50 protein-coding genes and 2 tRNA genes (2 of these 52 running past the window's edge) are annotated in these 57,671 nt (G+C 69.2%); 41 read left to right on the forward strand and 11 right to left on the reverse strand.

What is annotated here, in order from left to right; translation table 11 throughout:
• On the reverse strand, positions 1-285 hold the 5' end (the start) of the coding sequence (locus DOE79_RS18780; protein WP_120339810.1) for a fatty acid desaturase family protein. The gene continues 816 nt to the left of window position 1, outside the view; 285 of the gene's 1,101 nt are visible here — the first part of the coding sequence; its start codon is at positions 283-285; its stop codon lies off the left edge, out of view.
• 190 nt (positions 286-475) lie between these two features.
• Positions 476-2,062 carry a dolichyl-phosphate-mannose--protein mannosyltransferase gene (locus DOE79_RS18785; protein WP_120339811.1) on the reverse strand — a complete coding sequence of 529 codons (1,587 nt, stop codon included), beginning with the start codon at positions 2,060-2,062 and terminating at the stop codon, positions 476-478.
• On the opposite strand from DOE79_RS18785, the gene rsmI reads away from it, so the two are divergent.
• From rsmI to DOE79_RS18895, 22 genes are all read left to right on the forward strand, one after another.
• Positions 2,061-2,936, forward strand: a complete 876-nt coding sequence (gene rsmI, locus DOE79_RS18790; protein ID WP_066596665.1) for a 16S rRNA (cytidine(1402)-2'-O)-methyltransferase — start codon at positions 2,061-2,063, stop codon at positions 2,934-2,936. The two genes, DOE79_RS18785 and rsmI, sit on opposite strands and share 2 nt — an antisense overlap.
• Positions 2,937-3,005: 69 nt before the next feature.
• Positions 3,006-4,568, forward strand: a complete 1,563-nt coding sequence (gene metG, locus DOE79_RS18795) for a methionine--tRNA ligase (protein WP_120339812.1) — start codon at positions 3,006-3,008, stop codon at positions 4,566-4,568.
• Positions 4,561-5,517, forward strand: coding sequence for a TatD family hydrolase (locus tag DOE79_RS18800; protein ID WP_181445836.1), 957 nt, complete (start codon positions 4,561-4,563; stop codon positions 5,515-5,517). The genes metG and DOE79_RS18800 overlap by 8 nt, the downstream gene beginning before the upstream one ends.
• Positions 5,514-6,407: a 16S rRNA (adenine(1518)-N(6)/adenine(1519)-N(6))-dimethyltransferase RsmA gene (gene rsmA, locus DOE79_RS18805; RefSeq protein ID WP_120339813.1), complete on the forward strand. Its 894-nt coding sequence runs from the start codon at positions 5,514-5,516 to the stop codon at positions 6,405-6,407. Before DOE79_RS18800 ends, rsmA begins: the two co-directional genes overlap by 4 nt.
• 59 nt (positions 6,408-6,466) lie before the next feature.
• Positions 6,467-7,402, forward strand: coding sequence for a 4-(cytidine 5'-diphospho)-2-C-methyl-D-erythritol kinase (locus DOE79_RS18810; RefSeq protein WP_120339814.1), 936 nt, complete (start codon positions 6,467-6,469; stop codon positions 7,400-7,402).
• A 49-nt stretch (positions 7,403-7,451) separates the two neighbouring features.
• Positions 7,452-9,257: an ABC-F family ATP-binding cassette domain-containing protein gene (locus tag DOE79_RS18815; protein WP_120339815.1), complete on the forward strand. Its 1,806-nt coding sequence runs from the start codon at positions 7,452-7,454 to the stop codon at positions 9,255-9,257.
• Between the two features lie 255 nt (positions 9,258-9,512).
• Positions 9,513-10,421, forward strand: a complete 909-nt coding sequence (locus tag DOE79_RS18820; protein WP_245977014.1) for a MetQ/NlpA family ABC transporter substrate-binding protein — start codon at positions 9,513-9,515, stop codon at positions 10,419-10,421.
• Positions 10,422-10,491: 70 nt separating this feature from the next.
• On the forward strand, positions 10,492-11,532 hold the full coding sequence (locus DOE79_RS18825) for a methionine ABC transporter ATP-binding protein (protein WP_120339816.1): 1,041 nt from the start codon (positions 10,492-10,494) through the stop codon (positions 11,530-11,532).
• A gap of 2 nt (positions 11,533-11,534) precedes the next feature.
• Positions 11,535-12,194, forward strand: a complete 660-nt coding sequence (locus tag DOE79_RS18830) for a methionine ABC transporter permease (RefSeq protein WP_066596656.1) — start codon at positions 11,535-11,537, stop codon at positions 12,192-12,194.
• A 146-nt stretch (positions 12,195-12,340) separates the two neighbouring features.
• Complete coding sequence (locus tag DOE79_RS18835) at positions 12,341-12,895, forward strand: hypothetical protein (RefSeq protein ID WP_120339817.1); 555 nt, start codon at positions 12,341-12,343, stop codon at positions 12,893-12,895.
• A complete protein-coding gene (locus DOE79_RS18840; protein ID WP_245977015.1) occupies positions 12,892-13,704 on the forward strand; it encodes a lytic murein transglycosylase in 813 nt (270 codons plus the stop codon). Before DOE79_RS18835 ends, DOE79_RS18840 begins: the two co-directional genes overlap by 4 nt.
• Positions 13,701-15,470 (forward strand): protein kinase domain-containing protein, encoded by a 1,770-nt coding sequence (locus DOE79_RS18845; RefSeq protein WP_120339818.1) that lies wholly within the window; start codon positions 13,701-13,703, stop codon positions 15,468-15,470. The genes DOE79_RS18840 and DOE79_RS18845 overlap by 4 nt, the downstream gene beginning before the upstream one ends.
• Before the next feature lie 154 nt (positions 15,471-15,624).
• On the forward strand, positions 15,625-16,665 hold the full coding sequence (pstC, locus tag DOE79_RS18850) for a phosphate ABC transporter permease subunit PstC (RefSeq protein ID WP_120339819.1): 1,041 nt from the start codon (positions 15,625-15,627) through the stop codon (positions 16,663-16,665).
• A 2-nt stretch (positions 16,666-16,667) separates the two neighbouring features.
• Complete coding sequence (gene pstA / locus DOE79_RS18855) at positions 16,668-17,888, forward strand: phosphate ABC transporter permease PstA (RefSeq protein WP_120339820.1); 1,221 nt, start codon at positions 16,668-16,670, stop codon at positions 17,886-17,888.
• On the forward strand, positions 17,885-19,534 hold the full coding sequence (pstS, locus tag DOE79_RS18860; protein ID WP_245977016.1) for a phosphate ABC transporter substrate-binding protein PstS: 1,650 nt from the start codon (positions 17,885-17,887) through the stop codon (positions 19,532-19,534). The genes pstA and pstS overlap by 4 nt, the downstream gene beginning before the upstream one ends.
• On the forward strand, positions 19,531-22,137 hold the full coding sequence (locus tag DOE79_RS18865) for a hypothetical protein (RefSeq protein ID WP_120339821.1): 2,607 nt from the start codon (positions 19,531-19,533) through the stop codon (positions 22,135-22,137). Before pstS ends, DOE79_RS18865 begins: the two co-directional genes overlap by 4 nt.
• A 110-nt stretch (positions 22,138-22,247) precedes the next feature.
• Positions 22,248-23,351, forward strand: coding sequence for a hypothetical protein (locus tag DOE79_RS18870; RefSeq protein WP_120339822.1), 1,104 nt, complete (start codon positions 22,248-22,250; stop codon positions 23,349-23,351).
• A gap of 50 nt (positions 23,352-23,401) precedes the next feature.
• On the forward strand, positions 23,402-24,487 hold the full coding sequence (locus tag DOE79_RS18875; RefSeq protein WP_120339823.1) for a hypothetical protein: 1,086 nt from the start codon (positions 23,402-23,404) through the stop codon (positions 24,485-24,487).
• A gap of 94 nt (positions 24,488-24,581) precedes the next feature.
• Positions 24,582-25,655 (forward strand): WxL protein peptidoglycan domain-containing protein, encoded by a 1,074-nt coding sequence (locus tag DOE79_RS18880; RefSeq protein WP_120339824.1) that lies wholly within the window; start codon positions 24,582-24,584, stop codon positions 25,653-25,655.
• Between the two features lie 74 nt (positions 25,656-25,729).
• The gene (locus tag DOE79_RS18885; protein WP_162942852.1) at positions 25,730-26,476 is read left to right on the forward strand and encodes a hypothetical protein; all 747 of its coding nucleotides are present in this window, start codon (positions 25,730-25,732) and stop codon (positions 26,474-26,476) included.
• 146 nt (positions 26,477-26,622) lie between these two features.
• Positions 26,623-27,477 carry a sortase gene (locus tag DOE79_RS18890; RefSeq protein ID WP_245977017.1) on the forward strand — a complete coding sequence of 285 codons (855 nt, stop codon included), beginning with the start codon at positions 26,623-26,625 and terminating at the stop codon, positions 27,475-27,477.
• A 183-nt stretch (positions 27,478-27,660) separates the two neighbouring features.
• The gene (locus DOE79_RS18895; protein WP_120340437.1) at positions 27,661-28,497 is read left to right on the forward strand and encodes a phosphate ABC transporter ATP-binding protein; all 837 of its coding nucleotides are present in this window, start codon (positions 27,661-27,663) and stop codon (positions 28,495-28,497) included.
• A gap of 23 nt (positions 28,498-28,520) precedes the next feature.
• On the opposite strand, the gene DOE79_RS18900 is transcribed toward DOE79_RS18895, so the two are convergent.
• Positions 28,521-29,012: a MarR family winged helix-turn-helix transcriptional regulator gene (locus DOE79_RS18900; protein ID WP_120339826.1), complete on the reverse strand. Its 492-nt coding sequence runs from the start codon at positions 29,010-29,012 to the stop codon at positions 28,521-28,523.
• A gap of 103 nt (positions 29,013-29,115) precedes the next feature.
• Between DOE79_RS18900 and DOE79_RS18905 the strand changes: the two genes are divergently transcribed.
• The 3 genes from DOE79_RS18905 to DOE79_RS18915 all read left to right on the forward strand — a co-directional run bounded on the left by DOE79_RS18905 (position 29,116) and on the right by DOE79_RS18915 (position 31,637).
• Positions 29,116-29,187, forward strand: a tRNA-Gln gene (locus tag DOE79_RS18905).
• Positions 29,188-29,234: 47 nt separating this feature from the next.
• On the forward strand, positions 29,235-30,659 hold the full coding sequence (glmU, locus tag DOE79_RS18910) for a bifunctional UDP-N-acetylglucosamine diphosphorylase/glucosamine-1-phosphate N-acetyltransferase GlmU (protein ID WP_120339827.1): 1,425 nt from the start codon (positions 29,235-29,237) through the stop codon (positions 30,657-30,659).
• Complete coding sequence (locus DOE79_RS18915) at positions 30,660-31,637, forward strand: ribose-phosphate diphosphokinase (protein ID WP_066596631.1); 978 nt, start codon at positions 30,660-30,662, stop codon at positions 31,635-31,637.
• A 61-nt stretch (positions 31,638-31,698) separates the two neighbouring features.
• Here the strand turns inward: DOE79_RS18915 and DOE79_RS18920 are convergent, their stop codons facing one another.
• Together DOE79_RS18920 and DOE79_RS18925 are read right to left on the reverse strand one after the other, a co-directional pair.
• The gene (locus DOE79_RS18920; RefSeq protein WP_120339828.1) at positions 31,699-31,998 is read right to left on the reverse strand and encodes a DUF1905 domain-containing protein; all 300 of its coding nucleotides are present in this window, start codon (positions 31,996-31,998) and stop codon (positions 31,699-31,701) included.
• A 43-nt stretch (positions 31,999-32,041) separates the two neighbouring features.
• A complete protein-coding gene (locus tag DOE79_RS18925) occupies positions 32,042-32,404 on the reverse strand; it encodes a hypothetical protein (protein ID WP_120339829.1) in 363 nt (120 codons plus the stop codon).
• Between the two features lie 74 nt (positions 32,405-32,478).
• Here DOE79_RS18925 and DOE79_RS18930 point away from each other — a divergent pair, with 74 nt between their 5' ends.
• Positions 32,479-33,756 carry an APC family permease gene (locus DOE79_RS18930; protein ID WP_120339830.1) on the forward strand — a complete coding sequence of 426 codons (1,278 nt, stop codon included), beginning with the start codon at positions 32,479-32,481 and terminating at the stop codon, positions 33,754-33,756.
• A 60-nt stretch (positions 33,757-33,816) separates the two neighbouring features.
• Here DOE79_RS18930 and DOE79_RS18935 read toward each other — a convergent pair whose 3' ends face one another.
• Both DOE79_RS18935 and DOE79_RS18940 read right to left on the reverse strand, forming a co-directional pair.
• The gene (locus DOE79_RS18935; RefSeq protein WP_120337736.1) at positions 33,817-34,803 is read right to left on the reverse strand and encodes a DDE-type integrase/transposase/recombinase; all 987 of its coding nucleotides are present in this window, start codon (positions 34,801-34,803) and stop codon (positions 33,817-33,819) included.
• Positions 34,804-34,838: 35 nt separating this feature from the next.
• Positions 34,839-35,288, reverse strand: a complete 450-nt coding sequence (locus DOE79_RS18940; protein ID WP_120337737.1) for a hypothetical protein — start codon at positions 35,286-35,288, stop codon at positions 34,839-34,841.
• A gap of 203 nt (positions 35,289-35,491) precedes the next feature.
• On the opposite strand from DOE79_RS18940, the gene DOE79_RS20705 reads away from it, so the two are divergent.
• Positions 35,492-36,448 carry a type IV toxin-antitoxin system AbiEi family antitoxin domain-containing protein gene (locus DOE79_RS20705; RefSeq protein ID WP_162942853.1) on the forward strand — a complete coding sequence of 319 codons (957 nt, stop codon included), beginning with the start codon at positions 35,492-35,494 and terminating at the stop codon, positions 36,446-36,448.
• A 128-nt stretch (positions 36,449-36,576) separates the two neighbouring features.
• Here DOE79_RS20705 and gndA read toward each other — a convergent pair whose 3' ends face one another.
• Positions 36,577-37,980, reverse strand: coding sequence for an NADP-dependent phosphogluconate dehydrogenase (gndA, locus tag DOE79_RS18960; protein ID WP_245977343.1), 1,404 nt, complete (start codon positions 37,978-37,980; stop codon positions 36,577-36,579).
• 88 nt (positions 37,981-38,068) lie between these two features.
• The gene (locus DOE79_RS18965) at positions 38,069-38,794 is read right to left on the reverse strand and encodes a FadR/GntR family transcriptional regulator (RefSeq protein ID WP_120339834.1); all 726 of its coding nucleotides are present in this window, start codon (positions 38,792-38,794) and stop codon (positions 38,069-38,071) included.
• Between the two features lie 219 nt (positions 38,795-39,013).
• Here DOE79_RS18965 and DOE79_RS18970 point away from each other — a divergent pair, with 219 nt between their 5' ends.
• The 3 genes from DOE79_RS18970 to mfd are packed head-to-tail and all read left to right on the forward strand — an operon-like array spanning position 39,014 to position 43,925.
• Positions 39,014-39,625: a 50S ribosomal protein L25/general stress protein Ctc gene (locus DOE79_RS18970; RefSeq protein ID WP_120339835.1), complete on the forward strand. Its 612-nt coding sequence runs from the start codon at positions 39,014-39,016 to the stop codon at positions 39,623-39,625.
• A 46-nt stretch (positions 39,626-39,671) separates the two neighbouring features.
• A complete protein-coding gene (gene pth / locus DOE79_RS18975) occupies positions 39,672-40,259 on the forward strand; it encodes an aminoacyl-tRNA hydrolase (protein ID WP_120339836.1) in 588 nt (195 codons plus the stop codon).
• A 30-nt stretch (positions 40,260-40,289) separates the two neighbouring features.
• Positions 40,290-43,925: a transcription-repair coupling factor gene (mfd, locus tag DOE79_RS18980; RefSeq protein ID WP_120339837.1), complete on the forward strand. Its 3,636-nt coding sequence runs from the start codon at positions 40,290-40,292 to the stop codon at positions 43,923-43,925.
• On the opposite strand, the gene DOE79_RS18985 is transcribed toward mfd, so the two are convergent.
• Entirely contained in the window at positions 43,852-45,060 is a 1,209-nt protein-coding gene (locus DOE79_RS18985; RefSeq protein ID WP_120339838.1) for a Na+/H+ antiporter NhaA, read from the reverse strand. The genes mfd and DOE79_RS18985 overlap by 74 nt on opposite strands.
• A gap of 122 nt (positions 45,061-45,182) precedes the next feature.
• On the opposite strand from DOE79_RS18985, the gene DOE79_RS18990 reads away from it, so the two are divergent.
• The 9 genes from DOE79_RS18990 to DOE79_RS19030 all read left to right on the forward strand — a co-directional run bounded on the left by DOE79_RS18990 (position 45,183) and on the right by DOE79_RS19030 (position 53,449).
• A complete protein-coding gene (locus DOE79_RS18990) occupies positions 45,183-45,911 on the forward strand; it encodes a nucleoside triphosphate pyrophosphohydrolase (RefSeq protein ID WP_120339839.1) in 729 nt (242 codons plus the stop codon).
• A gap of 32 nt (positions 45,912-45,943) precedes the next feature.
• Positions 45,944-46,477 carry a ferritin gene (locus tag DOE79_RS18995; protein WP_066596609.1) on the forward strand — a complete coding sequence of 178 codons (534 nt, stop codon included), beginning with the start codon at positions 45,944-45,946 and terminating at the stop codon, positions 46,475-46,477.
• A 47-nt stretch (positions 46,478-46,524) separates the two neighbouring features.
• Entirely contained in the window at positions 46,525-47,787 is a 1,263-nt protein-coding gene (hisS, locus tag DOE79_RS19000) for a histidine--tRNA ligase (RefSeq protein ID WP_120339840.1), read from the forward strand.
• 158 nt (positions 47,788-47,945) lie between these two features.
• A complete protein-coding gene (eno, locus tag DOE79_RS19005; RefSeq protein ID WP_120339841.1) occupies positions 47,946-49,226 on the forward strand; it encodes a phosphopyruvate hydratase in 1,281 nt (426 codons plus the stop codon).
• 250 nt (positions 49,227-49,476) lie between these two features.
• Entirely contained in the window at positions 49,477-50,016 is a 540-nt protein-coding gene (locus DOE79_RS19010) for an FtsB family cell division protein (RefSeq protein WP_220094263.1), read from the forward strand.
• A complete protein-coding gene (locus DOE79_RS19015) occupies positions 50,013-50,549 on the forward strand; it encodes a DUF501 domain-containing protein (protein ID WP_120339843.1) in 537 nt (178 codons plus the stop codon). Before DOE79_RS19010 ends, DOE79_RS19015 begins: the two co-directional genes overlap by 4 nt.
• On the forward strand, positions 50,504-51,817 hold the full coding sequence (locus tag DOE79_RS19020; protein WP_120339844.1) for a S8 family peptidase: 1,314 nt from the start codon (positions 50,504-50,506) through the stop codon (positions 51,815-51,817). Before DOE79_RS19015 ends, DOE79_RS19020 begins: the two co-directional genes overlap by 46 nt.
• A 39-nt stretch (positions 51,818-51,856) precedes the next feature.
• Entirely contained in the window at positions 51,857-53,308 is a 1,452-nt protein-coding gene (locus tag DOE79_RS19025; protein ID WP_120339845.1) for an NAD(P)/FAD-dependent oxidoreductase, read from the forward strand.
• Between the two features lie 64 nt (positions 53,309-53,372).
• A tRNA-Leu gene (locus DOE79_RS19030) sits at positions 53,373-53,449 on the forward strand.
• Between the two features lie 25 nt (positions 53,450-53,474).
• On the opposite strand, the gene DOE79_RS21090 is transcribed toward DOE79_RS19030, so the two are convergent.
• Positions 53,475-55,727, reverse strand: coding sequence for an Ig-like domain-containing protein (locus DOE79_RS21090; protein WP_162942854.1), 2,253 nt, complete (start codon positions 55,725-55,727; stop codon positions 53,475-53,477).
• A 209-nt stretch (positions 55,728-55,936) separates the two neighbouring features.
• Between DOE79_RS21090 and DOE79_RS19040 the strand changes: the two genes are divergently transcribed.
• Positions 55,937-56,557 (forward strand): TetR/AcrR family transcriptional regulator, encoded by a 621-nt coding sequence (locus DOE79_RS19040; RefSeq protein ID WP_120340438.1) that lies wholly within the window; start codon positions 55,937-55,939, stop codon positions 56,555-56,557.
• A 22-nt stretch (positions 56,558-56,579) separates the two neighbouring features.
• Positions 56,580-57,671, forward strand: partial view of an alanine racemase gene (locus tag DOE79_RS19045; protein WP_120339847.1) — the 5' portion only. The gene runs 153 nt beyond the window's last position; 1,092 of the gene's 1,245 nt are visible here — the first part of the coding sequence; it begins with the start codon at positions 56,580-56,582; its stop codon lies beyond the right edge, outside the window.

Here is a 57,671-nt window from a genome sequence, read left to right on the forward strand (position 1 = left end):
CTCGTGGGCCAGGAAGGCGAACTGGGTGAGGATCAGGCCGAGCACGCCGGCGATGATCAGCTGGTACCAGGAGTCACCGAGCAGGACGAAGCCCACGCCCAGGCCGGCGGTGATCAGCACCAGGGCGGCGAACATGCCCCAGTAGAAGCCCGTGCGGCGCTGCAGCAGGCCGAGATTGCGCACGGTGTGCAGCAGGGAGGAGTACTCGGTGGTGGGATTCTTGGAGTCGCCACCCTTGCGAGTGCGGACAATACGCACCGTGGGTGCGGCAGATGCTTCCGACATGAGGCCTTTGGTTTGTATCTGGACTTCTCAGTCGGTTGTAGAGCAAACACTCGTCAAGCAGATACCGGCCATCCTACGGGGCGATTCCCCTGAAACGCCCCGAATTCACACGCCTTTAACAGGGGATGTATTCCAATATTGGCATACGTTCGCCCGCCTGCACTGACTGCAATAATTCCGTTTGTGCCGGTCAGCGCCAGCTCGGCAGCCAGATGTGCACCTGCCAGAACGCGAACGGCACCTGCGCGCCGGACCAGAGCGGGAAAAAGAATGCACTCACGAGGGTCGCCAGCACGAGGAACACGACCACGATCGTGCGCCCGGCGCCGGACTTGATCAGCAGCCCGATCACGAAGGTGAGACCGAGCAGCAGGTAGGGCTCGAACGCGATCGTGTAGAACTGGAAGACCGTGCGGTTCAGGTACATCAGCCAGGGCAGGTAGCCGGCGACCATACCCATCAGGATCAGGCCGACGCGCCACTCCCGGTACCGCGCCAGCCGGTAGACGAGGTAGAGGATCGCGACGCCGGCGGCCCACCAGATCAGCGGATTGGCGATGCCGGTGATGGCCTCGGAGCACGTCGTGTACCCGCAGCCGCTCTCGCCCAGGCTGCTGCCCTGGTAGTACATGCTTGTGGGGCGCGTCATCGCCAGCCAGGTGAGCGGGTTGGCCTGGTACGGATGCGGCGTGACCAGGCCCACGTGATACGCGTACGCGGCGTTCTGATAGTGCCAGAAGCTCTGCACGGAGTGCGGCACCCAGGCCAGCGCCCCGGTCCAGGCCTGCCCGGCCTGGTCGGCCCAGTCACGGTAGTACCCGCCGCGGGTGACGAACCAGCCCGTCCAGGAGATCAGGAACGTGACAACGGCCACCGGCACCATGAGCAGGAACGTCACGGGGCCCTGCTTGAGGATGGACCCGCTGATCCAGAACGGCAGACCGGCCCGGCGCCTGGCCAGGGCGTCGACGACGACGAGATAGATCCCGAACGCGGCCAGGAAGTAGACCCCGGACCATTTCACCGAACAGGCCAGCCCGAAGGCGAGCCCGGCGGCGAACACCCACGGGCGCCACCAGAGCGCGGGGCCCCAGGTGGGCTCGACCTCGTTGTCCCGCCGTTCGTTCAGCCAGGCGCCCAGGCGCGCCCGATGGTGGTCGCGGTCCATCAGCACCGCACCGAACCCGAGCAGGGCGAAGAACATCACATAGTTGTCGAGCAGCGCCACGCGGCTCATCACGATGGCGTTGCCGTCGATGGCGAAGAGGAAACCGGCGACCGTGGCCAACAGCACCGAGCCGAACAGTTTCTTCGCGATGAGCATCAGCAGGGCGACGGCGAGTACCCCGATGAGTGCCGTGACGATGCGCCAGGCCCACGGGTTGTCGGCGCCGAAGGCCGCCATGCCCAGCGCGATGAGCCACTTGCCGAGCGGAGGATGCACCACGAACGACGGTGCGGTACCGAATATATTGCTCTGCCCGGCGGCGAACAGGGCATCCGCGCCATCCGGCCAGGTCGACTCGTAGCCGTTGTTGAACAGGCTCCAGGCATCCTTCACATAGAAGGTCTCGTCGAATACGAGGGAGCCGGGGTGACCGAGGTTGACGAAGCGCAGGACGGCGGCGAGCAGCAGCACCAGGGCGGGGCCGGCCAGACGCACCCACCGGTGGGTCCACAGGGCGGGCCAACGGTCGGTCGATCGCAGGGTGAGCAGCACCTGACCATCGTAGTGAGCCGCTGTGGTCGGGGGAGCGGGATGCGAGACTGTGACCATGATCATTCTGGCTGCCACCCCCATCGGAAACCTCGGGGACGCCTCGACCCGCCTCATCGAGGCGCTGCGCACGAGCACCGTGATCGCCGCTGAGGACACCCGGGTGACCGTGCACCTGCTCAAGGCCCTCGGGGTGGAGAACCGGCCCCGGCTGATCGCGCTGCACGACCACAACGAGCGTGGCAAGGCCGCCGAGCTCGTGGAGCTGGCCCGCGACACCGACCTGCTCGTGCTCAGTGACGCGGGTATGCCCACGGTCTCCGACCCCGGCTTCCACCTGGTGGATGCCGCCATCGCGGCCGGCGTCACCGTCACGGCGCTGCCCGGCCCGTCGGCCGTGCTCACCGCACTGGCCGTGTCGGGGCTGCCCACCGACCGCTTCACCTTCGAGGGCTTCCTGCCCCGCAAGCACGGTGAGCGGATGCAGGCCCTGCGCGAGGTGGCCACAGAGCGTCGCACCATGGTCTTCTTCGAATCGCCCAACCGGCTGGCCGCGTCGCTGACCGACCTGGCCGCCGTGCTCGGCGCCGGCCGGCGTGTGGTGGTCTGCAGGGAGCTGACCAAGTTCTATGAAGAGGTCAAACGCGGCACCGCCGCCGAACTGGCCGAGTGGGCCGAGGCGGGCGTGCGCGGGGAGATCTGCGTGGTCGTCGCGGGCGCCGAAGCGCGGGTGCTCGACCTGGCCACGGGCGTCGAGGAGGTCCTCGCCCTCGTCGCCGCGGGAGCCCGGCTCAAGGACGCCGCGGCCGACGTGTCCGCCGCCTCTGGCCTGGGCAAGCGCGACCTCTACGAGGCCGCCCTCACGGGCCGCTCCGCTGAGGCCGGGTCGACCCGCCGGAAGGCCGAGCCGCAGCCCGATTTCCCGCTGTCCTGACCGGGCGCCGAGCCTGCCGCACGGCGTAACGGGGTCGGACATCTCCGCGGGTCCCCATAAGATGTGAGCATGTCCGACGGCAATTCTTTCTACATCACCACGCCTATTTTCTATGTGAATGATGTCCCGCACATCGGGCACGCCTACACGGAGGTGGCGGCGGACGTTCTCGCGCGCTGGCACCGCCAGCGGGGGGAGGACACCTGGCTGCTCACCGGCACCGACGAGCACGGCCAGAAGATCCTGCGCACCGCCACCGCCAACGGCGTCACCCCCAAGCAGTGGGCCGACCGTCTGGTGGAGACCGCGTGGAAGCCGCTGCTGGAGACCGTCGACATCCGTAACGACGACTTCATCCGCACCACCGACGAGCGCCACGAGGTGAACGCGCAGAAGTTCCTGCAGCACCTCTTCGACGCCGGCCACATCTACACGGGTGAGTACGAGGGCTTCTACTGTGTGGGCTGCGAGGAATACAAGCAGCCCGGCGACCTGGTCGACGGCACCGGCGAGTACACCGGCCAGCAGGTCTGCGCCATCCACTCCATCCCCGTGGAGCTGTTGCACGAGAAGAACTACTTCTTCCGGATGAGCACCTTCACCGACCAGCTGCTGGCCCTCTACGAGGCCAACCCCACCTTCATCCAGCCCGAATCCGCCCGCAACGAGGTCATCTCCTTCGTCAAGCAGGGCCTGAGCGACCTGTCGATCTCGCGCTCGAGCTTCGATTGGGGCATCAAGGTGCCCTGGGACGACAGCCACGTGGTCTACGTGTGGTTCGACGCGCTGCTCAACTACATCACCGCCGCCGGCTACGGCCAGGACGATGAGAAGTTCAGCCGCCTCTGGCCGGCCACGCACATCGTCGGCAAGGACATCCTGCGCTTCCACGCCGTCATCTGGCCCGCCATGCTGCTGGCCGCAGGACTCCCGGTGCCCACCCAGGTGTTCGGCCACGGCTGGCTCCTGGTGGGCGGCGAGAAGATGAGCAAGTCCAAGCTCACCGGCATCGCCCCGAACCAGATCACCGACGTGTTCGGCTCCGACACGTTCCGGTACTACTTCATGCGCGCCATCAGCTTCGGCCAGGACGGTTCGTTCTCCTGGGAGGACCTCTCCGCCCGCTACCAGTCCGAGCTGGCGAACGGCTTCGGCAACCTGGCCTCCCGCGTCATCGCCATGGTCGTGCGCTACTGCGACGGCGAGATCCCGGCCGGCGGTGAGCCCACGGAAGCGGATGCCGCCATCCACGCCACCGCCATCCGGGTCACCCAGGCCGCCAACGAGGCCATCGACAGGCTCGCCCTGCACGACGCCCTCGCTGCAGTGTGGGAACTCGTCGACGAGCTCAACGGGTACATCACCGTTCAGGAGCCGTGGGCACTGGCGAAGAACCCCGACGACCGGGAACGCCTCGAAACCGTGCTGCACACCGTGGTGCGGGGGCTCGGCACCCTCGCTGTGCTCCTCTCCCCGGTGACGCCGCAGGCCACCGCCACGCTGTGGAGCGCCCTCGGCGGCGCCGGAGACGTGCAGGACGCACGCATCGACCGGGCCTGGGAATGGACCGGCGGCACCCACGTGTCGCCGCTCGCTGCCCTGTTCCCGCGTATCGAGGCCACTGTTGGCTAACGAGCCCGCCGAAACCACCCACATCCGGGCTCGAGAGGCGGGCACCGGGCGCGACCTGGTCTACCCGCCCGCCCCAGAGCCCCTCATCGTGGGCGTCCACGACAACCACACCCATTTGGAAATCTCGGATGGCCTCACCCCGCTGACGGTCGCCGAGCAGCTCGACCTCGCCTCGAGCGTGGGCGTGCGCGGTGTGATCCAGGTGGGCACCGACGTGGCCACCTCGCGCTGGTCGGCCGAGACGGCCTCCCGTGAGCCGCGGATGCTCGCCGCCGTCGCCATCCACCCCAACGAGGCGCCCGAGCTCGAAGCCGCCGGCACTCTCGACGAGGGCCTGGCCGTGATCGACGAGCTCGCCGCCCGGCCCCGGGTGGTCGCGATCGGCGAGACCGGCCTGGACTTCTTCCGGACCGCCCCGGAGGGCCGGGCCGCGCAGTTCCGCTCCTTCGAGGCCCACATCGAGATCGCCAAGCGGCACGGCCTGGCGCTGCAGATCCATGACCGGGACGCCCACGACGAGGTCGTGGAGACCCTGCTGCGGGTCGGCGCGCCCGCACGCACCGTCTTCCACTGCTTTTCCGGCGGCGCCGAGCTGGCCCGGCTCTGCGCCGACCAGGGCTGGTATATGTCGTTCGCCGGGCCGGTCAGCTTCAAGAACGCCGCCACCCTGCGCGAAGCGCTCGACGTGGCCCCGCGCGCCCTGCTCCTGGTCGAGACCGACGCCCCGTATCTCACCCCCACGCCGCACCGCGGCCGGCCGAACGCCCCGTACCTGCTGCCGCACACCCTGCGCGCCATGGCCGCGCATCTGCACACGGATGTCTCGGTGCTCGCCGCGCAGATCACCTCGAACACCGAACTCGTCTACGGCCGCTGGGATGCGGAACCCGTGGTGTTGACCGACACACGCCGAGACCCCAGCACCAGCCCGGCCGGAGGCCTCGCATGACCGACTCAGCCCCCACACCCGCCCACGAGCCGGCGCACGCTCCGGCCGCACCGACGCTGCTCGGCCCGGCCGAGATCCGCGACCTCGCCGAGATGCTCGGCGTGAATCCCACCAAGAAGCTCGGCCAGAACTTCGTCATCGACGGCAACACCGTGCGACGCATCGTCAAGGTCGCCGCCGTGCAGCCCGGCGAGACCGTTGTGGAGGTCGGTCCGGGGCTCGGCTCGCTCACCCTGGGCATCCTCGAGGCCGGCGCGGAGGTCGTGGCCGTGGAGATCGACGACCGCCTCGCCGAGCAGCTGCCGCTCACCGTGCGGCTCATGCAGCCGGCCGCCCAGCTCACCGTCATCCGCGCCGACGCGCTGAAGATCGCCGAGCTGCCGGGGGCGCCCACCCGGCTCGTCGCCAACCTGCCCTACAACGTGTCGGTTCCGGTGCTGCTGCACCTGCTCGAGCACTTCCCGTCCATCCGCGCCGGCGTGGTGATGGTGCAGGCCGAGGTGGGCGAACGGCTCGCCGCCGCCCCTGGGTCCAAGATCTACGGCAGCCCCAGTGTGAAGGCCGCCTGGTACGGCCGGTTCCGCACGGCCGGCAAGGTGAGCCGGCAGGTGTTCTGGCCGGTCCCCAACGTCGACTCCATCCTCATCGCCTTCGAGCGGCGCACGGAGGAGCTCGAATCCGAGGAGCTGCGCCTGGCCACGTTCGCGCTCGTCGACGGTGCGTTCCAGCAGCGCCGGAAGATGCTGCGGCAGTCGCTGTCGACGGTGCTGGGTGACTCGGCCCAGGCCACGGCCGTGCTCACTGCTGCGGGGATCGACCCCACCGAACGTGGCGAACAGCTCACGGTGGACGACTTCCTCACCATCGCCCGGGCCTGGACCTCCTCCTGAGCGGGCTCGGCACGGGCGGGTGCGCCGAGCGCCGCGCGCCGCTGGGCTAGGTTAGTTCCATGACCAACACGGCGACCTCACCGGTTGTGCATGCGAGGGCACCGGGCAAAATCAACGTCTTCCTCAAGGTGGGGGCCGTGATGGACGACGGCTACCACGATCTCGCCACGGCGTTCCAGGCCGTCTCCCTCTACGAAGATGTGCGCGCCAGGGCGGCCGACGATTTCAGCGTCGAGTTCACCGGCTCCGTCGACACCTCCGGCCTGGCCGTGGACGGCAGCAACCTCGCGATCAAGGCGGCGCGCGCTCTGGCAACGGCCACCGGATTCCGCGGCGGCGTGCACCTTCAGATCGACAAGAACGTGCCCATCGCCGGCGGCATGGGCGGCGGTTCGGCGGACGCGGCGGCCACTCTGCTGGCCTGTGATGCGCTCTGGAAGACCGACCTCGGCAAGGACGAACTGCTCAGGATTGCCGCGACCCTGGGCGCCGACGTTCCGTTCGCGTTCACGGGCGGCACCGCGATCGGCACGGGCCGAGGGGACCAGCTGAGCCCGGCGCTGGCCAAGGGCCAGTTCCACTGGGTACTCGCCCTGGCCGAGTTCGGTATGTCCACCCCCTCGGTGTACAGCGAACTCGACCGGCACCGCACCCGGCACGCGCAGGACATCTTCCCCGCCCAGGCGCAGCCCACCGTCGACGCCGACGTGCTGCAGGCCCTGCGCGCGGGCGACCCGGCCATGCTCGCCGAGTCGATGCACAACGACCTGCAGGCTCCGGCGCTGCACCTTGCTCCGGGACTGGGCCGGGTACTGGAGCTCGGTGAGGCCAACGGCGCGCTGGCGGGCATCCTTTCCGGATCCGGCCCCACCGTCGCGTTCCTCGTGCCCGACGCCGACGCGGGCCTCGAGCTGCAGGTGGCGCTGAGCGCCGCCCGGCTGCACGTGGTTCGCGCCACCGGGCCCGTGCACGGCGCCCGTATCCTGACGAGCTAGCGGCATCGGCGGTCGGGGCACTCAGCTGCGACGGCTAGGCTCGAACCCTATGGCACATTTGCTCGGGGCCGAGTCCCTGCACCTTGAATTTCCCACCCGCGTCATCTTCGACAGCGTCACCGCCGGACTGAACGAGGGTGACCGCATTGGCATCGTCGGCCGTAACGGCGACGGCAAGTCCACCCTCCTGCGCCTGCTCGCCGGCCGCATGGAGCCCGACTCAGGCCGGGTGACCCGCCGCCGCGGCGTCACCATCGGCGTGCTCGACCAGTCCGACGACCTCGTCGACGGCCAGACCGTTGGCCACACCATCGTCGGCGGCATCGACGAGCACGTCTGGGCCGGCGACTCGAAGGTGCGCGACGTGATCGCGGGCCTCGTGCGCGACATCCCCTGGGACACCCTCGTCGACGACCTCTCCGGTGGCCAGCGCCGCCGGGTGGCCCTCGCCCAGGTGCTCATCGGCGACCACGACGTGGTCTTCCTCGACGAGCCCACCAACCACCTCGACGTAGAGGGCATCGCCTGGCTGGCCGGCCACCTCAAGAACCGCTGGGCGCAGAACTCCGGCGGCCTCGTGGTCGTCACCCACGACCGGTGGTTCCTCGACGAGGTCTGCAACATGACCTGGGAGGTGCACGACCGTCTGATCGAACCGTTCGAGGGCGGCTATGCCGCCTACATCCTGCAGCGCGTCGAGCGCGACCGGATGAGCGCCGTGATGGAGGGCAAGCGCCAGAACCTGATGAAGAAGGAACTGGCCTGGCTCCGCCGCGGCGCCCCCGCCCGCACCGCCAAGCCCAAGTTCCGCATCGACGCCGCCAACGAACTGATCGAGAACGAGCCGCCGCCCCGCGACACCGTGTCGATGCAGTCGATGGCCATGCAGCGCCTTGGCAAGGACGTGGTCGACCTCGTCGACGTGTCGGTCACCTTCGGCGAGAAGACCGTGCTCAACAACATCACCTGGCTGATCGCACCGGGCGAGCGCACCGGCATCCTCGGCGTCAACGGCGCCGGCAAGTCCACACTGCTCAACCTGGTGGCCGGCACGCTCACGCCCGACACCGGCAAGGTCAAGCGCGGCAAGACCATCAAGGTCGCCGTACTCACCCAGCAGCTGTTCGAGCTGGACGACATCCGCAACGACAGGGTCAGCGACGTCATCGCCCGCCAGCGCACGTCGTACATGGCCGGCGGCAAGGAGATCACGCCCGGCCAGATGCTCGAGCGCATGGGCTTCATGAGCGCGCAGCTCTCCACCCAGGTCAAGGACCTCTCCGGTGGCCAAAAGCGTCGCCTGCAGCTGCTGCTTATCGTGTTGGACGAGCCGAACGTGCTCATCCTCGACGAGCCCACCAACGACCTGGACACCGATATGCTCGCGGCCATGGAAGACCTGCTCGACTCCTTCCCCGGCACGCTGCTCGTCGTCTCGCACGACAGGTACCTCATCGAGCGCGTCACCGACAACCAGTACGCGGTCTCCGACGGCGGCTTCCACCATCTGCCCGGCGGTGTCGACCAGTACCTGGAGCTGCGCAAGCGCCAGGTCGCCGGCGGCTCCTTCACGGCGGATGCGGCGTCGCCGACCTCCGCCGCGGCCAAGGGCTCCGGCAAGCCCGCGCTCGGCGGTGCCGAGCTCCGGAACGCCCAGAAGGAGCTCGCCTCGATCGACCGCAAGGTGGCCAAGCAGCAGGCCAAGATCAAGGAACTGCACAACAGTCTCGCCGCGCACGACCAGAGCGACTACACCGGACTGGGCAAGCTTCAGGCCGAGGTCACCGCGGCCGAAGACGCCGTTGCGGGTTTCGAAACCCGCTGGGTGGAACTCTCGGTGCTGCTCGAAAAGTGAGTCACCTGTTTCACCCGGGCGGGGGCCCGGTTCGCTGACCCGCCGCCCAGCTCGCAGATCCTGTGACTGGGCGGCGTTCGTCGAAGTATCTGTGACGAACTGTGTCCGCGCGGTTCAGCTGTCGAGCGTCCTTCGCTTACCGTAGAAGAGTGCCACGCGACGTTGCGGCACAGAATCCCCACGCGAGTACCCCGTGGATGCCCTGTGCCAGCTCTCGCTTCGTCGTGCGTGGCGCACACACACAGCGACCGAGACGTGGAGAACACCGAAGTGAACAAGTACAGCGCAAAAAAGAGCCTCCTGAGCGTTCTGGCCATCGGCGCCAGCCTGACCCTGCTCGCCGGTTGCGCCGGCGCGGCCGGCGGCAGCGACGATGAGACCGTGAAGATCGGCGTCGTCGGAGCCAGCGACCCGTACTGGGCCGACTACACCGAGGCCGCCGCTGCCGAGGGCATCACCGTGGAGATCGTGGACTTCGCCGAGTACAACCAGCCCAACCCGGCGCTGACGAACGGCGACATCGACATCAACCAGTTCCAGCACCTGGCGTTCCTGGCCGACTACAACGTCTCCGCGGGCGAAGACCTCACGCCCATCGGGGCCACGGCCATCTACCCGCTCGGCCTGTACTCCAGCAAGGTCACCGACGTGACCGACATCAAGAAGGGCGACACCGTCGCCGTGCCCAACGACTCCAGCAACCTGGGCCGTGCGCTGCTGCTGCTGCAGAGCGCCGATCTCATCACGCTGAAGGACGGCGGCACGATCTTCTCCACCCTGGACGACGTCGACACCGACGCATCCAAGGTCACCGTCAAGGCGCTCGAGCCCTCCCTCACCGCGACCTCGCTGCCCGACGTGGCGGCCGCTGTCGTGAACAACGACTTCGTCGAGAAGGCCGGTCTCTCCTTCGAGGACGCCCTCATCCGTGACGACCCGGCCGACGACTTCGCTGCTCCGTATGTGAACGTCTTCGCCGTGCGCGCGGCGGACAAGGACAACGAGACCTACACCAAGCTCGTCGACATCTACCAGAACACCAAGACCGTCACCGACGGCGTGCTCGAGGTCTCCGGCGGCTCAGCCGTGCTGGCGACGACGCCGGCAGCCGACCTGCAGGCCACCCTGGCCACGGTCGAGAAGGACACGGCGGCCCAGAAGTAGGCTCCACCCGGCCGGTCGGCCCGCTGAGTGCGGGCCGGCCGGCTTTCCCGTTGCAATCGAAGGATCGTACATGTCCGCACCAAGCCCCCTGGTCGAATTGAAGAACGTCAGCAAGGTGTACCCGGCCACCGTCAAGGGCGCACCCGATGTCACGGCCATCGACGACGTCAGCCTCCGCATCGACGCCGGCGACGTCTACGGCATCATCGGCTACTCCGGGGCGGGCAAGAGCACCCTGGTGCGGCTCGTGAACGTGCTCGAACGCTCCACCGCCGGGCAGATCCTCATCGACGGCCGGGACGTGGCCGGCCTGCCCGAGCGGGAGCTTCGCCCGGTGCGGCTCGGGATCGGCATGATCTTCCAGCAGTTCAACCTGCTGAACTCCCGCTCGGTGGCGCGCAACGTGGAGTACCCGCTCGAGGTCGCCGGCCGGGACAAGGCCGCCCGCACCAAGCGGGTCGCAGAGATGCTCGACTTCGTCGGCCTGGGCGACAAAGCGGGCGCCTACCCCGACCAGCTCTCCGGCGGGCAGAAGCAGCGGGTGGGTATCGCCCGCGCCCTGGCGACGTCCCCGGCCCTGCTGTTGGCCGACGAGGCCACCAGCGCGCTCGACCCCGAGACCACCCACGAGGTGCTCGAACTGCTGAAGCGGGTGAACCAGGAGTTCGGCGTGACCATCATCGTCATCACCCACGAGATGGACGTCATCCAGACGCTGGCGACCAAGGTCGCCGTGATGGACCGGGGCCGGATCATCGAACGGGGCGACGTGTTCGACGTGTTCTCCAACCCGCAACAGGACGCATCCGCGCGGTTCGTCTCCACCGTGGTGAAGGGAGTGCCGTCGGCGGCCGAGCTCGTCGTGCTCCGCGCCCGCCACACCGGCCGGATCGTGACCCTCGCGTTCCGCACGGATGCCGTGGACCAGACCCGGGTCTTCGGCGAGCTGTCCCGCGACGGTGTCGGGTTCCAGGTGGTCTACGGCGGTATCAACGAAATCCAGGGGCGCCCATTCGGCCACCTCACCCTCGCGCTGACCGGCGACGACGCGACCATCGATTCAGCGCTCGACCGGGTCCGCGCGCTCACGACCGTCACCGAGGTGCGCTGACCATGGATTCCCTCATCGACCTGCAGCCCGAGTTCTGGAAAGCCGCGGGGGAGACCCTGTACATCGTCGGGTTCACCCTGCTCTTCGGCGGTCTCGGCGGCCTGCTCATCGGGCTCGGCCTCTACCTCAGCCGCGCCGGCAGCATCCTGGCCAACCGACCGGTCTTCGCGGTGCTCAACGTTCTCGTCAACACGGTGCGGCCCATCCCGTTCATCATCTTCCTCGCCGCAGCGCAACCCCTGGCCCGGGCCGTCGTGGGCACCGGGATCGGCAACAACGCGATCATCTTCACCATCGCGCTGGCCGCGTCCTTCGCCATGGGACGCATCGTGGAGCAGAACCTGCTCACCGTGTCACCCGGCGTGATCGAGGCGGCCCGCAGCGTGGGCGCGGGTCCCGTGCGTATCATCTTCACGGTGTTGCTGCCCGAGGCTCTCGGCCCGCTGATCCTCGGGTACACCTTCATCTTCGTGGCGCTCGTGGACATGTCCGCCGTGGCCGGCTATGTCGGCGGCGGAGGGCTGGGCGCCTTCGCGCTGCTCTACGGCTACCGGCAGTACAACCCCATCGTCACCTGGGCCGCCGTGCTGCTGATCATCGTGCTCGTGCAGCTCGTGCAGTTCCTCGGCAACTGGCTGGCTCGGAAGGCCCTGCGCCGCTGACCGCAATACCTTCGGCTTTCCTTCAGCCACCGTACATCCCTCGTTCAGCCAAGCGGGTCCTGGCGTACACGTCGTGCCACGAATGTTCTCGCTGAGGTACGAAGCGAAGTCCTCAAACCGAGTGTCACCAGGTTTCGAGGAGCAGCGTGTCGACGAGCGCCAGCGTGGTCTTTTCCTCCTTCACTTCGGCTGCCGACCCGCGGCTGCAGGGGTGGTTGTCGTTCCGCGGTCACCTGCAGGCCGGCGAGGTCGCGACGGACCGGCCGCCGCGCACCGCGCGCCGCGGTGACTGGCGGGGTGAGACGGCCACCGACGGCGCCTGGGCTGCGCGTTCGGGGATCTGGCGCCTGCTCGCCTCAAACAGTCGGGAGCTCGGACGAAGCTCCTCCGTCTACGCGACCTTCGGTCTCGCCCGAGCGCATGTGATCGAACTGCAGGCCGGCGTGGACCGGATGATCGCGACGACCGTGACGGGGCCGACCTCCGGCACGCACGGCTGGGTGGTCACTGTCGACGACGTCGCCGTGATGACGAGTGGGCGCTGGTACGGCACGACCTCCACCACCCGGGATGCCTGTGCCGGCGCGCTGGCGGCCTTACGGAACGCAGTTGTCACCCAGGACCCCCGCCGGATGGTGGAACCCGGTGCCCGCCGCCCCCGCCGGACGACCGGCGACACCGAGCTGGCGGGGTCCTGGTGAGCGGGGTCAGGGCGACCGGGCGAATCCGCTGGCTGGAGTGGCTGCCGCTGGGCCTGTTCCTGGTCCTGGCCGCCTGGCTCCTTGTGTCGGCCCTCCCCGGCGGGGGATCCGGCGCCGTGGCGGGCCAGGCGGCGACCACCGCCCCGGCCCCGGTGCCCGCGGTCCTCCTGCCGGAGACCGCACCAGGGACCTCCGTCGGCTTGCCGGAGGATGCACCGGCCAGCGCCCCGGCCGGACTCACCCCGGACACGGCAGTGGTCTCGGCAGACTGGGCGCGTGCGGCAGCGGCGGCCACCGGCATCCCCCAGCGGGCGCTGCTGGGCTACGCCGGCGCCGCGCTGCGTCTGGCGGGCGAAGAACCGGGCTGCGGCCTGGGCTGGACCACTCTGGCGGCGCTCGGCGCCATCGAGTCCGACCATGGCCGGCACGGTGCCTCAGCGATCGGGCCCGACGGACGCACTGCGCCGGGCATCTACGGGCCACTCCTGGACGGAACCGTGTACGACGCCTTCCCCGACACGGATGCCGGGGTCTGGGACGGCGACGCGCGGTGGGACAGGGCCGTGGGGCCGTTGCAGTTCATCCCGGCGACCTGGTCGGACTGGGGGGCCGACGGCAACGGTGACGGCGTGGCCGACCCGCAGCAGATCGACGATGCCGCCCTGACAACCGCACGGTACCTCTGCGACACCGGTGACCTCTCGACTCCAGCGGCCTGGCGCGCGGCCGTCTACTCGTACAACCACGTCGACAGCTACGTCGACCTCGTTGCCGCGACGGCGAACGGCTTCGCTCTGCGGATGCCGTGACGGGCACGGACACGGGCCTCGTCTCGGGGCGGTACCGGCTCGGGCCGTTGCTGGGCAGCGGTGGATCGGCGTCGGTCTTCGCCGCCGTCGACACCCGCACGGGCGACGCCATGGCCCTCAAGATCCTGCACCCCGAGCTGTCCCGCAGCCCTCGGCTGCGCGAGGCGTTCTTCCGGGAGGCGCACGAGGCCGAGCGGGTGCGGCATCCCAATGTCGTGGCGGTCCTGGACACCGGGGTGCACGACGACGAGAACGACCCACTCGCCTGGATCGCGCTCGAGCTGGCCCCCGGCCACACCCTCGCCGAGCACGTCGAGAGAACCGGCCCGCTGCCGGTTGCGGATGCCCTCACTCTCGCGCTGGCGGTGCTGCGGGGATTGGCCGCGGTGCACGGCGCCGGCCTGATCCACCGGGACGTGTCGCCGGCGAACATCATGATCGCCCCCGAGGCCGACGGGTTCCTGCCGGTGGCCGGGGTGCGCTTGCTCGACTTCGGCCTGGCCGATGCCGCCGGTCAGACGGCCACGGGCCGAGATGTGCTGCGCAGCGAGGCGGGGGCGACGCCCGATCCTGAGGCCGGCGCCGGCGCCGGCGCCATCGTCGGTGTGCTCGGCAGCGTGAACTACCTCTCTCCTGAGCAGGCGGCCGGCCGGCCTGTCGACGAGCGCGGCGACATCTACCAGGTGGGTGGTGTGCTCTACTTCGCTCTGACGGGACGCCCGCCGTTCCCCCGAGCGACGACGGCGGCCGTCATGCGCGCCCATGCCCTCACCCCGCCGCCGGTCCCTTCGGTGGCCCGGCCCGGCATCCCGCGATCGGTGGACCGGATCGTCGTACGGGCCTTGCTGAAGGACCCCGAGGACAGGTTCGCCACCGCCGATCAGATGCGGGAGGCCATCCTGGCCGCCGACGACTCCGGCTCCTCCCGCCCGGGCGACGACCACACCCGCCGGTTCGGCGCCGCGGCAGGCGAGGTGACGCCGGAGCCAGGGGTCCGCGCGGTACCGGATGACGGCCGCACCACGGTACTGCCGCGGACCGTCCCCGTCGGCGCACCCCGGGCCCCGTCCATGCCTGATCGCCGTCTCCGCCCGCCACGACGGGGCCGGATGGTCGGCCGGTGGCTGACCCCGGTGCTCGTGCTCGGCATCGTGGCGGCAGGTTGGGTCGCTGCCGTCGGTGACGGGGCGGGGTCAACCGTCGCCGTGCGGAGCACGCCATCCGCGTCGGCGAGCGCCCCCGCGGAGCCTGCCCCGACCACGCCACCCGCCGTCGTCGTCGTCGATCCGTCGATCCAGGTGCCAGACCTCACCGATCTGTCGCTCGGCCAGGCCCGGGCCGCCCTCGAGGCTGCGGGGCTGCGGCTCGGAGCGATCGGCACCCGGGAATCGGTGCGGGCCGCGGACACCGTGCTCGCCGCGAACCCCGGTCCGGGCTCCTGGCTGGACCCGGGCGAGCTCGTCGCCGTGACGGTGTCGTCCGGCTCGAACACGGTGCCGGCCACCCTCGGTCTCGGTCAGGCCGACGCGACATCGTCCCTGCAGAACGCGGGTTTCCTCACAGCGATCGAGACCCGTCCGGATGCCACGGCTGCCCCCGGCACCGTGCTGGCCAGCATGCCCGCGCACGATGCCATCGTCCGGCTGGGGACAACGGTGACACTGACGGTGGCGGGCCCCGTGGCGACGCCGACGAGTACCCCCACCCCGGTCCCGTCGCCCTCCGGCACACCCTCCGGCACACCCACACCCGTTCCCGCGGGCTGACCGGGCGCCGACGCCAAGTCCACACACCGTGTCCATGGCTTGGTTGCTGAATCGACGCGCGGAATTCACCCGGCAACCCAACCATGTCTCTCGGGCCGAAGCCGCTTACCCCGGACCACGCCCTCTCCCACCCCTGTCACTCCCGAGGACATCCATGTCACGCACGATCAACGCCCCCTCGCCGGCGCGCACAGCGCCGCACACCGAGGCGTTCCCGCTCGAGAAGGAGCGCCGTCGCGCGCTCGTCTCCAAGCCGTCCGTGTCGGATTCGGTCTTCCGCTCCGTGGCGTTCACCGCCGGTGGAATCACCGTGGCGATCATGCTGGCCGTGGGCGTCTTCCTCTCGATCCGCGCCTCCAACGCCCTGGGGGTGGCCGGCTTCTCCTTCCTCACCGAGCAGGACTGGTCACCCGAGTCCCGGGTGTTCGGCATCGCGTCGGTGCTCTTCGGCACCGTCACCATCGCCGTGATCGCCTTGGTCGTGGCCGTGCCGCTCGCCCTGGGAACCGCCCTGCTCATCTCCGAGGTGGCCCAGGGACGCCTGCGATCCACGCTGGTGACCCTCGTGGACCTGATGGCCGCGGTGCCGAGCGTGGTCTTCGGCCTGTGGGGCGTCTTCTTCCTCCAGGCCAACGTCGTCCCGGTGGCCAGCTGGATCTCCACGTACTTCGGCTGGATCCCGTTCTTCAGGGTCTCGAACGCCACCGGCGGCGCGCTCACCGAATCGAGCGCGTTCACCTCCTCGGCCTTCATCGCCGGACTCGTCGTCGGACTCATGGTCGTGCCCACGACGACATCGGTCATGCGGGAGGCCTTCTCGCAGGCGCCCATCGGCGAGCGCGAGGCCGCGTTCGCGCTCGGCTCGACGCGCTGGGGCATGATCCGCTCTGTCGTGCTCTCGTTCGGCCGCGGCGGCATCATCGGTGGCACCATGCTGGGCCTCGGCCGGGCCCTCGGCGAGACCATCGCTGTGTACATGATCATCTCGCCGATCTTCACCATCAACTGGCAGGTACTCAAGACCGGCAGCAACTCGGTGTCAGCGCTGATCGCCCTGCGCTACGGCGAATCCAGCGAGTTCGGGTTGTCCGCGCTGATGGCCGCCGGCCTCGTCCTGTTCCTGGTGACCCTGGTCATCAACTTCACGGCCTCGTCCATCGTGGCCCGCTCCCGCTCCGGGGCAGAGAGCAGCTGATCATGACTTTCATCCCCTCCCCGGACGGCGCCCCGATCGGCCCGCGCCGCCGTGTGCGCGGCGCACGCGTCGACGACAGGTTCAACCTGCTGGGCGCCGCCGCCGCAGGCCTGGCACTGTCCACGCTCATCTTCGGCTGGGTCACGCCGCTGTCCGGCGGGCTGGGCTGGGCCCTGGTGGCGTTCCTCGCCTTCATCGGCTTCTACGCGCTGCTGGTGAGCATCACCTCCGACTTCCAGGATGTGAAGGACCGGGTGATGGCGGTGCTGCTGACCAGCGCCGGCGTGGTGCTCTTCGGCGCGCTGGTGTTCGTCGTGGCCTTCACCCTGGTGCGCGGCCAGGAGGCTCTGCCGCACCTGAACTTCTTCACACAGAGCATGGAGAAGGCCGGGCCCCTGGACGGGCTGGAGATGGGCGGTATCGCGCACGCCATCCTCGGCACGCTCATGCAGATCGGCATGGCCCTGGTCATCACGGTTCCGCTCGGTATCCTCACGGCCCTGTTCCTCAACGAGGTCGGCGGCCGCTTCGCCAGGTTCGTGCGCACCATCTCGGATGCCATGACGGCGCTGCCCTCGATCGTCGCGGGGCTCTTCGTCTACTCGGCGATCATCGTGCTCATCACCCACCAGCGGTCGGGTTTCGCCGCGTCGATGGCCATCACCGTGATGATGCTGCCCATCGTGATCCGGGCATCCGACATCGTGCTGCGCCTGGTGGCCGGCAACCTGCGGGAGGCCGCCTACGCGCTGGGCTCGACCCGGTGGCGCACCATCTGGCATGTCGTGTTGCCCACCGCGCGGCCGGGGCTGGCCACCGCCGTGATCCTCGGCACGGCCCGCGGGATCGGTGAGACCAGCCCGGTGCTGCTCACCTCTGGGGTCACGGCCGTGGTCAACACGAACCCGTTCGAGGGCCCGATGATCTCCCTGCCGTTGCAGGTCTTCGACTTCGTGAAGTCGCCGGAGCCCAACATGATCGCCCGCGGCTTCGGCACCGCCGCGGTGCTGATCCTGCTGGTCCTGACGCTGTTCGCCATCGCCCGGCTCATCGGCGGCCGGGCGCCGGGCGACCTCACCGTGCGGCAGCAGCAGAGAGTGGTGGCGGCGTCACTGCGCGACCTGCACCGCATCACGATCCAGGGCGACCGGCGTTTCGAGCTGATCAGCGCCGAGAAGACCACTACCCCCGATACGAACGATACAAAGGAGTCGTCCTCGTGACGCCTGAGACCCGGCGGATCCGCGCCATCCGCGCCAGCCGCACCCTGCTTGCCCTGCTCGCCGCGCTGGTGGTGAGCGTGACCGGTGTTCTTCCCGCGCAAGCGGTGACCTACGACCCGATCTCGGGCAGCGGTTCCACGTGGTCACAGAACGCGCTCGACCAGTGGCGCACCAACGTCGCCTCGAACTACGGGATGACCGTCAACTACAACGGTGCCGGTTCGTCGGCGGGCCGCAGCGACTACATCGCGGGACTCGTCGATTTCGCGGTGAGCGAGGTCCCGTTCCAGCTCGCCCCGGAAAACGGGACGGCGCCGGAGAAACCGGAGCGGGGCTACGCGTACATGCCCATCGTCGCCGGCGGTACCTCCTTCATGTACAACCTCAAGATCAACGGGGTGCGGGTGTCGAACCTGCGCCTGAGCGGGGAGGTCGTCACCAAGATCTTCACCGGCGGGATCACCAACTGGAACGACCCGGCGATCCAGGCCGACAACCCGGGTCTGGCGATGCCGGACAAGGGCATCGTCCCCGTCGTCCGCTCGGACGGGTCCGGCTCCACGGCCCAGTTCACCCTGTGGATGTCCAAGCAGCACCCCGACATCTGGAATGCGTTCTGCGCCTCGGTCAACCGTCCCGTACCGTGCGGGCTCACCTCCCAGTACCCCACCTTCGGCAACGCCAAGGCGCAGAGCCTGTCCTCCGGCGTGGCCGGCTACGTGAGTCAGGACTACGGCGAAGGCGCCATCACCTACGTCGAGTACTCCTACGCCCTGGAGTCCGGCTTCCCCGTGGCTAAGGTCCTCAACCAGTCGGGTTACTACGTCGAGCCCACGGCGTCCTCGGTGGCCGTCGCCCTGACGACGGCCCAGATCGACCAGACCCCGGGGCCGAGCTACCTGACACAGGTGCTCGACGGCGTCTACAACAGCGGCGACGCCCGCACGTATCCGCTCTCGAGCTATTCGTACATGATCGTTCCGACCGAGGTCGGTGGGGTGTTCACCGCCAAGAAAGGCGTCACCCTCGGCGCGTTCGCCAACTACATGCTCTGCGAGGGCCAGCAGCAGGCCGCGGATTTGGGCTACTCCCCGCTGCCGATGAACCTGGTGCTCGCCGGTTTCGACCAGATCAAGAAGATCCCGGGTGCCGACACCACCGGGGTCGACATCAACAAGTGCAACAACCCAACGTTCAAGCCCGGCGATTCACCGTCGAGCAACCTGCTCGCGCTCACCGCGGCCCAACCGCAGGACTGCGACAAGGTCGGGCCGAACCAGTGCACCACCGGAACGGCCGGTGCCGTGGCCGAGACGCCGATCTCCGGGGGTGGAACCGGCGGGAGCGCCACCGGCGGCCCGGCCGCTGAGAACGCCGCAACCGGGACTGACGCCGCCGCTGCGGCTGCCGGTGCGACCGGAGCGGCGGCCGTGTACGACGCCAATGGTGCCCTGGTCTCCGGTGCAGTGGCAGGGTCCAGCCTGGCCGGTGCGGTGGCGACACCGTTCGCGTTGTCCGACGACGGCTGGGGGATGCAGCAGTCGCTGATGCTCCTGGCCGCCCTCCTCCTCGTGGGCGCGGCGGTGCTGCCGCCGGTGTTCTGGCGACGTCTGGCTCCCCGCGGCGGCAAGGACGGTGTCAAATGAGCCGCCACGCCGCCCCGAAAGCCTCGGTCTGGACTCGCGCGGGCGCCAGCGGCATCATCGTGGGTCTACTGGTGGGCGTCGCCGTCACCGCGCTCGGGTCGCTCGGTGCCACCCCGGCCATCGCCGACACCTCGAGCGCCGTCACGGTGAAGGCCTCCGACTACGAGCTCGACCCGGCCGACGCCCCCATGCCCGACCTCGCCGTGACGGTCTCCAAGACCGCCGACCTGACCTCAGAGGGAATCCTGGTCAGCTGGACCGGCGGCAAGAAGTCGGTGCGGCCGCAGGGCAATGTGGGCGGCGAGAATTTTCTCCAGATCGCCCAGTGCTGGGGTGACGACCCGGAGCATGCCGGCCACCCCGACCGCACCACCTGCCAGTACGGCGCGTTCCCCAACGTGGGACGGGATTCCAATGTCGAAGCCAACGTCGAGCCCGACCCCGGGGAACCCGACACCGGTCTGGCCCCCAACATCGCGCCGGAAGACGAGCAGTACACGGTTCCCGGCTCCGGCTTCGCCAACCCGCCGTACACCTCGATCCCGTTCCGGGCGGCGGACAAGACGACGGTCATCTCCTCCGTGGTCCTCAACGACAAGGGCGAGCGGGTGCACGACACCACCGTCGACGTCAACAAGAACGAATTCTTCACCGAGTACACCTCCAACGAGGTGAAATGGGCCGGCTCCGACGACGCCGGCAACGGCTCGGTGAAGTTCGAGATGCAGACCTCCATGCAGTCGCCCGGCCTCGGCTGCGGCCAGCCGGTGATCGTGCCAGGGAAGGAGACCACCGGACAGTCCTGCTGGCTGGTGATCATCCCCCGCGGAACCGGCGACTCCGGAGTCTCCCAGATCATCAGGCCCGGCCTGTTCTGGGATGCCTGGCAGCATCACGTCGCCGTGAAACTGGACTTCAAGCCCGTGGGCGTGCGCTGTGAGATCGGCAGCGCCGAAGCGCAGCTCGGCGGCAGCGAACTCATCGCCGGAGCGGTCTCGTCCTGGCAACCCAATCTCTGCGCCGGCGCAACAGGTTCCGCGTTCGTGTTGAGCACCGGCAACGAGGCCGACGTGTTGGCCAAGGCCAGCGGAACGGTGCCCAGCCCGCTGGCCCTCACGTCGCTGCCCTCCAGCGTCACCACCGCGGATCCGTTGCAGTACGCGCCGGTGGGCCTGTCCGGCGTCACGATCTCCTTCGCCATCGACCGCAGAGTGAAACCGATCCCCGACATCGACCCGGCGTACGCGGACCGGGAGACCCAGTCCTTCACATCGCTGAACCTGACCCCGCGGTTGATCGCGAAGCTGCTGACGGCGTCGTACACCTCGGCGCTGCCACCGGGCGCCGACCTCAGCCACATCAACTACATCGACTTCCAGCACCCGGGCAAGAATGCGCGGAACATCACCACCGACCCCGACTTCCTGGCGATCAACGATCCTGAGTGGGCGGCGCAGGACCTCAACAGTGTCTCCCTCGCCGACGCCCTGACCCCGTCGGGGCGGTCGGATCTGGCCACACAACTGTGGCGGTACGTGATGGCGGATGCCGATGCGGTCGCCTTCCTGGACGGCACCGCCGATAAGTGGGGCATGATCGTCAACCCGTGGTACTCCACCAATGCCGACGTCAATCCGACGGGCACCGGCTTCGTCCTGCCCCGGGACAACTTTCCCAAGGCCGACCCTGTGGAGAAGGCGGCGACCGAGGGATCCAACGGCGTCGGACCGGTGAACCTGGTGACCTGGCGGCCGTACACCAGCGGCTTCGAGAACGGCGCCTACCTCACGCTTCGAGGCGACGGCCTCCAGCTCGGCGGCTGGGACTCCACCAGTACCCCGCCGAAGTACCTGAAGACCATCCGTTCCCTGGTCGGCGAGCAAGGCGTGATCGGACTGAGCACCGCCGGCTCAGCAGCCCGGTACCAGAACGTCACGGCGTCCCTGCTGAACCCCGCCGGCGAATACGTCGCCCCGGACTCCGACGCGATGCTGGCCGCAGCCGCGGCGATGACCCCGGCGCCCCAGCAGCCAGCGGTGCTGGAGTTCGACCCGGCCTCGAGCGCGGCGGCCGGTGCCGGCACCGCCTACCCCCTCACGATGCCCGTCTACGCGGCGTTGAATCCGCTGCAAACGGATGCCGTCCAACGGGCCAAATTCGCCAACCTGATCCGCTATGCAGCCACGGACGGCCAGAAGCCGGGCACCGGGATCGGCCAGTTGCCCGCGGGGTACGCGCCGATGCCGACGAGCTGGGTCGACCAGGCCCTGGTCGCTGCGACGGCCATCGAGCAGGGGATCAGCCCGAACGCTGTGCCGAGCCCCACTCCCGCACCGGCCGCGGCGGCCACTGGCGTGACAGCGGCCCGCCCTGCCGCGGCGGCCAGCGGCACGGCCGCGGTGGCCGCCGTGGCGGCCACCGTCGCCGCGGCCACCGATCCCACGGCCACGGGGACGAAGGCGGGGCCGCTGCTGGGGGCGAAGACGCCGGACGATCCCGACGTCGGACCTGTCGCCGCTGCCGTTCCGGCCGGACTGCTCTCAGGCCTCGCGGCCGCCGGAGCAGTCCCCATGATTTCGCGCATCAGACGAAAGCGACTCTGATGCGTCACCACTTGACGGTTCGGTCCAGGGCGAAAGCCCGGGGAGCGCACGTCGGGATAAGCGGGTCCGTCCGGATTCCGTTCCTTGCACCACACCCGAAAGGCATCACAGTGATTTCGAAGAAGGCTATTGCGCTCTGCGCGACTGTCGGCGTCACCCTGTCTGGTATTGCCCTCGCGACCCCGGCTAACGCCGAGCCCGTCTCCAACAGCTACTCCATCGTCGGTTCCGACACCCTCGAGGATGTCGTCAGCGCCCTCGCCAACGGCACCAACATCAGTGGGTCCACCGTTCGCTCCACGGTCAACCTGACCTCCATCGGCTCCTTCGACGCCACCGGATCGTCCTACATCACCACCAAGTCGGGCGGTGTGCGCTTCGGTCGCCCCAACGGCTCCGGCGACGGTGTCAAGGCGCTCAGCCGGTCCATCGACGGCGCGGCCTACACGTCTGGCACCCCCGGTAGCCCGACCGGTGTCGTCATCACCGGCCAGGTCGACATCGCCCGTTCCTCCAGCGCGGGAACCGCCAATGCCAATGGTGAACTCATGTACGTGCCGTTCGGTCGCGACGCCATCGCCTACGCCTACAACGGTACGGCGGCGGACATCTCCTCGCTCTCCGGGTCGGAGATGAAGAGCCTGTACGAGTGCTCGGTCACCACTGTCAACGGGGTCACGGTCACCCCGATCATTCCCCAGAACGGTTCGGGTACCCGCAAGGACTGGCTCGCGAAGATCGGCTCCTCGGAGACCGCCATGCGCACGGTCGCCGAAGGCGGCTGCGTCGTCGAGGGCCAGGAACACGACGCGACCACCCTCACGACGAACTCGGTCATGCCGATGGCCGTGTCCCGCTGGATCGCGATGAACACCGGCGCGAGCTACGACAAGCGCGGCACCGGCACTCTCGGCTCGATGGTCGCCGGCACCTCCCCGGTCACCGGAACCGGTTCCGCCATGGTTCCCAACCCGACCTACTACGCCGACACCACCTGGGGCCGCGACACCTACCTCGTGGTCGAGTACGCGCGTGTGTCGCTCGGCAACGCCAAGTATGACGCCAACCTGGCCAAGCTCATCGACCCGACGCAGGCCACCGCACTGACGAACACCTCCGCCGTCGCCACCCGTGCCGGTGCGGTCAAGAAGAAGTACGGCTTCCTGGCTCCGACCTCTGGCGTCGTCGCATACCGCGTCGCCAAGACCTCCTGAACATCCCGCTCGATCAGACCATCATCCATCTCAAATGAAGGACATGAAAATTGAAGATCAATAAGAAAATCAAGTCCGCTGTCGTCGGTGCGGTGTCTCTCGTGCTCGTCGCTTCGGGGGCGTCGATGGCCTCGGCGGCAACGCCGCAGGAGAACGGCTCGGACGGCCCGATGTACTTTTTCGATGCCGACCTGAACCTCGTCTCGGATCCCGCCTACACGTTCGACTGGGATCAGGAGATTCTGGGCTCGGCCGGGGACACCTCCTACGAGGTGCCGACGATCTGCCCGAGCGGGACCGACGGCGCGGCGTTCTTCCTGTCGCCGGTCGGCCAGGAACGCACCGTGCTGAACTGGAACGCGTACGCGACGGCGTTGTTCAACCCGCAACCCACCGTTCCCGGTAACAAGGAGATCTACATCTCCACCCTGACGCCCGAGACGTTCATCAACGGTAACGCCCGGGGTGCCAAGGCTGCCGGTGGCAACTACAGCCTCGGTGTCGCCTGCACGATCAACAACGGTGTCACCGTCGTCGGTGCGTTCTACCGCACCATCGCCATGACGCCCGTGACCGGCGAATTCACCCTGAGCCCGGTCACGACCGGGGGAGGCGAGCCGCCTGTCGAGGAGCCGGCTCCTGAGGGAACCCAGGGCACGGTTGCTCTCGCGCCGACAGTGACCAGCGCCGTCAACGGGGTGCTCTCCCTGAGCGTTCCCGCCGGTGCCGCCGCAACGTTCGGTGCGCCGACGCTGATCGACAACAAGTCAACGACCACCGGCACCCTGGGTGCCGTCACGGTCAATGACGGCCGCGTTCTCACGGTGAACGGGTGGGACCTCACGGCCAACGTCGCCGACTTCGTGAACTCGGTGGATGCGACCAGCATCATCGGCAAGTCCCAGCTGGGCGTCGCGCCGTCGGTCACCGCCGCCGGCACCACGGCTACCGGTGTCACCGCCGCAGCCGCCCAGCTCGCCGGTAGCGCCTCCTACCCGGCGGCCTTCGCCTCCGCGGCAGCCGGCAACACCGTCGGCGCCAGCGTGCTGGACGCCGGACTGACCTTCGTCGCTCCGCAGTCGAAGGCAGCGGGCACCTACAACTCGACCCTGACCCTCACGGTCGTGTCGAAGTAGTCAGCACCGAGTGACGGGGGAGGGCCGGCGTCCGCGCCGGCCCTCCCTCCAGCCCGTTTCGCTCCACCCTGTTTCCTATCAACCATCGCCTGGAATGAGACCGCAGACCGTGACCATCCGTCGCACTCCCCCCCATCGTTTCGTCCTCGCCGCGTCCGGCCTCATCCTGACACTGGGGCTCACCGTCGGCCTGGGTGCCGCCGGCGCCTGGGCGGACGACTCCGATGCGATAGCGGGTTCGCCCTCGTCCAACGGCAGCGTGGACCAGACCCGGTCACGCTACAGCTACCAGGTCGACCCGGGCCAACAGGTGTCCGACGAGTACCTGGTTCAGAACACGGGCTCAACCCCCCAGGCCGTCACCGTGTACGCCACCGACGCGTTCAACTCCGAGGACGGCAGCTTCGCATTGCTCGACGGCGCGGTGGAAGCCCAGGACGTCGGGCGATGGGTCAGTTTCGCGGACGGCAGCAACAAGGTTCAGATCACTCTCGACCCGGGCGGCCAGCAGGTCATTCCATTCACGGTCTCGGTTCCCGCCGACGCCAGGCCCGGCGACCACGCCGGCGGCATCATCGTGTCGGCCCTCTCCCCGGCCGGTGAAGTCTCCGTTGACCGCCGGGTCGCCATCCGCCTCTATGCGCGCGTGCACGGTGAGCTACAGCCCGGTCTCACCATCAGCAGCATCACCTCCTCCTACCGGGGTGAGCTCAACCCCTTCGCGGGCGAGACGTCGCTCACCATCAGCCTCCAGAACACCGGCAACGTGTCGTTGGGCGCCAATACCGTCGCCCAGGTGCGCGGCATCTTCGGCATCCCGCTGTCCGACCTCACCCGGACGCCGATCCCTGAGATGCTGCCCGGCAGCTCCCGCACCGTGACCATCGTCGTGCCGGGGGTCGGCCCATGGGTGTACCTCAACCCGTCCGTCTCGCTCGCCGCCACGGTGGACGAGGACGCCCTGGCGCCGGGTCTCCTGCCGACGGCCGAACGCAGCAGCAACCTGTTCGTCGTGCCGTGGGCGTTCGTGATCCTGTTGCTCCTGGCCGGGTTCGCCTGGCTGTTCGTGCGCCTCAGCCGCACCCGCGATTCAGCCCGCGCCCGCGCCTGGATCGAATACACCGAGGCCGAGGCCAAGCGGAAGGCCCGAGGCGAGGCGACGGCCTGACCCCCTCCTCTTCAGCGCCCGTTTGCCGGGCGTTTGCCCCCGCGACAACTCCCAGAGAACCGGATCCGTCTAACTTGACTGTGCTCACCACCTTCCCCCAGCGCCGACTGCTCATGGCGGTCCTCTGCACCCTGGTGCCGCTGATCGCGCTCCTGGGCGTCAGCGTCAGCGCGCAGGCCACCGACGACCCCGACGGGGTGGGCCTGACTGTCGGCGTGGTCGGGTCCACGGCCTCTCCCACACCCTCGGCCACGCCGAGCCCCACCGCCCGGCCGAGCACGCCCGCCGTCCCCGGTGTCACCCAGACCACGGCGACGGGCGCGGCCGCCACGGATGCGCTCGGTGCCGACCCGGTGAGCCTCGCCGGCGTGCTCGCCGTGAGCGGGCTCACCGCGCACGCCAACCAGAGCCCGGGCCCCGGCGGAGGCGACGTCGTGCTCGACTTCACCGTGAAGAACCTCACGACTACTCCGTTCACGTCGTCGGTGCGGTTCTGGGTCGACAACGCCGTTGGCCTGCAGATCCGGTCCGTGGACGACATCCCGCTGGCCGACCTCGTCGGCGGCGAGACCCGCACCGTCACCGTGACGCTGACCGACGTCGGCCAGTGGAGCGCATTCAACACCCACGTGACGCTCACCCCACCGGAGACCGTCGGCGACACCGCCCTGTCACCGGTGACCCGGGATGCTCTGCTGCTGGTCCCGCCGTACTTCCTCCTGATCGTGCTGTCCCTGCTCGGCGGTGTCTACGCCGTGGCACGGTACGCGGTCCTCACCCGCCGGTTCTTCCCGACCGGCCTCGGGGAGCCGCTGTCGTGACGCTCACCAGGCCGCCGCGCGGCTGGAAGGCACCACGTCCGGCGGAGCCGACGAGTGATGCCGCACCGGGTTTAGGTCCGCCCCGCGGCTGGCGACCGCGGCAACCGCCGAAACCCCCGCGCCGGCCGCCGCCACCTCCGGTCGTCGTGGTCCTCAGTCGTCAGGACCAGCTGGTCCGCACGGTCTTCGCGATCATCGCCGCGCTGATCTTCGGGTTCCTCGCGAACCTGACGGTGCTCGGCGAGCTGCAACACATGGTGTCGCAGCAGCAACTCACCGACACCCTCCGCACCGAACTGGCCCAGGGCACCACCCCGGTCAGCGAGGGGACCGTCGACAAGGTGCTGCTGGCCGACGGCGCCCCGCTGGGCATCATCGATATCCCGGCGATCGGCGTGCACGAGGTCTTCGTCGAGGGCTCCGATTCGGGGACCACCCGATCCGGACCCGGGCACCGCCGGGACACCGTGCTGCCAGGGCAGGCCGGGATCAGCGTGGTGATGGGACGCGCGGCGGCCTACGGGGGTCCGTTCGCGCGCATCCAGGAGCTCTCTCCCGGCCAGGAATTCACGGTCCTCACCGGCCAGGGCGAGCACACCTTCGAAGTCATCGGCGTGCGTTACGCCGGCGACCCGGCGCCGACCCCGCTCGCCGCTGGACACAGCCGCCTGATCCTGGAAACCGCCCGTGGTCCCGCTTTCATACCGAATGGTGTGGCCCGGGTGGATGCCGAACTCACCAGCGCCACCCAGCCGGCCGGTGTGCGGCAGACCAGCTTCAGCACCCTCGCGCCCGAGCACAAGGAACTGGCCACGGACACGACAACGGTGTGGGCACTGGCCTTCGCCCTGCAGTTCTTCCTCCTGATCGAGTTCGCGGCGGTCTGGTCCTTCCGCAGGGTCGGTGTGCGGAAGACCTGGACGGTCCTCGTCCCGGTCGTGACGCTCGGTGGGCTCCTCGTGGCCGATCAGGTCGTGCGACTGCTTCCGAATCTGCTCTAACCCCGCCCCACCCCTCCGACAGACCCGTCCGAAAGAAGAGAGCCCATGAACGCGTTCGCGCAGGATGACGAACTGACCCAGGTCTTGCCGGCTCGTTCGGCGGCGCCGGCCCTCGACGCCCCCGGGGCCGTCCAGGACGAGGTGCCACAGCCCGGCCGCCGGTCCCGCCGGGAGCGCGGGTCGATGTTCCCGACCCGGGCGCCGCGCCCGACGAGCGTGCCGGGCCCAGGCCAGGACCCGCGCCCCCTGGCCACGCTGGAAGGCCGCAACGTGTCGGCCTGGTTCGGCGAACGGCAGGTGCTCGACCGGGTGAGCCTGACCATGCCCGCCGGCATCATCACCTCCCTGATCGGCCCGTCCGGCTGCGGCAAGTCCACGTTCCTGCGCATCCTCAACCGGATGCACGAGTTGGTGCCGTCGGCCAGCCTGGCCGGCGAGGTGCTGCTGGACGGCGAGGACATCTACGACCCCGAGCGCAAGCTCGTCGACGCCCGCAAGCACATCGGCATGGTGTTCCAGAAACCCAACCCGTTCCCGGCCATGTCGATCTACGACAACGTCATCGCCGGGCTCACCCTCACGGGCCGGCGGGCGACCAGCGACGAGAAGGACTATCTCGTGGAGAGCTGCCTGACCAAGGCCGGCCTGTGGACGGAGGTGCGCGACCGGTTGCGCGCCCCTGGCGGCGGTCTCTCCGGCGGCCAGCAGCAACGGCTCTGCATCGCGCGCTCCCTCGCGGTGACGCCGCGGATCCTGCTCATGGACGAACCCTGCTCGGCCCTGGACCCCACCTCCACGCGAGTGATCGAAGAGACCATGCTCGAGCTGGCGCAGGAGGTCACCATCGTGATCGTCACCCACAACATGCAGCAGGCCCAGCGGGTCTCGCAGAACTGCGCGTTCTTCCTCGCCGCGCAGGGCACCCCGGGCGGCATCGTCGAGCACGGCCCGACCGAGCTGATGTTCGGCGACCCGATCGACAGCCGCACGGCCGACTACGTCAACGGCCGCTTCGGCTGAGAAGGCCCGAACACGACCCGCGGTCAGTCGAAGTCGAGGCTGAGCCGACGCAGGAGGGCGGCGAGGCGCTCCTGGTCGGCGACGGGCAGGCTCGCCAGCAGGGCGGCCTCCGCGTCGACCAGGCGGGTGATGGCGGCGTCCACCCGGGTCAGACCGCCCGGTGTCATGCCCACGAAAATGCCGCGGCCGTCGTTGGGGTCGGTGCGCCGGGTGACGAGGCCACGCTCGACCAGCCGGTCGATACGGTTGGTCATGGTGCCGCTGGAGACCAGGGTCTGCTGCAGCAGCAGCTTGGGGCTCAGCTCGTAGGGTGCGCCGGCCCGGCGGAGGGCCGACAGCACGTCGAATTCCCAGGAGTCCAGCTCCGAGCGGGAGAAGGCAGTACGACGGGCGCGATCCAGGTGCTTGCTGAGCCTGGCGACCCGGGAAAAGACCTGCAGAGGAGCAAAATCCAGATCGGGGCGCTCACGAAGCCAGGCATCAACGATCCGGTCGACTTCGTCATTCGCAGGCATCCCTCCATTATCCGGCTTTCCGGGCACCCGATACGGCGGATGACGCAGAGTCGCCCCCGGATCTGGCAGACTTGACTCCGTTGCCCGGCACCTACCGGCGCAATCCGCCGTGGTGTAATGGCAGCACGACAGCCTTTGGAGCTGTTAGGTCTAGGTTCGAGTCCTGGCGGCGGAGCTCATGTGTGAGAGCACAGTTGTGAGAGCACAGTTGAGAGGATCCACGTGACCGATTCCCGTCTCGCCATCATCGTCCTGGCCGCAGGGCAGGGCACCCGTATGAAGTCCAGCCTGCCCAAGCTCATGCATCCGCTCGCGGGTCTGCCGATCATCAGCCACGTACTGGCCACGGCTCGGGCGCTGGACGCCGCGCACGTCATCACGGTGCTGCGGCACGAGCGGGAGCGCCTGGCCGAGCTCGTGGCGCTCGACCTTCCCGAGAGCCTGCTCGTGGACCAGGACGAGGTGCCCGGAACGGGTCGCGCGGTCGAGCAGGCCGTCGCGGCGTTGCCGGCGGACTTCGACGGCGACGTGCTCGTGATCAGCGGGGATGTGCCGCTGCTGAACGCGGCCACCCTGGCCAACTTCATCGAGGCGCACCGGGAACGTGCCGCCGCGGCCACCGTGCTGTCCGCATTCCCCGGCGACGTCAACGGGTACGGCCGCATCATCCGCTCGGAGGACGGCACCTTCGACCGGATCGTCGAGCACAAGGACGCCACCGACGACGAGCGCGCCGTCGACGAGATCAACGCCGGCGTCTACCTCTTCGGGCTCGGCGAGCTGCGCGACCAGCTGGCCCGCCTCACCACCGACAATGTGCAGGGCGAGAAGTACCTCACCGACGTGATCGGCCTGCTTCGCGCGGCCGGCTCAGAGGTGCGCGCTGTGCCCGTCGCGGATGCCTGGCTGGTCGCCGGCATCAACGACCGGGCCCAGCTCAGCGACACCGCCGCCAAACTCAACGCCGTCATCGTGCGCGGCTGGCAGCTGGCCGGCGTGACCGTGCAGGATCCGGCCACCACCTGGATCGACCTCAAGGCCACCCTCGCGAGCGACGTCACGGTGCTGCCCGGCACCCAGATCCTCGGCTCCACCACCGTGGCCACCGGCGCGATCATCGGCCCGGACACCACCCTGCTCGACTGCGAGATCGGCGAGGGCGCGACCGTCAAGCGGAGCGACGCGACGCTCGCGGTGATCGGCGACGGCGCCACCGTCGGCCCGTTCTCCTACCTGCGACCGGGCACCTGGCTGGGCGCCGACGGCAAGATCGGCACCTTCGTCGAGACCAAGAACGCGGTCATCGGCGAGGGCAGCAAGGTGCCGCACCTGAGCTACGTCGGGGATGCGACCATCGGCGTGCACTCCAACATCGGAGCCGGCACGATCTTCGCCAACTACGACGGCGTCAACAAGAACCCGTCCGTGATCGGGTCGCATGTGCGCACCGGATCGCACAACGTGTTCGTGGCGCCGATTAGAATCGGTGACGGAGCCTACACGGGCGCAGGAACGGTCGTCCGCAAGGACGTGCCGGCTGGCGCCCTGTCCATCAACGTGGCTCCGCAGAGAAATATGGTCGGTTGGGTAGAGACCAACCGGCCGGGAACAGACGCGGCGACAGCCGCGTCACAGAGCGGAGACTAGGTGCCTGGAATCAAGAGCAGCGGCGAGAAGAAATTGGTGCTCATCTCGGGGCGAGCGCACCCTCAGCTCGCGATCGACATCGCCGCAGAACTTGGTTCGGAGTTGATCCCCACCGACGCGCGCACCTTCGCCAACGGCGAGATCTACGCCCGGTTCGACGAGAGCGTGCGCGGCGCGGATGCGTTCGTCATCCAGTCACACACCAACCCGATCAACGAGTGGCTGATGGAACAGCTCATCATGGTCGACGCCCTCAAGCGCGCCTCCGCCAAGCGCATCACCGTGGTCGCACCGTTCTACCCCTACGCCCGCCAGGACAAGAAGGGCCGCGGCCGCGAGCCGATCTCCGCCCGCCTCGTCGCCGACCTGTTCAAGGTCGCCGGTGCCGACCGCATCATGTCGGTCGACCTGCACGCCGCACAGATCCAGGGCTTTTTCGACGGTCCCGTCGACCACCTCTTCGCCATGCCGGTGCTGCTCGAACACTTCCGCGCCAAGCTCGACCCGTCGACCCTCACGATCGTGTCGCCGGACATGGGCCGTGTGCGCGTCGCCGACATCTGGAGCGACAAGCTCGGCGCCCCGCTGGCCATCATCCACAAGCGCCGCGACCCGCTGGTACCCAACCAGATCACGGTCCACGAGATCGTCGGTGAGGTCAAGGGCCGCGTCTGCCTGATCGTCGACGACCTGATCGACACCGGCCGCACCATCGTGCAGGCCGCGGAGGCCCTCATGGCCGCCGGCGCCACCGGTGTCGTCGTGGCCGCCACGCACGCCGTGTTCAGCCCGCCCGCACTGGACCTGCTGCAGAACCCGGCGATCCAGGAGGTCGTCGTCACCGACACCCTCCCGATCCCCGAGGACAAGCGCTTCCCCACGCTGACCGTGCTGCCGATCGCGCCCCTGCTGGCGCGCGCCATCCACGAGGTCTTCGACGAGGGATCCGTCACGTCGATGTTCGAGGGCGCCGCGTAGGCATCCGTCTCACCCACCCAGGCCGGTCCCGTTTCGGGGCCGGCCTGTTGTGTGCCCGGGCTCAGAGGAGCAGGTCGATGGTGACGCGCGCGGAATCGCCGACCTGCAGGCCTTCCGCCGAGCGGATGGCCTTCTTCACCGGCATCACGAAGGTGTTGCGGGCGCTGTCGGGGAAGACCGAGGTCCGCCAGGAGGAGTCGTTGAGCGCCGCCTGCACCCGCAACGAGCCGAAGCCCGTGCGGAGGCCGTCGGTGAGCTCGCGGATCTCCGCGGACTGGTCCACGGGCAGCGAGACGAATACCCAGGCATTCGTGCTCGGCGCACTCCAGAGCGCGGCCGTGAACGAGTATCGGGGACCCATGGTGCTCCTCTCGGTGCCGGACGGGGAGTCTTGGTGGCTGAGCCTAGGTGGCTGTGCCGGCCGGCACGCGGAACGGGCCGGGGATGATGCCCAACGGCACCACGAAGGTCTGGCGCTCGTTCAGGTCGATCGCGTAGCACTGCCAACCGAACCCGCCGGCACCGGACAGCTCGAACCGGGCATCCAGTCCGACGGCCTGCGGGTAGTACCTCGCGACGGCCGCGGCGCAGGACCGGGCCGCCGTGGCGGCCGAGATGCTGAGCGTGGTGAGCACGCCGGGCACGATCAGGGCCACAAGGCCGAGGACCACGGCGACGCGGAGGAGCATGACCGTGCGCCGGCCACGCAGGGGCCGGGAGGAGTCCGCCGGGTCGTAACCGGAGAGTTCGGGGTGTTCGCTCGTCATGGGTGCACCCAGTAAACCATTCTGGACGCGATTTCGGATGCCTGCCGTTCACCTGGGCTGCCTAGGCTGGACGGATGAATGGTTCAGTGCGGCCGGACGCCCCGGGGACATTGCGTCGCCACCTCGGCGTCGGCGGGGCCACTGTGGTCGGCCTGGCCGCCATGATCGGCGCCGGCGTCTTCTATGTATGGGCGCCCGCCGCCGCCGCGGCCGGCTCCGGCCTCCTGATCGGGCTCGTCATCGCCGGGGTCATCGCGTCGCTCAATGCCCTGAGCTCGGCGCAGCTGGCGATGAGCCATCCGGTCTCCGGCGGCGCCTATGCGTTCGGCCGGGCCACCCTCGGGCCCTGGTGGGGATTCAGCGCCGGCTGGCTGTTCCTGGCCGGCAAGACGGCGTCGGCCGGCGCTATCGCCCTGATCCTGGGCGGGTATCTGTGGCCGGAGCAGGCGAGACCAGTGGCGGTGCTGGCCGTTCTCGTGCTGGGCGCCATCAACCTGGCGGGCATCCGAAGCACCGCCAGGCTCAGCGCCGTGGTGGTGTTCCTGGTGCTCGGCGGACTGCTCGCGCTGGTCCTCGTGGTGGTGGCCGGCATCGCGGACGGCAGCCGGCCGGCCACGGTCGACCTCGGCACGCTGCTGGATTCCGGTTGGGCGGGCATCCTGCAGTCGGCCGGGCTGCTGTTCTTAGCGTTCGCCGGGTACGCCCGCATGGCCACGCTGGGGGAGGAGGTGCGCGACCCGCGCCGCACCCTGCCGCGGGCGATCGTGACCGCCTTGGGACTCACGCTGGTGATCTACGGCGTGGTCGGCCTGCTCTGCGTGCTCGTGCTCGGCCCGGCGGTCCTGGCCGGCGCGGCATCGCCGCTGGCGGAGCTGGCCGGCGGCAGTGAACCGTGGACCGGGCTGGCACGGCTGCTGGCCGCGATCGCCTGCCTGGGGTCGCTGGCCGGGATCCTCGCGGGCCTCAGCCGCACCGGACTGGCCATGGCGAGGGAGGGCGACCTGCCGGGCGCGCTCAGCCGCATCTCTCCGGCCCGGCACACCCCGGTGGTGGCCGAGGTGACCATCGGGCTCGTGGCGGTCGCCGGGGTGCTGCTGCTCGACCCAGCCCGGCTGGTGGGTTTCTCGGCCTGCGCGGTGCTGGTCTACTACGCGATCGCGCACCTGGCCGCGCTCCGCCAACCGCGCGAGCAGCGCTGGCTGCCCCGCGCGGTGCAATACCTCGGCGTCACCGGATGCCTGCTCCTGGCAGTGACCCTGCCCTGGCCAGGGGTGCTCGCCGCCGCGGTGTGGCTCGCCCTCGGCCTGCTCGGGCGTGCCCTGCGCCTGGCCGCCGCCGCGCGCCGCCCCTGACCGGCCCCGTTTCGACAACTGTTCCCGAAACGGACATCTGCGGCCGGTACGCGGTATTTGTCAACCTGTTTGAGACAGGTTGGGTTTGGGTTTTTGGCGGGGGTCGTTGATGCATACCCGGCCCGGTAGGGCCGGGGGCTTGGGGTGTTGGGCGTAGCGTTCCGGATGCGTTCTGAATGCGGTGTTGAGGACCTGGCTTCGGCGACGGGTCACTCGGTCGGTGCGGCCGTAGTGAACGTCGTTGGGGGTGTTCCAGGCGATGCCGGAGTGGCGGTGGTTCTGGTTGTATTCGTGGAAGAACCAGCCGAAGTAGGCGCGGGCGTCATCGGTCGTGGCGAAGATCTCGGGGAATGCGAGATCGTATTTCGCGGTCTTAAATAACGCTTCGCTGTAGGGGTTATCGTTGGAGACTTTGGGCCGTGAGAAGGACTTATCGACGCCGAGTTTCTCCAGCAGCAAGGACACCGGTGTGCTCACCATCGCCGCACCGTTATCCGAGTGCAGATAGTTCGGCGCGACGCCGTGGTTCGCGGTGACCGCTTCTTGGATCAGTTCTTCGGCGAGGTCACCATCCTCGTAGGCCTCCAGCCGCCAGCCCACGACGCGGCGGGAGTAGATGTCCATGATCACGTAGAGGTGGAAGTAGCGGCCCCGGATCGTGGTCTTGAGCTTGGTGATGTCCCAGGACCACACCTGTGACGGGGCGGTCGCGACCAGCTCGGGGATCTTCTTCGGCGACCCCTCAGCCTGCCGGCGGCGCTCGTGGACCTGCCCGGCCGCGCGGGCGACGCGGTACCAGGAAGACTTCGACGCCAGGTAAACACCCGCATCCCAGGCCCGGTAAAACGCTTGGCAGATCGAGAAGCCCTCATACTCAGGGGTGTTGATCAGCGCCAGGATCTGCGCGCTCTCCGCAGTGGAGAGCGTGGCTGGCTGGTGCCGGTCCTTCTGCGGGATCGGCGCGGCCAGGCGGGCGCGGGGGCTGCGGTGCCGATAGAACGATGCCCGCGAGTAGCCGACCAACGCGCAGGCCCGCACCACCGGCATCCCCACAGCAGTCAGGTCGACGACTGTTTCGAACGCTACTCGGTGGGTTTCGGCTTCCGAAACGCGGCCGGGATCGCTGGCTCGTCCGGCAGCGGCGGGGTGCGGATTTGTGAGCTCTTGGCCAGCGCGGACAAGAGCTCTGAGGCTTTTCCCAACACCTCCACCGCGCTCTCGGACTGCTCCAACTGGGCTTTGAGGATCGCGTTTTCCTTCTGCAGCCGCAGAAATTCGATCCGCTCCTGTTTCGTCAACACGTACTTAGTCTGCCGCTGTTCCGTCTCGACCAGCAGGCCCTGCCGCTTCTCCTGACTCCACCGCGACAGCGACCTAACGTCGATCCCGACTCGGCGACAGAACGCGGACTTCGCGCCGACCTCCGCGCCCGTCGACGCGTACTGCTCCCACTGCGCAAGAATCGCGAGGCGCTCAGCAGACGTGAAATGATGCTTCCGAGTAAGCCGGGTTTGGACTTCTGACATTTCCATTTGGATGTCCTCTTCCCCGCCCTCTGCCGGCCCGTGATGAAACGATGATTTGTCTCACCACAGGCTGACACTCAGGGTACGCCGGACGCAGATGTCCGCGGTGGCAACGGAACCGGTCCTCCCCAGCCGCAAGGCGCTCAGATCCGTCCACAGGATGCCCAGGCGTTGGTCCGCTACGACCCGCGGCGACGACACTCGGCGACATGAATGTTGACCGTGTGGACCCGCAGACGGGCCTGTTCCTCGTGAAGAAGATCGGCGTCAGCGACACCGACGCCAGACAAGCCCGGCGGGAGGTGGAGCTCGGCGAGGCCACCCGGCTGCGCCGTGGCGTCCTCACCTCGGTGGAGCGCTGGACGAGCCTTGATCCTGCCCAGAAGTACCTGGATCGGATCCGGGCCGTGGTCGAAACCAGGAAGCACGATCCAGTGATCAGCCACCACTCTGCCGCCGCGCTCTGGGGAATTCCGCTCGGCCGCAACTGGCCGGTGGCCGTGCACGTTCTGGCGCGGCCGGCCTCGCATGCGCGCAGCAAGAACGGGGTGCTGGTGCACCGTACGGAATTCGACTGGGACGAGATCCTGGAAATCGACGGAGTCCTCGTGACCAGCCCGGCGCGCACCCTGCTCGACCTGGCCAGAACCGCACCCTTCGCGGTTGCCGTCGTGGCGCTCGACCACGCGCTCAATCCGGACCGGGCGGATCCGCAGGTGCTGGTGTACGCCGAGGAGCTCTCGGAGATGTTGGGCAGGGCCGGCTCGGCGCGCGGGCTGGCACGGGGGCAGCGGGCCCTCGACTTCGCGCGGCCGGACGCGGCCAACCCAGGGGAGTCGCTCAGCCGGGTCGCGATCTTCGAGTTGGGTTTTCCGGATCCCGACCTGCAGACGCGGCATCGGAACCCCCGCGGCGGATGGTACTTCACCGATCATGAATGGCGGGACTTCCACCTGATTGGCGAATTCGACGGGAAGGCCAAGTATCTCAAGGAGGAGTACCTGCGCGGCCGGACTCCTGGCGAGGTCGTATACCAGGAGAAGGTTCGTGAGGACCATCTGCGCGCCGAGGGCTTCACCGTGGTGCGCTGGGGATGGGCCGAGCTCGCCGACCGGGCGATGTTGCGGCGCATCCTGGTGGGCGCCGGCCTCCCGGTCATCCGCTGACCCGCGCCGGCCCCGGCCGCGCCCAGACAGAACTGTTGCCCGTTCGGACTTCTGCGGCCGGCGTACCGGGCGCAGATGTCCGCACGGGCAACAGGTGCTGTGCAGGTGGTGCAGGTGGTGCGGGAGCTCTAGTGCGAGGAGCCCTCGGTCTCGATCTCGCTGCGGTCGCCGGACCACAGCGTGTGGAAGGTGCCTTCCATGTCGACGCGCTTGTAGGTGTGCGCACCGAAGAAGTCACGCTGGCCCTGGGTGAGGGCCGCGGGGAGACGGTCGGCACGCAGGCTGTCGTAGTACGCCAGCGACGAGGCGAACACCGGCGCGGGGATGCCGGCGTGTGCTGCATCGGCGACGACGTTGCGCCAGGAGTCCTGCGCCTTGGCGACGACATCCGTGAAGAACGGGGCGGTGACGAGCGAGACGAGCCCGGGGTTCTCGGCGTAGGCCTCGGTGATGCGGTTCAGGAAGCGGGCGCGGATGATGCAGCCGCCGCGCCAGATCTTGGCGATGTCGCCCTTCTTGATGTCCCAGTTGTAGTGCTCGGCGCCGGCGACGATGGCGTCGAAGCCCTGCGAGTACGCGATGATCTTCGACGCGTAGAGCGCCTGACGGACACCCTCGATGAAGCCGTCCACGTCTTCGACCGGGCTGGCGGTCGGGCCGGGAAGGGCGGCGGCGGCTGCGCGCTGCGCGGGCTTGGAGGAGACGGAGCGGGCGAACACGGCCTCGGCGATGCCGGAGACGGGGATGCCGAGGTCCAGGGCGGTCTGCACGGTCCAGACGCCGGTGCCCTTGCTGCCGGCCTGGTCGAGGATGACGTCGACGAGCGGCTGGCCGGTCTTGGCGTCGACCTGCTTGAGGACCTCCGCGGTGATCTCGATGAGGTAGCTCTCGAGGTCGCCCTTGTTCCACTCGGTGAAGATCTCGGAGATCTCGGCAGGGGTCTTGCCGGTCCCACGACGGATGAGGTCGTAGGCCTCGCCGATGAGCTGCATGTCGGCGTATTCGATGCCGTTGTGGATCATCTTGACGAAGTGGCCGGCGCCGTCGGTGCCGACGTGTGTGACGCAGGGCTCGCCGTCGACGACAGCGGCGATGGACTCGAGGATCGGGCCAAGGGTGACGTAAGCCTCCGCGGAGCCGCCTGGCATGATGCTCGGGCCCTTGAGGGCGCCTTCTTCGCCGCCGGAGATGCCGGCGCCGACGAAGTTGATGCCGGTCTCGCGCACCGCCTTCTCGCGGCGGAGGGTGTCGGTGAACAGGGCGTTGCCGCCGTCGACGATGATGTCGCCGGGTTCGAACAGCTCCGTCAGCTGGCTGATCACGGCGTCGGTGCCGCGGCCGGCCTGCACCATGATGATCGCGGTGCGCGGGGTCGCAAGCGACGCGACGAAGTCTTCGATCGCCTCTGAGGCGACGAAGCCCGCCTCGGGGTGCTCGTCGAGGAGCAGGCGGGTGCGTTCGGGGGAGCGGTTGTACACCGCGACGGTGTTGCCTTCGCGGCTGGCCAGGTTGCGGGCGAGGTTGGAGCCCATCACCGCCAGTCCGACGACGCCAATGTTTGCTGAACCGGTTACTGACACGTGTTCTCCTTTGGGTCTGTGAGCTGCGACCAATCCAAGATTAGTGGCTCGCCTCTCCAATGTAATCATATTTATTAGTCCAGGTGGGCTGCACCTCCGCATAGGTGCGACGCATGATGAGTTCCATCGCCGCCCTGGCGTCCCCGGGCCGGCGGGCCTGGATCGCCTCGGCGACGTCGGCGTGCAACTGCAGGGTGTTCTGATGCGGGTGATCGGGCATCAGGCCCAGGTCGGTGCGGCCGGACAGGACCGCCGCGACGGGTTCGTCGAGTTTGGCGAACATCTCATTGCCCGAGCCGTGCAGCACCAGCTGGTGAAACCGGATGTCGAGCTCGAGGAACTGGGACAGGTCGCCGGACTGCCCGGCGCTGCGCATCAGCCCGGCCACGTGCAGCAGTTCGGCCGAGACCTCCGCACCGGCATGCCGGGCCGCCAGTTCGGCGGCCATCGGTTCCACGGCCGACCGGAGTTCGGTCAACGAGCGCAATTGTTCGCCCTTGCCTGGTCCGAGCAGCCGCCACCGGATGATGGTGGGATCGTACGCATTCCAGCGCTCGGGCGGCAGGACCCGGATGCCGACGCGCTTGACCGATTCGACCAGACCCATCGATCCGAGCACCCGCACGGCTTCCCGGATCACCGACCGGCTCACGCCCTGGTGCCGTTCGATCTCATCCGCCAGCAGAACACTGCCGGCCGGGACGGTGCCGTCGACGATGGACCGTCCGACGTCCTCGGTCACTCGGGTGTGCAGGCTGGGCGACATGGTCGTCACTTTATCGTCTAGACTCATGAGTTGAACTTCGGCGAGGGATTCGCCCGGCGTCCGGGAAACCGGCACCGGCGCATCCGTAATCGACGCGGCGAAAAGTCCCCCCAAGGCCTTTCCTCACGCTGACATGCGTTCGAGTTGAACCAGCATCCGTACCGCGGGCCCCGTGCCCGCGACATCAATACGGGCACACGAGGCCCGCAAGGAGACACCATGGCTGAGGCCACGAACAACAACAACAAGATTTCCGCCGACGCGCGCCACAGCTTCGGCAAGGGCGCTGCCCGCAAGCTGCGCGTGCTGGGCAAGATCCCCGCCGTCATCTACGGCCACGGCACCGACCCCGTGCACGTCGCCCTGCCCGCCCACGAGATCGGCCTGCTGCTGCGCCGCGCGAACGCCGTGCTCGAGCTCGACGTCGAGGGCACCACCCACCTGACCCTGGTCAAGGATGTGCAGAAGGACCCGGTTCGCCAGATCATCGAGCACCTCGACCTCATCGTCATCCGCAAGGGTGAGAAGGTCCAGGTCGAGGTCGCCGTGCACGTCACCGGCGAGCCCGCCCCCGGCACCACCGCGGACCTGGACGCCAAGACCCTGCTCCTCGAGGTCGAAGCCACCAACATCCCGCAGAGCGTCAGCGTCGATGTCGAGGGCCTGGAAGACGGAACCCTCATCCACGCCAGCGAGATCACGCTGCCCGCCGGCGCGTCGCTCATCTCCGACCCCGAGATGGTCGTCATCGGCGTGCACCTGCCCGCCGAGGAAGAGGAAGAGGAGACCTCCACCGAGGAAGCTCCCGCCGAGGAAGCTGCCGCAGAGTAGCGTTCCCCTGTTGACAACCGGACAGAAGACTGCGTAAAGGAACCCCCTGGACGAGAATCTCTGGCTCGTAGTCGGGCTCGGTAACCCCGGGCCCGGCTACGCCGGTAATCGCCACAACGTCGGCCACATGGTGACCATGGTGCTCGCCGACCGGATGCGGGCGAACTTCAAGAACCACAAGGCCAACGCCTCCGTCGCCGAGGGACGCAGTTTCCCCGGCGGCCCCAAGCTGATCCTGGCCAAGCCGAACAGCTTCATGAACCTCTCCGGCGGCCCCGTCGCGGGCCTGCTGCGCTTCTACTCGCTCGACGTGTCCCGCCTGATCGTCGTGCACGACGAACTCGACCTGCCGTTCGACACCCTGAAGATCAAGGTGGGCGGCGGCCACGGCGGCCACAACGGGGTGCGCGACATCATCGCCGCCACCGGGAGCAACGACTTCATCCGCATCCGGATGGGCATCGGCCGCCCGCCCGGCCGGCAGAACGCCGCCGACTTCGTGCTGCACGACTACACCAGCACCGAGCGCACCACCCTGCCGATCATGCTCGAGGATGCCGCGGACGCCATCGAGCTCATCGCCGCAGAGGGCGTCACCGCCGCCCAGCAGAAGTTCCACGCCCCGCCCGCCTAGACCGTCGGCGGGAACCCGTAGACTTGTGCGGTGATTCTTCAGGGCTTGATTCCGGCGCTTTCTGGCGCCTCCACGTTCGACAACGCCCTCGCCTTCGCGGCCCGTGACGCCGACTTCTCGCTCACCGAGGGCCTGCGCGCGCCGCTTCTCGCCGCGCTGATGGAGCAACGCTCCCGCCTCGACAAGGGCAGGGCCCTGCTGGTCATCACCGCCACCGGGCGCGAATCCGAGGCGCTCCGGGAGAACCTCGGCTGCTTCTCCGATGACGCCGAGATCGTCGAATTCCCCGCCTGGGAGACCCTGCCGCACGAACGACTCAGCCCGAGCGCCGAGATCGTCGGGCGCCGGCTCTACGCGCTGCGCCGGATGCGGGACTGGGAGAACTCGGATGCCGCCACCCGGCGTCCCCTCATCGTCGTCGCTTCGGTGCGTGCCGCCCTGCAGCCCGTGGCCGACAACCTCACCGACTACGAGCCCCTCGAGTTGACCGCAGGCGGCCGCGGCCACGACCTCGCCGCCATCTCGGTGGACCTCGTGAACGTGGCCTACGCCCGGGTCGACATGGTCACCCGCCGCGGCGAGTTCGCCGTGCGCGGCGGCATCCTCGACGTGTTCCCGCCCATGGCCGCGCACCCGTACCGGATCGAGTTCTTCGGCGACGAGGTCGAGCAGATCCGCGCGTTCGCGGTCTCCGACCAGCGTTCGATGCCCGAGCCCATCGCCTCGGTCATCCTGCCGCCGAGCCGCGAACTGCTGCTCAGCCCCGCCGTGCGCCAGCGCGCCCGGGAGATGCAGCACGAGTTCCCGAGCCTCGCGGGCCTGCTCGCGAAGGTGGCAGAGGGCATCCCGGTCGAGGGCATGGAGAGCCTGGCGCCGGCCCTGGTGGACCGGCTCGTGCCCGTCACGCACTACCTGCCCCGGCAGGCCGCCGTCGCCGTGATCTCGCCCGAACGGGTCGCCTCCCGCGCGATCAGCCTCGCCGAGACCAACCGGGAGTTCCTCTCCGCCGCCTGGAACGCCGCCACCGCCGGCGCCGAGGCGCCGATCGACCTCGCCTCGGGCGACTTCCTCACCCTCGGCACCCTGCGGGATGCCGTGCGCTACAGCGCACCCGGCGCCGGCGCCACCGAACGGGTCTGGTGGACGATGAGTTCGTTCCAGGCCGCCCCGACCGACATCCAGGTGCTGCCAGAGCACCGCGAGATCGACGAACTGCTCACCATCCGCATCCAGGGCGACGCCGTGCCGAGCTTCGCCGGCAGCGTCGAGGGCGCCGTCGGGCACCTCGGCAGCCGGATGAAGGACGGCTGGACCGTCGCGGTCGTCGCCCAGGGCGCCGGCCTCGTCGACCGCGCCGCCGACGTGCTCGCCGGCGCCGAACTGCCCGCCCGCATCGTCGAGGAATTCCCGGCGAACCCGGAGCCCGGCATCGCCTACCTGCTCAAGGCGTCCATCGCGCACGGCTTCGAGATCCCGGAGATCAAGCTCACGCTGGTGAGCGAGAGCGAGTTCTACGGCCGTACCGTCGGGTACGACGCCCGCCAGATCAAGAAACTCGCCAGCCGGCGCAAGAACGTCGTCGACCCGCTGCAGCTCAAGACCGGCGATCACGTCGTGCACCAGACCCACGGCATCGGCCGGTTCCTCGAGCTCACCCAGCGCGAGGTCTCCAGCGGCGGCCGCAACCCGGTGAAGACCACCCGCGAATACCTCGTGCTCGAGTACGCCGCGTCCAAGCGCGGCCACGGCGGCGACAAGCTCTACGTGCCCACCGACCAGCTCGACCTGGTCTCCCGCTACGTCGGCGGCGAGGCCCCCGCGCTGTCGAAGATGGGCGGAAGCGACTGGTCTGCCGCGAAGACCAAGGCCCGCCGTGCGGTGCGCGACATCGCCGTCGAACTGGTCAAACTGTACTCGGCACGGATGGCGAGCAAGGGTCACGCGTTCGGCCCGGACACCCCCTGGCAGCGCGAGCTCGAGGAGGCGTTCCCGTTCGCGGAGACGCCCGACCAGCTCACCACCATCGAGGAGGTCAAGGCCGACATGGAACGGCCCATCCCGATGGACCGGCTGCTCTCCGGCGACGTGGGCTTCGGCAAGACCGAGGTCGCCGTGCGCGCCGCGTTCAAGGCCATCCAGGACGGCAAGCAGGTGGCCATGCTCGTGCCCACCACCCTGCTGGTGCGCCAGCACATGGAGACCTTCCAGGAACGCTTCGCCGGCTTCCCGATCCACCTGCGCGCGCTCAGCCGGTTCCAGACCGACAAGGAATCCCGCGAGACCGTGGCCGGCATGCTGGACGGTACCGTCGACATGGTCATCGGCACCCACCGGCTGCTGTCCGAGAACACCATCTTCAAGGACCTCGGCCTGGTCATCATCGACGAGGAACAGCGTTTCGGTGTTGAGCACAAGGACGCGCTCAAGAAGCTCAAGACCAACGTCGACATCCTCGCGATGAGCGCCACGCCCATCCCGCGCACCCTGGAGATGGCCGTCACGGGCATCCGCGAGATGTCCACCCTGGCCACCCCGCCCGAGGACCGGCACCCGATCCTCACCTTCGTCGGCCCGTACTCCGACCGCCAGGTGGCCGCCGCCATCCGCCGGGAACTCCTGCGCGAAGGCCAGATCTTCTTCGTGCACAACCGGGTGTCCAGCATCAACCGGGTGGCCGCGCAGCTGGCCGAGCTGGTTCCGGAGGCCCGGGTCGCGGTGGCGCACGGGCAGCTGCCCGAGGCGCAGCTCGAGCAGGTTGTGGTGGACTTCTGGGAGAACAAGTTCGACATCCTGGTCTCCACCACCATCATCGAAACCGGCCTGGACATCGCCAACGCGAACACCATCATCATCGACCGCGCCGACAAGTACGGGCTCAGCCAGCTGCACCAGCTGCGCGGCCGGGTCGGCCGGGCCAGGGAGCGGGCCTACGCGTACTTCCTCTACGACGAGAACAAGCCGCTCAGCGAGATCGCGCATGACCGGTTGGCCACCATCGCGGCCAACAACGAACTCGGCGCCGGCATGCAGGTGGCCCTGAAAGACCTCGAGATCCGCGGAGCGGGCAACCTGCTCGGCGGCGAGCAGGCCGGCCACATCGCCGGGGTCGGCTTCGACCTGTACCTGCGCATGATCGGCGAGGCCGTGTCGACCTTCCGCGGCGACGTGGCCGAGGGGCAGACGGAGCTGCGGCTCGAGCTGCCCGTCGACGCGCACATCCCCGAGGAGTACGTCGACAGCGAGCGGTTGCGCCTGGAGGCCTATCAGAAGCTCTCCGGCGCGAGTGGGCTCGCGGCCGCCGACGACCAGATCGGCCTGGTGCTCGAGGAGCTCACCGACCGTTACGGCGAACCGCCCGAGGCCGTCACCAACCTCATCGCCGTCTCCCGGCTCCGCCGCCACGCGCAGCAGGCGGGCCTCGGCGAGGTCGTCGCGATGGGCTCCAACCTGCGGGTCGCGCCCGTCGACCTGGCCGATTCGATGCAGGTGCGCCTGCAGCGGATGTACCCGGGCTCGAAGTATTCGGCTGCCGCCGGAACCATGATCGTGCCGTTGCCGCGCGTGAACGGCGAACCGGTGGCCGACGCCGCGCTTATCGCGTGGACGGGCTCACTGCTGGACGCGGTGTTCCCGCGGCCCGTCGATACTGCCGTGCCCGCACACTGACCACGACGGCGGAGACCAGGATCGCGAAACCCGACCCGAGCAGCACGGCGAGGGTGGCCTCGTCGACCACCTCGGTGTTGCCGGCGAAGGCGAGCGCGCCCATCAACAGCGACACCGTGAACCCGATGCCGCCCAGGCACCCGACCATGACGATGTCGGCGAACTTGAGCCCGGACCTCGACCCGTTCGGGCGTCGGGAGATCATGCTGCCCAGCGTGCCCGCCAGGGTGATGCCGAGCAGCTTGCCCACCGGGAGGGCCACCAGGATGCCCCAGAACGCCGGGCTGAGTTCGGCCAGGCTCACCTGGGGGATCGCCACGAGAGCGGCGGAGAAGGCGAACAACGGCAGGATGACCGCGTTCGAGTAGGGCTCGAGGACGTGGTGCGCACGCCCCCCTGGCACGCGCGCCATCACGAGGCCGAGGATCACGCCGGCGATCGTGGCGTGCACGCCGGAGAGGTAGGTGAAGTACCAGGTGGCCAGGCCCAGCACAGTCAGGGCGGCCACGATCGGCCAGACGGGCTTCCGGCCCAGCACCCAGGCTGAACGGGGCTTGAGCATCCGGCTGGTGACGCCGAAGAGGGTGGCGGTGATGGCGGCGAAGCCGATGAATTGCAGCTGCGGGTCCTGGGTGAAGAAAAACGCGATGATCAGGATGGCGACCAGATCGTCGAGCACCGCCAGGGCGAGCAGGAACACGCGCACCCGGGTGGGGATGCCGCGGCCGAAGACCGCGAGCACGCCCAGCGCAAACGCGATGTCGGTGGCCGTCGGCACCGGCCAGCCTGCCGCGAGCCCCGACCCCTGGGTGAGCACCAGGTAGATGCCGGCGGGCACGAGCACCCCGCCGAACGCCGCGAGGGCCGGCAGCGCCGCCTTGCCCACGCTGTTGAGGTCGCCGATCACGAGCTCGCGCTTGAGCTCGATGGCGATGAGGAAGAAGAACACCGCCAGCAGCCCGTCGCTGATCCAGTGCTTGGTGGACAGGTCCAGCCCGAACAGGCCGGTGTGCAGATGCTCGTTGAGGGCGTCGATCAGCGCCGGGCCGAACGACAGGTTGGCCATCAGCAGGCCGAGGATCCCGGCGATCAGGAGGAACCCGGCGGCGTAGCGTTCGGAACGGATGACGGTCATGGGGAGTCCTGTTCACCCGCAGAAAAACGGGTCGGTCGTGAGTCGGAGCGAAACGCTTCGCCCGCCGACCAGACTTCCCGGCACACCTGCGTTCAGTTTAGCCGGGCCGCCTACGATGGAGTGTGACCGAATCCAGCCAGCCCCGCCCATCCGGTAGCACGACCCCCGGCCAGTCCGGCCTCGATGAACTCGTGGCCACCGTCGCCCGGCTGCGCGCGCCCGGTGGCTGCCCGTGGGACGCCGAGCAGACGCACGAGTCGCTCGTGCAGTACCTCACCGAGGAGACCCACGAGCTGATCGAGGCCATCGAGAGCGGCGACCGCGAGGACCTGCTCGAGGAGCTCGGCGACGTGCTGTACCAGGTCGTCTTCCACGCGTCGATCGCCGCCGAGACCCCCGGTGAGGAGTTCGACATCCAGGATGTCGCCGCGCGGATGACCCGCAAGATGGTCGGCCGGCATCCGCACGTCTTCGGCGACGGCGCCGAGCAGAGCATCGAGGCGGTCGTCGCCGGCTGGGACGACGTGAAGGCGGCCGAGAAGCCGCACCGCACCAGCGTGCTCGACGGCATCCCGCAGGGCATGCCCGCGCTCGCCCTGGCCGACAAGGTGCTCGGCCGGGCCCAGAAGATCGGGCTGCTGGAAACGGATGCGCCCGGCCTGCTGCCCATCGACAGCGAGGCCGAGCTCGGCCCGATCCTGCTCGCCATCGTGTCGGCGGCCAAGGCGCAGGGACTCGACTCCGAGCGGGCGCTCCGCACGGCGCTCCGCGACCTGCAGGACGAGATCCGCGCCGCCGAGCAGGAGGGCGACCCGGAAGACGCCGGGATCATCGGCCTGCCCAGCGCGTAGCGGGCCCCGGCGCCGACCGCTAACGTCGGCTCATGACCGAAACCTCCTTCAACGCGCTCCTGACCCAGCAAATCGGTAACGAGTTCGCCGCGTCCCAGCAGTACATCGCCATCGCCACCTGGTTCGACAGCCAGGACCTGCCGCAGCTGGCCGCCCACTTCTACCGCCAGTCGGTGGAGGAGCGCAACCACGCCATGATGCTCGTGCAGTACCGGCTGGACCGCGGCCTCGAGGTCGTGATCCCCGGTATCCCCGCCGTGATCAACGGGTTTGCGAACATCGTCGAGCCGATCGCGCTGGCGCTCGCCCAGGAACAGCAGGTCACCGGTCAGATCGAGGCACTCTTCCGGGCCGCCCGCGCCGACGGCGACGCCCTCGGCGAGCAGGCCATGCTCTGGTTCCTCAAGGAGCAGGTCGAGGAGGTCGCGTCCATGTCCACGCTGCTGACCATCGCCCGGCGCGCCAAGGACAACCTCTTCGACATCGAGAACTTCATCGCCCGCGAGCAGGTCGGCGACGCCGGCGGCGACACCGATGCTCCCGGAGCCGCCGGCGGAGCCCTCTAACCGCTGACGGAACGGGGCCGGCCGGGGGACCTGACAGAATTGGGGGCATGGCAACAGCAGTGACCCCTCCTCGCGGCATGCGCGATTTCCTCCCGGCCGACAAGGCCACCCGCGAGAGGGCGCTGGGCATCATCCGCTCCAGTTTCGCCGCACACGGGTTCGACGAGATCGAAACGCCGGTCATGGAGGACACTGCCAGGCTGCACTCCGGGCTCGGCGGCGACAACGAGAAGCTCGGCTTCGCGGTGCTCAAGCGCGGCCTCGCGCCGGCCGACCTCACGGCCGCGGCCGAGGCCGACGACCTGCTCTCCCTGGCCGACCTGGGCCTGCGCTTCGACCTCACGGTGCCGCTGGCCCGGTTCTACGCCAGCCACCGCGCCGACCTGCCCACGGTGTTCCGCTCCATCCAGATCGCCCCGGTCTGGCGAGCCGAGCGCCCGCAGAAGGGGCGCTACCGCCAGTTCATGCAGTGCGACATCGACATCATCGGCGAGGCCGGCCCGCTGGCCGAGATCGAGTTGATCACCGCCACCGTCGCCGCGCTCGACAACCTGGGGCTGACCGGCTGCTCGATCCGCATCAACGACCGGCGCATCCTGAGCAGCCTCCTGGCGTTCTGGAATGTGCCCTCGAATCTGTACGAACGGGCACTCATCACGCTCGACAAGTTGGACAAGATCCGCGTCGACGGGGTTGTCGCAGAACTCAGAACTCTCGGAATCGATGCCCCTGGCATTGAGGACACTCTGATGGAGATCACCAAAGTCGGCTGGGGCCTGCGCGAATCAGGTGAGGAACAGCCCGCGTGGTTGGATGAAGCGGCGTACGAGGACCTGCTCATTCTGAAGGCTGCGTTGCCCGATGCTCGGCTCGAATTCGACCCCACCCTGGTGCGCGGCATGGGCTACTACACCGGCACGATCTTCGAGATCGCCCACCCCGACCTGGGCTATTCGCTGGGCGGCGGCGGCCGCTACGACGGCATGATCGGCCGGTTCCTCGGCTCGGATGTGCCCGCCTGCGGCTTCTCGATCGGGTTCGAGCGCATCGTCGACCTCCTGGCCGGCGACGACGGAACGGCCGAGAACGCCGTGGTCCTCGTGCACGAGAAGGACGCCGACCCGGCCGCCCTGGTGCGTCTGAAGGGGGCGCTCGTCGCCGGGGGACTGCGGGTGCGGCTGGAGAAGCGCACCAAGAACCTCAAGGCCCTGCTCGAGCGCGCGGGCGCCGCCGGCTACGGCCGGTTCGCCGTCGTGGCCGACGAGACCGTGACCGCCGACGAGCTGGTCTTCAAGCCGCTGGGCGACTGAACGGTCCATGAACGCTCTGGCGACGGGACTTCAGTCCTCCTCGCGCCCGCGCCCCGATCACTAGACTGTCCTCGGACTGGAACACAGCGGCGTCTTCCTCGAAATCCACTCGGACTTACATCCAAAAATAGATAGACAGACAGACACAGGAGATAGTTGTGGCTCTTATTGACGCAGTTGTTGCACGCGAAATCCTCGACTCCCGGGGCAACCCGACCGTCGAGGTCGAGGTTCTGCTCGAGGATGGCACGCTCAGCCGTGCCGCCGTTCCGTCCGGCGCCTCGACCGGCGCCTTCGAGGCTTACGAGCTGCACGACGGTGACAAGAAGCGTTACCTCGGCAAGGGCGTGCTCAAGGCCGTCGGCTCCGTCACCGACGAGCTCGGCCCGGCCGTCGAGGACCTCGACGCCGCCGACCAGCGCATCATCGACATGGTCCTCAACGAGACCGACGGCACCGTCAACAAGGAGCGCGTCGGCGCGAACGCCATCCTCGGCGTGAGCCTGGCCGTCGCCAAGGCCGCCGCCAGCTCGGCCGACCTGCCCCTCTTCCGCTACCTCGGCGGCCCGAACGCGCACACCCTGCCGGTGCCGATGATGAACATCATCAACGGTGGCTCGCACGCTGACAACGACGTCGACATCCAGGAATTCATGGTTGTCCCGCTCGGCGCCCCGACCTTCAGCGAGGGCCTGCGCTGGGGCGTTGAGGTCTACCACGCCCTCAAGGGCCTGCTGAAGAGCAAGGGCCTGGCCACCGGCCTCGGCGACGAGGGTGGCTTCGCCCCCAACCTGCCCAGCAACCGCGCAGCGCTCGACCTCATCGTCGAAGCCATCACGCTGGCCGGCTACGCGCCCGGCACCGACATCGGCCTGGCGCTCGACTGTGCAGCCACCGAGTTCTTCAAGGACGGCGTGTACCACTTCGAGGGCAAGGAACTGACCTCGACCGAGATCGTCGCGTACTACGCCGAACTTCTCGAGGCGTACCCGCTCGTCTCCATCGAAGACCCGCTCGAGGAGGAGGACTGGGAAGGCTACGTCCACCTCACCGCGCAGCTCGGCGACAAGGTGCAGATCGTCGGAGACGACCTGTTCGTCACCAACCCGATCCGCCTGGCCAAGGGCCTCGAGCTCGGCGCCGCCAACTCGATCCTCATCAAGGTCAACCAGATCGGCACCCTGACCGAGACGATGGATGCCGTCGCCCTCGCCCAGCGCGCCGGCTACACGACCGTCATCTCGCACCGCTCCGGTGAGACCGAAGACACCTTCATCGCCGACCTCGCCGTCGCCACGGATGCCGGCCAGATCAAGACCGGTGCCCCGGCCCGTAGCGAGCGCGTCGCCAAGTACAACCAGCTCCTGCGCATCGAAGAAGAGCTCGGCGAGGCCGCGGTCTACGCCGGCCGCTCCGCGTTCCCCCGCTTCAAGGGCTAATACCCCGGTAGCACAACGCACGACCAGAAGGACCCCGGCCGCGGCCGGGGTCCTTTCGGTTGCGCCGCCCAGATGACCGGCCCGAGCCTGCGGGTTTCCTCAGGATCGGTGCGCCCGGTCCGTGTCGACCGATGCAGCGCCAAACATCTGGCACTCTAGAACAGGGGCATATTCTGCGCCCCGGTCTGCGCGCCGCAATCGGAGCGCATCGCAATCGGAGGGAGTCGTCGTGACCACGAACGGTTCGGGCATGACCCCGCCCCGTCTCCCCGGCCCGCGCCGACCCGCGCCGCGCGCTGAGAAGCCCCGTATCGAGAAGCCCCGTACCGAGAAGCGCCCGATGCAACTCGCCACCGACGAGACCGCCGTGGGCAGCTGGCTGCGCGGACTGCGGCTGTCCGGGTTCTCCTTCGTGATGATGGGCATCCTGGTGCTCGCCGTCGTGGCGTTGGCGCCCAATGTGCGCACCTACGCCGAACAGCGCCAGCAGATCGACGCCCTCAGTGCCAGCGTCGCCGATCAGCAGGCCGCCGTTGACAAGCTCAAGGACGAGCGCGAGCGGTGGAACGACCGCACCTATGTGACCACACAGGCCCGGGCCCGGCTGTCCTACGTGATGCCCGGTGACATCAGCTTCCTCGTGATCAACGACACCGGCCAGGCCGTCGCCGGAGCCTCCGACAACGCCCCCGTCAGCACCGCCATCCAGGACACCGACGTCGACTGGGTCGACTCCGTCTTCCGCTCGGTGATGACCGCCGGACTCGCCCCTCAGGAGGCACCACAATGACCAGACCTCCCTTCGATCCCGCCACCGAGGCGGACATCAACACGGTCTCCGCACAGCTCGGACGCCCGGCGCGCAACGTTATCGGCATCGCCGCGCGTTGCGTCTGCGGAGCACCCACCGTCGTGGCGACGGCCCCGCGCCTCGCGGATGGCACCCCGTTTCCCACCCTGTACTACCTGTCGCACCCCGCAGCGACGGCGGCGCTCTCCTTCCTCGAGGCCACCCAGGTGATGAACGAGTACAACCAGATGCTCGCCGACGACGAAGACCTGCGCGACCACTACAGGGCGGCGCACGAGAGCTTCCTCGCCGACCGCGAGATGATCGGCACTGTGCCGGAGATCGCCGGGATCTCCTCCGGCGGTATGCCCGAACGGGTCAAGTGCCTCCATGCCCTCGGCGCCCACGCGCTGGCCGCCGGCCCGGGCGTCAACCCCATCGGGGACCTGGCCCTGCTCCGCGCTGCCTGGTCGCCAAAGGTGTGCGAATGCCTCGACTACGCCCCGCCGGCGGTTCCGCCGGCCGACGCGTGAGTGCCCGCCGACTGACGCGCGGCCTTGCTGTCGCCCTCGTCGCGTCGGTGGCCTTCGTCGGCGTCGTCGGCGGCGCTCCGGCCGCGCGGGCCGACCAGGTGCGCGATCTCGAATACTGGTTGAACGACTACGGCTTCAGCCAGGCCTGGAACACCAGCAAGGGCGCCGGCGTGACGGTCGCCGTCGTCGACACCGGCGTGGACGGCAGCGTGGTGGAGCTCAACGGCGCCGTCGTCGGAGGCACGGATGTGTCGGGCATCGGCTCCGCCGACGGCCAGACCCCGGTCGGTGACGACAGCAACCACGGCACCCTCGTGGCGTCGCTCCTGGCCGGCCGTGGCACCCCGGCCGGCGGCGGGCTCATCGGTGTGGCCCCTGAGGCGTCCATCCTCAGCGTCTCCGTGGCCTTCGGCACCAGCGACGCCACGCTCAGCAACGACGACCAGATCGCCGCGGGCATCCGCTGGGCCGTCGACAACGGGGCCGACGTGATCAACATGTCGCTCACCCGCAACACCCTGGACTGGCCCACCAGCTGGGACGACGCCTTCATGTACGCGTTCGACCACGACGTCGTCGTCGTCGCGGCGGCCGGCAATCGCGGCAGCGGCACCACCGAGGTGGGCGCCCCCGCGACCATCCCCGGTGTGCTCACCGTCGCCGGCGTCGACCAGGCCAAGGAGGCCAGCTTCGACGCCTCCTCCCAGGGCATCACCATCGCCGTTGCCGCGCCGAGCGAAAAGCTGGTCGGCGTCGCGCCGGGCGGCGGCTACATGCAGTGGTACGGAACGAGCGCCGCCGCGCCGATCGTGTCGGGGCTGGTCGCCCTGGTGCGCTCGGCGTATCCCAAACTGGATGCCGCGCAGGTGATCAACCGGGTCATCGCGACCGCGAACCCCAACGGCCACACCGTGCCGAGCCCCGTCTACGGCAACGGCCTGATCGATGCGGCTGCCGCGGTGTCGGCATACGTGCCCAAGTCCACGTCGGACAGCCCCTCGGAGCTGCTCGGCCAGTGGATCACCCTGCATCGCCGGGCCGACAGCGCGCCGATCACGCCGACCGAGCCGAGCACCGCCGTTCCCGTCCCACCGCAGGCCGACCCGGCCCTGCCGGAGCGGAATGTGGCCGCGGCCTGGCTGCCGAGTCCGCTCACCCTCACCTACGTGAGCGTGCCGCTCGCCGTGCTGGTGGGGTTTGGTATCCTAGTAACGCTGTTCGGCATTGGGGCCACGCGGCATTTCAAGCGAATTCGTTCCAAGCTCTAAAATTTCGCGTATCCAAATCCTGTAGGAGGCCTTTTAATCGTGCCCAAAATTCTCATCGTCGGTGGAGGCTACGCGGGTTTCTATACCGCCTGGAAGCTCGAGAAGTGGCTCCGACCCGGCGAGGCCGAGGTCACCATGGTCGATCCGCTGCCCTACATGACGTACCAGCCGTTCCTCCCGGAGGTGGCGGCCGGATCGATCGACCCGCGTCACTCCGTCGTGGCGCACCGTCGTCACCTCAAGAAGACCAACGTCCTCACCGCCAAGGTCACCAATGTGAACCACGCGGAGAAGAAGGCCACCATCACTCCGCCCGTCGGCGAGCCGTGGGTGTTCGACTACGACATCGTCGTGGTCACCGCCGGTGCCGTCTCCCGCACCTTCCCGATCCCGGGCGTCGCCGACCAGGCCATCGGCCTGAAGACGGTCGAAGAGGCCGTCGCCATCCGTGACAAGGTGCTCACCAACTTCGACAAGGCAGCCCAGCTGCCCGCCGGCCCCGAGCGCGACCGTCTGCTGACCTTCGTGGTCATCGGCGGCGGCTTCGCCGGTATCGAGGTCTTCGCCGAGCTGCGTTCCTTCGCCAGCTCACTGCTGACGAAGTACCCGCAGATCGCGTTCGAGGACACCCACTTCCACCTCATCGAGGCCATGGGCCGCATCATGCCCGAGGTGTCGGAGAAGACTGCCCTCTGGGTGATCAAGAACCTGGCCGAGCGTGGTGCAGAGGTGCACCTGAACACGCAGCTGACCAGCGCTGTCGACGGCAAGATCGAGCTCTCCACCGGGGAATCCTTCGAGTCCGACCTCATCGTCTGGACCGCCGGCGTGATGGCCAACCCGGGCATCGTGCGCAACACCGACCTCCCGATCGAGGAACGCGGCCGCCTGCGCGTGCGCCCCGACCTGCGCGTGGGCACCGAGGACGAGATCATCGAAGGCGCCTGGGGCGCCGGTGACATCACCGCCGTGCCCGACCTCAGCGGTGGCGGCGTCGGCGGCTTCTGCGTGCCGAACGCCCAGCACGCCGTGCGCCAGGGCAAGCTCATGGCCAAGAACATCGTCGCGGTCCTCCGCGGCGAGGGGCCGGCCGAGTACAACCACAAGAACCTCGGCGCCGTCGCGGGCCTGGGTGTGGGTGTTGGAGCCTTCCAGTCCGGCTCGTTCGCCATCACCGGGTTCCCGGCCTGGGTCGCCCACCGCGGCTACCACGGCCTGGCCATGCCGAGCTGGGAGCGCAAGATCCGCGTCGTCGCCGGCTGGGTCCTGAACGTGTTCCTCGGCCGCGACATCGTGTCGCTCGAGGCCGTGCAGACGCCGCGTGCCGTCTTCGAGGAATTCGCTTCCCGCCCGAAGCCGCCGGCGGCAGCCCCCGCGGCCGCTCCGGCAGCGCCGGCGAAGGCCCCGCGCGCACCGCGCAAGGCACCCGTCAAGAAGCCCGTCGAGGTCGCCGCAGCCGAATCCGGCACGGAGACCGTCGCCGCCCCGTAGAGTCACTCGTGGATGCCGCGCCAACGCGCGGCATCCACTCGTGATGCCCGGCCAGTCCGGGCGTGCCCCCGTAGCCCAACCGGCAGAGGCAGGCGACTTAAAATCGTCACAGTCTGGGTTCGAATCCCAGCGGGGGCACCAGCAGGAGATCTAGCACCGCGTTGAGTCAGCGCAGCGCCGGCAGCACGAACCGCTGCCAGGCCCACGCTGCCACGCTCAGCACCGCGAACGCCAGCGCGAGCCAGAGCAGCATCGTCGGTCCCTCGCCCTGCCACCGCGAGAGCCAGGGCGAGAGCAGCGTGAACAGGGTCAGCCACGCCGGAACCGTCAGGGCCGCCCAGACCGGCGGGGACCAGGCCAGGATGCTGCGCCCGCTGGTGCTGCCGATGGGAATGAGCACCAGAACGGCTGACCCGATCGACAGGAGCACAACTGTGTTGGCGAACTCGGCCGCGAGGGTGCCGACGAAACCGCTGGGTTCGGGTAGCACTCCGACGACGAGCAGAGCCACCAGCCCCAGACCGAGCAGCGTGCCGGCGCGGATCGCGGCCAGCTGACCGCGCTGGGCCAGGGCCGGGCCAGAGCGCACCGCCACGCTGCCCAGCAGGCCGAAGAGCAATGCCGGGTGCAGGTCGAGCAGCCGGGACGCGAGTGCGGTCACGGCGATCACGGCGAGGTAGCGCGGAAGGATGGTGAGGGCCACATCGACGCGGAGCGCCCGGGAGCCCCACCACTGCGGCACCAGTGTCGCCGCGGCATTCACCACCACGAGCGCCAGCACCACGGCGAGCAACAGCCGCAGATAGGACGGCGTCGCCGTCACGGTGCCGGACAAGAGCACGAACACCGCCGACGCCGCGATGGCCGCACCGGCGCCGACCCACCGGTTCACCGGAACGGTCGGTGCGACCTCGAATTCTTCCCCTCTGAACCGGTTGCGCCCGGCGACCCGGTGGGCCTGGAACAACGGCCGACCGTTTCGTGCCCGGGAGACTGTCCCGGCCAGCAGACGCGCCGGAACCACCAGGAGCAGCAGAGCGCCCAGGGTGAGGAGTCCGGCCTGCAACCAGGGGAAACTGGCCACCGTCCAGGGCGGGATGACGGCGGTGCTGAACTGGGTGGGGTCGTTCCAGCCGCCGGGCACCGTCAGGGTGGGCGGGAGGGCCTCGGCCTCGTCGTCGGGAGCGCCGGGCACCGGTGTGGCCGAGGGCGTACCGGGTGGAACGACGGCTGTCGGAGTGGGCGCCGGAGTGCCCGCGTCCGTGGGCCCCGGGGTGGGAGCCGTCGTCGGCTGCGGCGCCGGGGTCGGGGACGGCGCGGGCTCGGCCGGGGCCGCACCGTAGCTGACCCGGATCGGGGGGCTGCCCGCGCTCACATTTCCCGCGGCATCCTGCTGCACGGCGCGCAGGTCGTAGGAGCCGTCGGCGACGCCGGACCCGGTGCACGACCAGGTGCCGCCGGAGACGACGGCGCTGCAGACCGAATAGGCGCCGGCGAAGACCGTGACGGTGGCGCCGTTCTCACCCTGGCCGAAATAGGGGGCCGCGCCCGGGGGCACCGTCGAGCCGGCCGCGGGGCCCGCGACGGTGGGCGGTGCAGGCACGTCGACGTCGAATCGCAGCGTGACCGGGTCGCTCGCGGGGGAGGATTCGGGTGCACTGAAGCCGGTTTGCTGCGAGGCCGTGACCTGTTCTGGCCCGCTGACCAGCCCCTGCATCAGGCAGGCCCAGGCTCCGGAGCCGTCGACCGTGAAGGAGCAGCGCTGCCCGCTGGCGAGGACCGCCGTGACGGTGGCACCCGGGTAGCCGGTGCCGCGCACCAGACCATTCGAGTCGGATGCGCCGGTCGGCCCGCCCAACACGGTCGGTGCCTGCAACACCCGTACGGTGATCAACGCGGAGAGGCCGGAGGCGTCGGTCACGACCGCCCGCAAGGCCACCTCCGGCCCGCTCGGCAGTCGGACCCCGGTGCACTCCCAGCGGCTGGTGCCGTCCGGCTCGCTGGTGCAGAGCTCGCCTCCGGTCGGCGTGAACAGGGTGATCTCCTGGGCGGGATCGCGGCTGCCGCCGACGGTCACGCTGCCGGTGACGAGGCTGCCAGGGGCAGGGCTGTCGATGGTGGGCGCGGCAGGGGCAGGGCTGGGCGAGGGTGTGGCGCTGGGCGATGGCGTGCTCGAGGGCAGCGGTGCCGCCGACGGCGCTGTCGTGGCCGGCGCCGTACTGGTCGGCGCCGAACTGGTCGGCGCGGGTTCGGCGGATTCCGACCCGGCCAGGGCCGAGGCGCCGGTTGCGCCGCCCGCGAGGGGGGCGACGACCAGGAACGTCAGGAGCAGCGCGAACACAGCCAGCGGGGCGCGCCGAATTCGCCGCCGGGATCGATCGAACGACCCGTGCGCGCTGTGACGGCGTGACGTACCCATGGACCCCCTCCACCCATTCCAGGGGGCAGCGCGGGGAATGTCAACCTGGCGCGCCCGCGCGCCGAGATCGCGGCCCAGTTGTTATCCGCGTCGCACTGTCGGTGCGGGCGGTCGGTGCGCCATACTGTCGACTGGGTCAACTGCCCCAGTGCAGTGTGCTCTGTGGACGACGATGTTCCCGACAGCTCCAGCGAGGTGGTCAGATGACGATGACGCGGATACCCGCCGTCGAACGGCGCAGTGCCCTCGTGGCCGCCGCCCTGCGAGTCGTCGCCGAGCGGGGGGTGGCCCAGGCCACCACCCGGGCCATCGTGGCGGAAGCGGGCATGTCGTTGGCGAGCTTCCACTACGCGTTCGCGAGCCGCGACGAGTTGATGGCCGAGCTCATCCGTCACGTGGTCGCCCGGGAGGGCGCCGCCATCCTGGGCGACGCGGAGCACACCGAGCCTGCGCCCCTCCGCCGGATCCTGCGCGAGGGCCTGCAGCGCTACGTCGACCACCTGACAAGCGACCCGCTGCGGGAGAAGGCGATGCTCGAGCTCACCCAGTGGGCCCTGCGCTCCCCGTCGATGCAGCCCCTGGCCCGTCTGCAGTACGAGCGGTACCACGCGCTGGCCGCCGAGGCGCTGGGCTCGGCAGCGGCGCGCAGCGGGACGCTCTGGCTGCACCCGCTTCCCGACCTGGCGCGCCTGCTCGTCTCGCTCACCGACGGCCTCACGATCGCCTGGCTGGTCGACAACGACGAGGGCGCCACGACCGCGCTGATAGACCTGGCCGCCGACACCCTGGCCGCCCTCGGGCGACCGGCAGAAGAGTCCCCACACCGATGACCCGGATGAAAGCGGTACGCCGATGAGCCTGGACCTGTCCCTCGACCCGAATGCTCCGGCCGCCGCGCCGTGGCTGAGCCCGGAGACCTATTGGCCCGGCCTCACCGAGGCCACCCGCGACCTGGACACCCCGGTCGGGGCCCTGCACCTCGGGGCGCTCCGGCACAACACCCACGACATGCTGGGCCGGGCCGCGGGCTCCCCGATCCGGGTGGCCAGTAAGTCGCTGCGGGTGCGCGGCGTACTCGAGGCGGTGCTGGCCCTGCCCGGCTACCGCGGCGTGCTCGCCTACACCCTCGCCGAGGCCCTGTGGCTGGCGGAGACCCTCGACGACATCGTGGTCGGCTACCCGAGCGTCGACCTCACCGCGATCCGACGACTCGGCCGGTCGGCCGACCTGGCCGGACGGGTGACCCTGATGGTCGACTCGGTCGACCACCTCGACGTGATCGACTCGGTGCTGCCGCCGGCAGAGCGCGAGCGCATCCGGGTCTGCCTCGAGCTGGACGCCTCCTGGAACGCGCCGGTGCTCGGCCACCTGGGTGTGTGGCGGTCGCCCGTGCACACCCCGGAAGAGGCCAGGGCGCTGGCGGTGGCGATCGTGTCCAGGCCCGGCTTCGACCTGGTCGGCCTGATGGCCTACGAGGCGCAGATCGCCGGGCTCGGCGACCGGCCGGAGGGTCACCCCGTGCAGGGGCGCCTGAACGGCTGGGTGCGCAACCGGTCGATCCTGGACATCACCGCCCGCCGGGCCGCGGCCGTCGCGGCCGTGCGCCAGGTGGCCGACCTCGAGTTCGTCAACGGCGGCGGCACCGGGTCGCTCGAGAGCACCCACGCCGACAGTTCGGTGACCGACATCGCCGCCGGCAGCGGGTTCTTCGGCGGCCACCTGTTCGACAACTACTCCGGCTTCCGGCCGGCGCCGGCGGCCGCTTTCGCACTCTCCGTCGTGCGCAGGCCCACCGCGGCATCCGCCACCCTCCTCGGCGGCGGCTGGATCGCCTCCGGTCCACCCGGCCTGGATCGCACCCCGCGCCTGGTCTGGCCGGAGGGACTCAGCCTGGTGCCGCGCGAGATGGCCGGAGAGGTGCAATCGCCCGTCACCGGAGCGGCC

Origin of the sequence: Cryobacterium soli (assembly GCF_003611035.1) — a bacterium.
GTDB lineage: Bacteria > Actinomycetota > Actinomycetes > Actinomycetales > Microbacteriaceae > Cryobacterium > Cryobacterium soli.

Bases quoted from the DNA above. Each gene is read 5' to 3' on its own strand.
- rsmI (WP_066596665.1), top strand. From the start codon at position 2,061: ATGATCATTCTGGCTGCCACCCCCATCGGAAACCTCGGGGACGCCTCG.
- DOE79_RS18785 (WP_120339811.1), bottom strand. From the start codon at position 2,062: ATGGTCACAGTCTCGCATCCCGCTCCCCCGACCACAGCGGCTCACTAC.
- metG (WP_120339812.1), top strand. From the start codon at position 3,006: ATGTCCGACGGCAATTCTTTCTACATCACCACGCCTATTTTCTATGTG.
- rsmA (WP_120339813.1), top strand. From the start codon at position 5,514: ATGACCGACTCAGCCCCCACACCCGCCCACGAGCCGGCGCACGCTCCG.
- DOE79_RS18810 (WP_120339814.1), top strand. From the start codon at position 6,467: ATGACCAACACGGCGACCTCACCGGTTGTGCATGCGAGGGCACCGGGC.
- DOE79_RS18815 (WP_120339815.1), top strand. From the start codon at position 7,452: ATGGCACATTTGCTCGGGGCCGAGTCCCTGCACCTTGAATTTCCCACC.
- DOE79_RS18825 (WP_120339816.1), top strand. From the start codon at position 10,492: ATGTCCGCACCAAGCCCCCTGGTCGAATTGAAGAACGTCAGCAAGGTG.
- DOE79_RS18830 (WP_066596656.1), top strand. From the start codon at position 11,535: ATGGATTCCCTCATCGACCTGCAGCCCGAGTTCTGGAAAGCCGCGGGG.
- pstC (WP_120339819.1), top strand. From the start codon at position 15,625: ATGTCACGCACGATCAACGCCCCCTCGCCGGCGCGCACAGCGCCGCAC.
- pstA (WP_120339820.1), top strand. From the start codon at position 16,668: ATGACTTTCATCCCCTCCCCGGACGGCGCCCCGATCGGCCCGCGCCGC.
- DOE79_RS18865 (WP_120339821.1), top strand. From the start codon at position 19,531: ATGAGCCGCCACGCCGCCCCGAAAGCCTCGGTCTGGACTCGCGCGGGC.
- DOE79_RS18880 (WP_120339824.1), top strand. From the start codon at position 24,582: ATGAGACCGCAGACCGTGACCATCCGTCGCACTCCCCCCCATCGTTTC.
- DOE79_RS18895 (WP_120340437.1), top strand. From the start codon at position 27,661: ATGTTCCCGACCCGGGCGCCGCGCCCGACGAGCGTGCCGGGCCCAGGC.
- DOE79_RS18900 (WP_120339826.1), bottom strand. From the start codon at position 29,012: ATGCCTGCGAATGACGAAGTCGACCGGATCGTTGATGCCTGGCTTCGT.
- DOE79_RS18920 (WP_120339828.1), bottom strand. From the start codon at position 31,998: ATGGGTCCCCGATACTCGTTCACGGCCGCGCTCTGGAGTGCGCCGAGC.
- DOE79_RS18925 (WP_120339829.1), bottom strand. From the start codon at position 32,404: ATGACGAGCGAACACCCCGAACTCTCCGGTTACGACCCGGCGGACTCC.
- DOE79_RS18930 (WP_120339830.1), top strand. From the start codon at position 32,479: ATGAATGGTTCAGTGCGGCCGGACGCCCCGGGGACATTGCGTCGCCAC.
- DOE79_RS18935 (WP_120337736.1), bottom strand. From the start codon at position 34,803: ATGCCGGTGGTGCGGGCCTGCGCGTTGGTCGGCTACTCGCGGGCATCG.
- DOE79_RS18940 (WP_120337737.1), bottom strand. From the start codon at position 35,288: ATGGAAATGTCAGAAGTCCAAACCCGGCTTACTCGGAAGCATCATTTC.
- DOE79_RS20705 (WP_162942853.1), top strand. From the start codon at position 35,492: ATGAATGTTGACCGTGTGGACCCGCAGACGGGCCTGTTCCTCGTGAAG.
- gndA (WP_245977343.1), bottom strand. From the start codon at position 37,980: ATGGGCTCCAACCTCGCCCGCAACCTGGCCAGCCGCGAAGGCAACACC.
- DOE79_RS18965 (WP_120339834.1), bottom strand. From the start codon at position 38,794: ATGTCGCCCAGCCTGCACACCCGAGTGACCGAGGACGTCGGACGGTCC.
- DOE79_RS18970 (WP_120339835.1), top strand. From the start codon at position 39,014: ATGGCTGAGGCCACGAACAACAACAACAAGATTTCCGCCGACGCGCGC.
- DOE79_RS18985 (WP_120339838.1), bottom strand. From the start codon at position 45,060: ATGACCGTCATCCGTTCCGAACGCTACGCCGCCGGGTTCCTCCTGATC.
- DOE79_RS18995 (WP_066596609.1), top strand. From the start codon at position 45,944: ATGACCGAAACCTCCTTCAACGCGCTCCTGACCCAGCAAATCGGTAAC.
- hisS (WP_120339840.1), top strand. From the start codon at position 46,525: ATGGCAACAGCAGTGACCCCTCCTCGCGGCATGCGCGATTTCCTCCCG.
- DOE79_RS19010 (WP_220094263.1), top strand. From the start codon at position 49,477: ATGACCCCGCCCCGTCTCCCCGGCCCGCGCCGACCCGCGCCGCGCGCT.
- DOE79_RS19015 (WP_120339843.1), top strand. From the start codon at position 50,013: ATGACCAGACCTCCCTTCGATCCCGCCACCGAGGCGGACATCAACACG.
- DOE79_RS19020 (WP_120339844.1), top strand. From the start codon at position 50,504: ATGCCTCGACTACGCCCCGCCGGCGGTTCCGCCGGCCGACGCGTGAGT.
- DOE79_RS21090 (WP_162942854.1), bottom strand. From the start codon at position 55,727: ATGGGTACGTCACGCCGTCACAGCGCGCACGGGTCGTTCGATCGATCC.
- DOE79_RS19040 (WP_120340438.1), top strand. From the start codon at position 55,937: ATGACGCGGATACCCGCCGTCGAACGGCGCAGTGCCCTCGTGGCCGCC.